General features: G+C 67.0%; 54 protein-coding genes and 1 pseudogene (2 of these 55 cut by a window edge). 27 read left to right on the forward strand and 28 right to left on the reverse strand.

All coding sequences use genetic code 11. The features are described from left to right. Positions 1–270: the 5' portion of a hypothetical protein gene (locus BVG12_RS11975; RefSeq protein WP_075796322.1), read on the reverse strand. 693 nt of this gene lie to the left of the window's left edge; 270 of the gene's 963 nt are visible here — the first part of the coding sequence; it begins with the start codon at positions 268–270; its stop codon lies beyond the left edge, outside the window. A 172-nt stretch (positions 271–442) separates the two neighbouring features. Here BVG12_RS11975 and BVG12_RS35070 point away from each other — a divergent pair, with 172 nt between their 5' ends. Both BVG12_RS35070 and BVG12_RS11980 read left to right on the forward strand, forming a co-directional pair. Further along, positions 443–649, forward strand: coding sequence for a hypothetical protein (locus BVG12_RS35070; protein ID WP_229503864.1), 207 nt, complete (start codon positions 443–445; stop codon positions 647–649). After that, the gene (locus BVG12_RS11980; protein WP_229503865.1) at positions 619–1038 is read left to right on the forward strand and encodes a CHRD domain-containing protein; all 420 of its coding nucleotides are present in this window, start codon (positions 619–621) and stop codon (positions 1036–1038) included. Before BVG12_RS35070 ends, BVG12_RS11980 begins: the two co-directional genes overlap by 31 nt. 109 nt (positions 1039–1147) lie before the next feature. Here the strand turns inward: BVG12_RS11980 and gluQRS are convergent, their stop codons facing one another. From gluQRS to BVG12_RS11995, 3 genes are read right to left on the reverse strand one after another with little or no spacing between them, the layout of a single operon-like run. After that, positions 1148–2047 carry a tRNA glutamyl-Q(34) synthetase GluQRS gene (gene gluQRS, locus BVG12_RS11985; protein WP_075792580.1) on the reverse strand — a complete coding sequence of 300 codons (900 nt, stop codon included), beginning with the start codon at positions 2045–2047 and terminating at the stop codon, positions 1148–1150. 12 nt (positions 2048–2059) lie between these two features. Beyond that, positions 2060–4078 (reverse strand): putative bifunctional diguanylate cyclase/phosphodiesterase, encoded by a 2019-nt coding sequence (locus tag BVG12_RS11990; RefSeq protein WP_075792581.1) that lies wholly within the window; start codon positions 4076–4078, stop codon positions 2060–2062. Then, the gene (locus BVG12_RS11995; RefSeq protein ID WP_075792582.1) at positions 4075–4617 is read right to left on the reverse strand and encodes a heme NO-binding domain-containing protein; all 543 of its coding nucleotides are present in this window, start codon (positions 4615–4617) and stop codon (positions 4075–4077) included. Before BVG12_RS11995 ends, BVG12_RS11990 begins: the two co-directional genes overlap by 4 nt. Before the next feature lie 225 nt (positions 4618–4842). Here BVG12_RS11995 and BVG12_RS12000 point away from each other — a divergent pair, with 225 nt between their 5' ends. From BVG12_RS12000 to BVG12_RS12020, 5 genes are read left to right on the forward strand one after another with little or no spacing between them, the layout of a single operon-like run. After that, positions 4843–6693: an IucA/IucC family protein gene (locus BVG12_RS12000; protein ID WP_169926811.1), complete on the forward strand. Its 1851-nt coding sequence runs from the start codon at positions 4843–4845 to the stop codon at positions 6691–6693. Continuing rightward, positions 6690–7874 carry an MFS transporter gene (locus tag BVG12_RS12005; protein WP_075792583.1) on the forward strand — a complete coding sequence of 395 codons (1185 nt, stop codon included), beginning with the start codon at positions 6690–6692 and terminating at the stop codon, positions 7872–7874. Before BVG12_RS12000 ends, BVG12_RS12005 begins: the two co-directional genes overlap by 4 nt. Then, a complete protein-coding gene (locus tag BVG12_RS12010; protein ID WP_075792584.1) occupies positions 7871–9979 on the forward strand; it encodes a TonB-dependent receptor in 2109 nt (702 codons plus the stop codon). The genes BVG12_RS12005 and BVG12_RS12010 overlap by 4 nt, the downstream gene beginning before the upstream one ends. Before the next feature lie 3 nt (positions 9980–9982). Next, entirely contained in the window at positions 9983–11116 is a 1134-nt protein-coding gene (locus tag BVG12_RS12015) for a PepSY-associated TM helix domain-containing protein (RefSeq protein ID WP_075792585.1), read from the forward strand. A gap of 29 nt (positions 11117–11145) precedes the next feature. Beyond that, on the forward strand, positions 11146–11838 hold the full coding sequence (locus tag BVG12_RS12020) for an SOS response-associated peptidase (RefSeq protein ID WP_075792586.1): 693 nt from the start codon (positions 11146–11148) through the stop codon (positions 11836–11838). Here the strand turns inward: BVG12_RS12020 and BVG12_RS12025 are convergent. After that, positions 11830–12321, reverse strand: a complete 492-nt coding sequence (locus tag BVG12_RS12025; protein ID WP_075792587.1) for a nuclear transport factor 2 family protein — start codon at positions 12319–12321, stop codon at positions 11830–11832. The genes BVG12_RS12020 and BVG12_RS12025 overlap by 9 nt on opposite strands. Before the next feature lie 89 nt (positions 12322–12410). Between BVG12_RS12025 and BVG12_RS12030 the strand changes: the two genes are divergently transcribed. Continuing rightward, positions 12411–12758, forward strand: a complete 348-nt coding sequence (locus BVG12_RS12030) for a hypothetical protein (protein ID WP_075792588.1) — start codon at positions 12411–12413, stop codon at positions 12756–12758. A gap of 69 nt (positions 12759–12827) precedes the next feature. Further along, positions 12828–13079: a DUF3297 family protein gene (locus BVG12_RS12035; RefSeq protein ID WP_036240304.1), complete on the forward strand. Its 252-nt coding sequence runs from the start codon at positions 12828–12830 to the stop codon at positions 13077–13079. 246 nt (positions 13080–13325) lie between these two features. Here the strand turns inward: BVG12_RS12035 and gltA are convergent, their stop codons facing one another. The 7 genes from gltA to BVG12_RS12070 form a co-directional block, all read right to left on the reverse strand. Beyond that, positions 13326–14627 (reverse strand): citrate synthase, encoded by a 1302-nt coding sequence (gene gltA / locus BVG12_RS12040; RefSeq protein WP_075792589.1) that lies wholly within the window; start codon positions 14625–14627, stop codon positions 13326–13328. Between the two features lie 85 nt (positions 14628–14712). After that, the gene (locus BVG12_RS12045; RefSeq protein ID WP_047823985.1) at positions 14713–14979 is read right to left on the reverse strand and encodes an FAD assembly factor SdhE; all 267 of its coding nucleotides are present in this window, start codon (positions 14977–14979) and stop codon (positions 14713–14715) included. 137 nt (positions 14980–15116) lie between these two features. Continuing rightward, positions 15117–15827, reverse strand: coding sequence for a succinate dehydrogenase iron-sulfur subunit (locus tag BVG12_RS12050; protein ID WP_075792590.1), 711 nt, complete (start codon positions 15825–15827; stop codon positions 15117–15119). Between the two features lie 12 nt (positions 15828–15839). After that, positions 15840–17618: a succinate dehydrogenase flavoprotein subunit gene (sdhA, locus tag BVG12_RS12055; RefSeq protein WP_075792591.1), complete on the reverse strand. Its 1779-nt coding sequence runs from the start codon at positions 17616–17618 to the stop codon at positions 15840–15842. Positions 17619–17620: 2 nt separating this feature from the next. Continuing rightward, positions 17621–17992, reverse strand: coding sequence for a succinate dehydrogenase, hydrophobic membrane anchor protein (gene sdhD, locus BVG12_RS12060; protein ID WP_075792592.1), 372 nt, complete (start codon positions 17990–17992; stop codon positions 17621–17623). Positions 17993–17997: 5 nt separating this feature from the next. Then, positions 17998–18420: a succinate dehydrogenase, cytochrome b556 subunit gene (sdhC, locus tag BVG12_RS12065; RefSeq protein ID WP_075792593.1), complete on the reverse strand. Its 423-nt coding sequence runs from the start codon at positions 18418–18420 to the stop codon at positions 17998–18000. Positions 18421–18622: 202 nt separating this feature from the next. Further along, on the reverse strand, positions 18623–19420 hold the full coding sequence (locus BVG12_RS12070; RefSeq protein ID WP_075792594.1) for a GntR family transcriptional regulator: 798 nt from the start codon (positions 19418–19420) through the stop codon (positions 18623–18625). A 265-nt stretch (positions 19421–19685) separates the two neighbouring features. Between BVG12_RS12070 and BVG12_RS12075 the strand changes: the two genes are divergently transcribed. The 4 genes from BVG12_RS12075 to acnA all read left to right on the forward strand — a co-directional run bounded on the left by BVG12_RS12075 (position 19686) and on the right by acnA (position 25116). Further along, positions 19686–20678 (forward strand): malate dehydrogenase, encoded by a 993-nt coding sequence (locus tag BVG12_RS12075; protein ID WP_075792595.1) that lies wholly within the window; start codon positions 19686–19688, stop codon positions 20676–20678. A 156-nt stretch (positions 20679–20834) separates the two neighbouring features. Further along, positions 20835–21833, forward strand: coding sequence for an HpcH/HpaI aldolase/citrate lyase family protein (locus tag BVG12_RS12080; protein WP_075792596.1), 999 nt, complete (start codon positions 20835–20837; stop codon positions 21831–21833). Next, positions 21833–22342: a hypothetical protein gene (locus BVG12_RS12085; RefSeq protein WP_083684946.1), complete on the forward strand. Its 510-nt coding sequence runs from the start codon at positions 21833–21835 to the stop codon at positions 22340–22342. Before BVG12_RS12080 ends, BVG12_RS12085 begins: the two co-directional genes overlap by 1 nt. Before the next feature lie 65 nt (positions 22343–22407). Beyond that, positions 22408–25116, forward strand: a complete 2709-nt coding sequence (acnA, locus tag BVG12_RS12090) for an aconitate hydratase AcnA (RefSeq protein WP_075792597.1) — start codon at positions 22408–22410, stop codon at positions 25114–25116. Between the two features lie 261 nt (positions 25117–25377). Here the strand turns inward: acnA and BVG12_RS12095 are convergent, their stop codons facing one another. Together BVG12_RS12095 and BVG12_RS12100 are read right to left on the reverse strand one after the other, a co-directional pair. Beyond that, complete coding sequence (locus BVG12_RS12095) at positions 25378–26055, reverse strand: Fe2+-dependent dioxygenase (protein ID WP_075792598.1); 678 nt, start codon at positions 26053–26055, stop codon at positions 25378–25380. Positions 26056–26070: 15 nt separating this feature from the next. Then, on the reverse strand, positions 26071–28377 hold the full coding sequence (locus tag BVG12_RS12100; RefSeq protein ID WP_075792599.1) for a TonB-dependent receptor: 2307 nt from the start codon (positions 28375–28377) through the stop codon (positions 26071–26073). Between the two features lie 275 nt (positions 28378–28652). Here BVG12_RS12100 and BVG12_RS12105 point away from each other — a divergent pair, with 275 nt between their 5' ends. Together BVG12_RS12105 and BVG12_RS34015 are read left to right on the forward strand one after the other, a co-directional pair. After that, positions 28653–29906, forward strand: coding sequence for a DUF2863 family protein (locus tag BVG12_RS12105; protein WP_075792600.1), 1254 nt, complete (start codon positions 28653–28655; stop codon positions 29904–29906). 370 nt (positions 29907–30276) lie between these two features. After that, entirely contained in the window at positions 30277–30420 is a 144-nt protein-coding gene (locus BVG12_RS34015) for a hypothetical protein (RefSeq protein ID WP_156895616.1), read from the forward strand. A gap of 14 nt (positions 30421–30434) precedes the next feature. Here BVG12_RS34015 and BVG12_RS12110 read toward each other — a convergent pair whose 3' ends face one another. The 7 genes from BVG12_RS12110 to BVG12_RS12140 all read right to left on the reverse strand — a co-directional run bounded on the left by BVG12_RS12110 (position 30435) and on the right by BVG12_RS12140 (position 38019). Beyond that, positions 30435–32471 carry a tetratricopeptide repeat-containing diguanylate cyclase gene (locus BVG12_RS12110; RefSeq protein WP_075792601.1) on the reverse strand — a complete coding sequence of 679 codons (2037 nt, stop codon included), beginning with the start codon at positions 32469–32471 and terminating at the stop codon, positions 30435–30437. A gap of 109 nt (positions 32472–32580) precedes the next feature. Further along, positions 32581–34290, reverse strand: coding sequence for an FAD-dependent oxidoreductase (locus tag BVG12_RS12115; protein WP_075792602.1), 1710 nt, complete (start codon positions 34288–34290; stop codon positions 32581–32583). 74 nt (positions 34291–34364) lie between these two features. Next, positions 34365–35513 carry a serine hydrolase domain-containing protein gene (locus BVG12_RS12120; protein ID WP_075792603.1) on the reverse strand — a complete coding sequence of 383 codons (1149 nt, stop codon included), beginning with the start codon at positions 35511–35513 and terminating at the stop codon, positions 34365–34367. Then, on the reverse strand, positions 35513–35989 hold the full coding sequence (locus BVG12_RS12125) for a CYTH domain-containing protein (protein ID WP_075792604.1): 477 nt from the start codon (positions 35987–35989) through the stop codon (positions 35513–35515). The genes BVG12_RS12120 and BVG12_RS12125 overlap by 1 nt, the downstream gene beginning before the upstream one ends. A 12-nt stretch (positions 35990–36001) precedes the next feature. Beyond that, the gene (locus BVG12_RS12130; RefSeq protein WP_075792605.1) at positions 36002–37126 is read right to left on the reverse strand and encodes a M14 family metallopeptidase; all 1125 of its coding nucleotides are present in this window, start codon (positions 37124–37126) and stop codon (positions 36002–36004) included. A gap of 97 nt (positions 37127–37223) precedes the next feature. Continuing rightward, positions 37224–37625: a hypothetical protein gene (locus BVG12_RS12135; RefSeq protein ID WP_229503867.1), complete on the reverse strand. Its 402-nt coding sequence runs from the start codon at positions 37623–37625 to the stop codon at positions 37224–37226. A gap of 154 nt (positions 37626–37779) precedes the next feature. Further along, a complete protein-coding gene (locus BVG12_RS12140) occupies positions 37780–38019 on the reverse strand; it encodes a KGG domain-containing protein (protein ID WP_056440301.1) in 240 nt (79 codons plus the stop codon). A gap of 293 nt (positions 38020–38312) precedes the next feature. Here BVG12_RS12140 and BVG12_RS12145 point away from each other — a divergent pair, with 293 nt between their 5' ends. The 6 genes from BVG12_RS12145 to BVG12_RS12170 all read left to right on the forward strand — a co-directional run bounded on the left by BVG12_RS12145 (position 38313) and on the right by BVG12_RS12170 (position 44218). Then, complete coding sequence (locus BVG12_RS12145) at positions 38313–39266, forward strand: hypothetical protein (protein WP_075792606.1); 954 nt, start codon at positions 38313–38315, stop codon at positions 39264–39266. A gap of 200 nt (positions 39267–39466) precedes the next feature. Beyond that, a complete protein-coding gene (locus tag BVG12_RS12150; protein WP_075792607.1) occupies positions 39467–40459 on the forward strand; it encodes a glycosyltransferase in 993 nt (330 codons plus the stop codon). 9 nt (positions 40460–40468) lie between these two features. Then, positions 40469–41767: a glycosyltransferase gene (locus BVG12_RS12155; RefSeq protein ID WP_075792608.1), complete on the forward strand. Its 1299-nt coding sequence runs from the start codon at positions 40469–40471 to the stop codon at positions 41765–41767. 2 nt (positions 41768–41769) lie between these two features. Beyond that, the gene (locus BVG12_RS12160; protein WP_075792609.1) at positions 41770–42540 is read left to right on the forward strand and encodes an SDR family oxidoreductase; all 771 of its coding nucleotides are present in this window, start codon (positions 41770–41772) and stop codon (positions 42538–42540) included. Further along, a complete protein-coding gene (locus BVG12_RS12165; RefSeq protein WP_075792610.1) occupies positions 42537–43100 on the forward strand; it encodes a D-glycero-alpha-D-manno-heptose-1,7-bisphosphate 7-phosphatase in 564 nt (187 codons plus the stop codon). The genes BVG12_RS12160 and BVG12_RS12165 overlap by 4 nt, the downstream gene beginning before the upstream one ends. After that, positions 43097–44218 carry a glycosyltransferase family 9 protein gene (locus BVG12_RS12170; RefSeq protein ID WP_075792611.1) on the forward strand — a complete coding sequence of 374 codons (1122 nt, stop codon included), beginning with the start codon at positions 43097–43099 and terminating at the stop codon, positions 44216–44218. The genes BVG12_RS12165 and BVG12_RS12170 overlap by 4 nt, the downstream gene beginning before the upstream one ends. 29 nt (positions 44219–44247) lie before the next feature. Here the strand turns inward: BVG12_RS12170 and ftsH are convergent, their stop codons facing one another. Both ftsH and BVG12_RS12180 read right to left on the reverse strand, forming a co-directional pair. After that, on the reverse strand, positions 44248–46128 hold the full coding sequence (gene ftsH / locus BVG12_RS12175; protein ID WP_075796326.1) for an ATP-dependent zinc metalloprotease FtsH: 1881 nt from the start codon (positions 46126–46128) through the stop codon (positions 44248–44250). Between the two features lie 222 nt (positions 46129–46350). Further along, a complete protein-coding gene (locus BVG12_RS12180; protein ID WP_075792612.1) occupies positions 46351–46563 on the reverse strand; it encodes a hypothetical protein in 213 nt (70 codons plus the stop codon). Between the two features lie 129 nt (positions 46564–46692). On the opposite strand from BVG12_RS12180, the gene BVG12_RS12185 reads away from it, so the two are divergent. From BVG12_RS12185 to BVG12_RS35520, 3 genes are read left to right on the forward strand one after another with little or no spacing between them, the layout of a single operon-like run. Then, complete coding sequence (locus BVG12_RS12185) at positions 46693–47403, forward strand: S24 family peptidase (protein ID WP_075792613.1); 711 nt, start codon at positions 46693–46695, stop codon at positions 47401–47403. Beyond that, positions 47400–47690: a hypothetical protein gene (locus BVG12_RS12190; protein ID WP_075792614.1), complete on the forward strand. Its 291-nt coding sequence runs from the start codon at positions 47400–47402 to the stop codon at positions 47688–47690. The genes BVG12_RS12185 and BVG12_RS12190 overlap by 4 nt, the downstream gene beginning before the upstream one ends. A gap of 20 nt (positions 47691–47710) precedes the next feature. Next, complete coding sequence (locus BVG12_RS35520) at positions 47711–47842, forward strand: hypothetical protein (RefSeq protein WP_267877481.1); 132 nt, start codon at positions 47711–47713, stop codon at positions 47840–47842. Positions 47843–47956: 114 nt separating this feature from the next. Here BVG12_RS35520 and BVG12_RS34020 read toward each other — a convergent pair whose 3' ends face one another. The 3 genes from BVG12_RS34020 to BVG12_RS12200 all read right to left on the reverse strand — a co-directional run bounded on the left by BVG12_RS34020 (position 47957) and on the right by BVG12_RS12200 (position 51985). After that, positions 47957–48121, reverse strand: a complete 165-nt coding sequence (locus tag BVG12_RS34020) for a hypothetical protein (RefSeq protein ID WP_156895619.1) — start codon at positions 48119–48121, stop codon at positions 47957–47959. A gap of 36 nt (positions 48122–48157) precedes the next feature. Next, on the reverse strand, positions 48158–50905 hold the full coding sequence (gene ppc / locus BVG12_RS12195; RefSeq protein ID WP_075792615.1) for a phosphoenolpyruvate carboxylase: 2748 nt from the start codon (positions 50903–50905) through the stop codon (positions 48158–48160). 219 nt (positions 50906–51124) lie between these two features. Then, positions 51125–51985: a LysR family transcriptional regulator gene (locus BVG12_RS12200; protein WP_075792616.1), complete on the reverse strand. Its 861-nt coding sequence runs from the start codon at positions 51983–51985 to the stop codon at positions 51125–51127. A 94-nt stretch (positions 51986–52079) separates the two neighbouring features. Between BVG12_RS12200 and BVG12_RS12205 the strand changes: the two genes are divergently transcribed. Next, positions 52080–52553 carry a lipocalin-like domain-containing protein gene (locus BVG12_RS12205; protein ID WP_075792617.1) on the forward strand — a complete coding sequence of 158 codons (474 nt, stop codon included), beginning with the start codon at positions 52080–52082 and terminating at the stop codon, positions 52551–52553. Positions 52554–52645: 92 nt separating this feature from the next. On the opposite strand, the gene BVG12_RS12210 is transcribed toward BVG12_RS12205, so the two are convergent. Then, positions 52646–53698 carry a DMT family transporter gene (locus tag BVG12_RS12210; protein WP_075792618.1) on the reverse strand — a complete coding sequence of 351 codons (1053 nt, stop codon included), beginning with the start codon at positions 53696–53698 and terminating at the stop codon, positions 52646–52648. A 149-nt stretch (positions 53699–53847) separates the two neighbouring features. Further along, positions 53848–54048, reverse strand: a pseudogene (locus BVG12_RS35075) (hypothetical protein); the annotation flags it as partial. Positions 54049–54107: 59 nt separating this feature from the next. On the opposite strand from BVG12_RS35075, the gene BVG12_RS12220 reads away from it, so the two are divergent. Together BVG12_RS12220 and BVG12_RS12225 are read left to right on the forward strand one after the other, a co-directional pair. Next, positions 54108–55031, forward strand: a complete 924-nt coding sequence (locus BVG12_RS12220) for a LysR substrate-binding domain-containing protein (protein ID WP_075792619.1) — start codon at positions 54108–54110, stop codon at positions 55029–55031. A 182-nt stretch (positions 55032–55213) separates the two neighbouring features. Next, positions 55214–56541: the 5' portion of a TonB-dependent receptor plug domain-containing protein gene (locus BVG12_RS12225; RefSeq protein ID WP_083684952.1), read on the forward strand. 1117 nt of this gene lie beyond the right edge of the window; the window shows 1328 of its 2445 coding nt (coding positions 1–1328); its start codon is at positions 55214–55216; the stop codon falls past the right edge of the window.

Consider the following 56541-nt stretch of genomic DNA (forward strand, 5'->3'; position numbering starts at 1 on the left):
CGACCAGCCGCGCTCCGGCACGCGGGTGTGCAGCCACACCTGGGCGCCGAGGCCGTCGCGGTGGTGCAGCTTGGGATGCCCCTCGTTCAGGTAGTCGGCGCTCAACGCGAAGTACGGGGTCAGGCGCTGGGTATAGCCGACGTTGACGGCGAACGAGGAGTCGCTGTGGTCCTTGTCGACGCGCATCGCGCCGGCCAGCAGGGAGGCGTCCTGCGCCTGGGCCAGGCCGGCGGCGGCCGTCAGGAGCAAGGCTGGAAGTAAGGTTCGCATGGCCATGTCCGGTCGTTTTTTTGCGATTATGCCAAGCTTTCCAAATCTCAGTCGCCCGAAAGCACTATCTCATCCGTACCGTGTGCGAGCGCGTAAGCCAGCGGTGCTAGCTTTTGGACAGCACCCCAGGACGGGGTGCGCCGCAGGACCCTTGTTCAACAGGAGGTAATCCATGAAACACGTTCTGTCCGTCCTCGCACTGGCGGCGGCGTCAAGCGCCGTCGCCCTGCCCGCCGGCGCCGCGCCGAACGACCCGACCTACCGGGCCGTCGCCAGCGGCGCGCTGGAAAATCCGCCCAACGCCTCGCCCGGCACCAGCCTCGTCACGATCGACCTGGGGGGAAGGAAATGTTCGTCGACCTGCCATTCCGCGACCTGACCGGCACCACCACGGCGGCCCATATCCATTGCTGTACCAGCACGGCCTTCACGGGCACGGCGCCGATCGCGGTACCGTTCCCGGACTTCCCCCTGGACGTCCACGCGGGCACCTACAGCAATGCCATTCCGCTGGGTGAGGCGGCGTCTTACACGCCCGCCTTCATGACCGCGCACGGCGGCACGGTCCAGGGCGCCGAATCGGCGCTCATCGACGCCATCAATGCCAACGAGGCCTACGTCAACATCCACACGACCGCGTTCCCGGACGGCGAGATCCGCGGCTGGCTGGTGGCCGCGCCCCCCGTGCCGGAGGCGGCCGAGTGGTCGATGCTGGCAGTGGGCCTGGCCGGACTGATGTGGATGAGCCGGAAGCGGCCGGCGGCTTGAAAATGCGGTGTGATACACGTAGGGCGGGTGATTGATGCCGGGGGCATCGATCACGTGCCCACGCGTGACGCATGCACGACGCGAACGTCACGCGTGGGCGGAAGGCCGCCTACGGCATCGACGCGGCCCACGCGGGGACGGCGGCCCGCCAAAATTCCTCCAGCGACGCCACTCTGCCCACATCCAACCCGAGAAACCCCGCCGATTCCCGCAGCGCGGCGACGGCGGATGCTTCATCCCCCGGCCGCACGGCCAGCGCCCCCGTCTGCTTGGACAGCTTTTCGCCGTTCGCATTGCGCACGACGGGCACGTGCAGATAGCGCGGCGTCGGCACGTTCAACAGGCGCTGCAAGAAGATCTGGCGCGGCGTGGAGTCCAGCAGGTCGGCGCCGCGCACGACGTCCGTCACGCCCTGCTCCGCGTCGTCCACGACGACGGCCAGCTGGTACGCCCAATAGCCGTCCGCGCGCTTCAGTACGAAGTCGCCCGACTCGCTGGCCAACCGCTGGCTGACGACGCCGGCGAAGCGGTCCCGGAACGTGATGACGTCGTCGCCCGCCTCGGGCACGCGCAGGCGCAGGCTGCGCGGGCTGCGTCCCGGCGCGAGGCCGTGGCGGCACGTGCCCGGGTAGATGGCGGCGCCGTCGGGCGCGAAGCCGAGGCGCGAGTCGGCGATCTCGCGGCGGTTGCAGCCGCACGGGTAGACGTGGCCGGCGAGGCGGTCATAGGCGGCCTGGTACAGGTGCTTGCGGCGGCTCTGCCACACGACCTCGCGGTCGGACTCCATGCCGAGGCGATGCAACAGATCGAGGATCTCCTCGGCGGCGCCGGGCACGCTGCGGCCTTCGTCGATGTCCTCGATGCGGATGAGCCACGTGCCGTGGTGGGCGCGCGCGTCGAGATAACTGGCCAGCGCGGCCACCAGCGAGCCCGCGTGCAGCGGGCCCGTGGGCGATGGGGCGAAGCGGCCGACGTAGGAATCGCTGCGGGAAGGTGTCGATGCATTCATGGATGCGCCACCTTAGCACATCGTATCGGATCCTTGTTCCGCCAGCGCCCGCGCGGCATCTTCCGGCGCGAGCGGACGATAGTAGTAATAGCCCTGGACGAGGTCGCTGCCCATCTCGCGCAGCAGGTCCAGCTCGGCCTCGGTCTCGACGCCTTCCGCCACGACGTCCAGGCCCAGCGCGCGCGCCAGCATCAGCACCACCTCGACGATCTGGCGCTTGTCGTCGAAACAATCGAGCTTGCTGACGAAAGAGCGGTCGATCTTGAGCGTGTCGATCGGCAGGCGGCGCAGGTAGCTGAGCGAGGAATAGCCGGTGCCGAAATCGTCCAGGCTGACGAGCACGCCCAGCGCCTTCAGCTGGGCGAACACGGCGAGCGCATGCTCGGCGTCGGCCATGACGGCGCTCTCGGTCAGCTCGAGCTTCAGGCTGGCGGGCGGAATGCCCGTCTCGGCCAGCGCCCGCGTCACCACGTCGACCAGGTCGCCGCTCGTGAACTGCACGGCCGACACGTTCACGCTCATCGACAGGTTCGGGTCGAAGTCGCGCTGCCAGTCGCGCAGCTGGCGGCACGCCTCGCCCAGGACCCAGGCGCCGATCGGCTCGATCAGCCCCGTCTCCTCGACGACCGGGATGAATTCGCCGGGCTGCACGATGCCGTGCAGCGGATGGCGCCAGCGCAGCAGGGCTTCGAAGCCGCGCACGCGGCCGTCGCGCGGCGCGACGATCGGCTGGAAATGCAGGAAGAACTGCTGCTGCGCCAGCGCGTCGCGCAGGTCCGCTTCCAGCTGCAGGCGGCGCACGGCCGCCAGCTGCATGGTCTGGTCGAACATCACCCAGCGCGCGCGGCCGGTCTGCTTGGCGTGGTACATCGCGATGTCGGCATCGCGCAGGATGTCTTCCACGTCCGCATAGCCGCTGGCGCTGAGGGCGATGCCCACGCTGGCCGTCACGAACACGCGCTGGTCGGCCACCTCGAAGGGCTCGGCCAGCACGCCCATGATGCGTTCGGCCACCACGATCGCGCTTTCGGCGCTCGCGACCTGGTCGAGCAGGATGACGAATTCGTCGCCGCCGAGGCGCGCGACCAGGTGCTCGCGCGAGAACGCGCGGTCGCGCACCACCAGGTCGGTCTGGCGCAGGCACTGCGACAGGCGCTGGGCCGTCGCGATGATCAGCTGGTCGCCGGACTGGTGTCCGAGGCCGTCGTTGATGGATTTGAAGCGGTCCAGGTCGACGAACAACACGGCAAAATGATTGTCCGCCGCGCGCCGCGCGCGCTTCAGCAGGTGCGCAAGGCGGTCCAGGAACAGTTTGCGGTTGCCGAGCTGCGTCAGCGGGTCGTGCAGGGCGTCGTGCACCAGCTTGTCCTGGGCGCGGCGGCGCTCGATCACGCGGCCGAGCTGCGTGCCGATCTGGGCCAGCAGCCGCAGCAGCGATGCCTCCGGCGCCACCCGCTCGCGGCTGAAGAATTCGAGTACGGCGACGACTTCGCTCGCGATCATCACGGGGAACGCGAACAGCGAGGCGAAGCCGGCGTCCACGATCTGCGGCAGGCGCGGGATTGCCGCCGTGTCGGCGGCGGCCGTGTCGATCCACGCCGGCGCCCCGCTGCGCACCACCGCGCCGGGCAGCCCGGCGCCCGCCGCGAACGCCGCCCCTTCGGTATGCGACCGCAGTGCCTGGACGGGGCCCGCGTCGCCGCTGCCGGTCTCGTCATGCCACGTGCTCGTCGACTCGACCTGTTCCTGGCCTTGCCGCCCCGTCACCAGCCACAGGTGGCCGAGCGGCCAGTGCGTGTAGCGGCAGACGGCGGCCAAAGCGCGCGCCATCGCGTCGTGGACGCCGTCGGCCTCGTTGGCGGCGACGGCGATGCTCTCCAGCAGTGCGATCTCCTGCTGGCGCTGGAACAGGTCGCGCAGGCCCCGTTCAGCGATCGCCTCGGCTTCCTGACGCGCCGCCGTTTCGCGCCGCAGGCGCCGCTCGAGGCGCGCGATCTCGGCTTCAAAAGCGGTCTTGTCCGGTTCGTTCATTGCGGCAGGAAGCGGACATGGAAGACGCAGCGGACGGCGCCCTTGTGCATGCATTCGGGCTGCTCGATCTCGACACGTTCGCCGTAGTGGCCGGCGGCGCCGCGCATGAAGCCTTCGGCCAGCGCGCACAGGCGGCGCGGCGAGTTGTAGCCGATGCGCAGCACATCGGCGAGGCTGGTGTCGAAATCGAACACCGGCGTCTGCGCGCCCGGATACAGCTTGCGCACCTCCGGGTGGATGATGCTGTTCAGCGTGAGCAGGAAGCTGCGCGCGTTCGCGTGGTTGGCGAAGAACGCCGGATAGCGCCGCGCCAGCAGCGGCATGGCCTGCTGGCCGAACCAGCGCAGCACATCGTCCGGCGGGATGCCGAGCGTTTCCGACGCCACGCGGACGAGGGCGAAGATCTCGTCGTCGTCATAACTGCCCAGCGACGTGTAGGCGCCGTCCAGGCCGGCCGCGTCGAGCAATCGATCCCAGGTGGCGTCGCCGTAGGCGCTGCTCACGGCTTCTTCCAACAAATTAAAAACAATACCTTTCACCGGGGACCTCCTTCGTGTTTCGTCAAATTGAAATCCACATCAGCCCGTCAACGCGCCCAAAAAGCCGGACGGGAAATGAATATTGCTCCAATTCAACAATTTAATCAAATTAAATCGCACGGATCGTGCGATATCGGCACCGAACACGGTATCTTTTTTGCGAATGATATTGAGAATGATTCGCGTTTACGTTATGCTTCTTTCCCGTTAATGAGAAGGCAAGATATGAACGCGATACCGAAACCGCTCAAACCCACCGATCACACCTTCGATGCCGTCGCCGCGGACCTGGCCTGGTCCGAAGCGCGCCAGCGCAGCCTGCAGAGAACGGTGCAGGCGCTGTTCCGCGAACACCTCTTGAACCGGGACCAGCTGGTCACGGAAGGTGCCGTATCTTGGCTCCCGCTCTGGTCGCAGCAGGGCATGCTGCGCTTCGAAGGCCTCGCCCTGGGGCGCATCGGCGACTGCCGGCTGACGGGAGGCGTGTCGTATTACGCCACGGGAGAACGGCCGCAGCCGGTATCGCATGCGGCGGCCTTGCTGGCCTGCGTGGCGCCGTCGCTGCCGGGCGGCGGCGAGGACTTGCAGCGGCTCGTCCACGAGCTGGACAACAGCCTCGCCAACGACGTCCTGTGCCTCAGCTACCGCCGGACGTGGGCCAGGACCTTGCGCGCGGCGCTGGGGTCCGCGGACGTCCACTTCATCGCGGCGCTGCGCCGCTCGAAGCACGCCAACCCCGCCCTGCTGCTGGAACAATGGGGCACGCTGGGCCACCCCTGGCATCCCACGTTCAAGACCAAGCTCGGGCTGTCGCCGGACGACGTGCTGGCCCTGTCGCCGGAATTCCAGCCGACCGTGCACGTGCCGCTGGCCGCGCTCCGCGCCGGCAAGGCCCGGGTCACGTTCGCGGGCGGCGACGGCGACTACGCCGCCTGGTTCGCCGGCCACTTCCCGGAGGACGCGCGGCGTTGGGCAGCGGCTCTGGCACGGCTGGGCGAGCACCCCGCCGGCTGGCTGCCCCTGCCCCTGCATCCGTTCCAGGCTCGCGAAGTGATCCCGCGCAAGTTCGCGGCCGAGATCGCGCAAGGCGACCTGGTGCTGCTGGACGACGTGACGCTGGCCGCGACGCCGACCATGTCCTTCCGCACGGTCGTCCCGGCCGGCTCGCCCGCGCTGCCGCACCTGAAGCTGCCCGTGTCGCTGCGCCTGACCAGCGTCCAGCGCACGGTCTCGCCCAAGTCCACCGTGATGGGACCGCGCATCACGCGCCTGCTCGCCGCGATCCTCGAGCGCGAGAACGGGTTCGATGGCACGCTCGACATCGTGCGCGAAGACGTGGGCCTGCACTACATCGACCCGCAAGGCGACGACGACCGCGCGCGCCACCTCGCGATCCTGTACCGCGCCAATCCGATGGCCAAGGGCGGCGCCGCGCGCTTCCCGGTCCCCGTCGGCGCCCTGTTCGCCGACTCGCCGTTCAGCGGCCGGCCGCTCGCGACGGAGCTCGTCGCGCTGACCCACGGCGACCACGCCGCCGGCGCCGTCGCGTACTTCGAGCGCCATGCGCGAACCGTGCTGACGGCGCTGCTGTCCGCCTACCTGGTGTACGGTATCGCGTTCGAGGCGCACCAGCAGAACAGCTTCATCATGCTCGACGAGCGGTACGAACCCGTCCGGCTGCTCGCACGCGACTTCGGCGACCTGCGCATCCACGGCCCGACGCTGCGCCGTGCCGGCCTGGCGCTCGACGCCTATCGCGCCGGCGTCACCGTGTACGACGACGACGAGCCGGTGCGCGACAAGCTGCTGCACGCCGTGCTGCTGTGCCACCTGTCCGAACTGGCGCTGCTGCTGGCGCACAGCTACCGCCACCCGGAGCACCATTTCTGGGACGTCCTGCGGCACGTGCTGGACGACGTCTTCACGGGCCTGCGCGCGCGCGTCGACGAACGCCGCTGGCATGCGGAACGCGAGGCGCTGCTGGAACACGACTGGCCCGCCAAATCGTTCCTGCGCATGCGCCTGTCCGACACATCGGACGACGTGCACGGCACCATGCCCAATCCGCTCGCATGACCACCGCGCGCTGGCTGTTCGCGCTGCAGCTCGTGGCGATGGGCGCCATGGAAATGAGCGGTCCGTTCTGGCCCCTGCACCTGCGCCGCCTGGGCGACCTGCCGCCCCCGGTGCTCGCCTGGGTCAGCGCCCTCGCCTACGCGGGCCCGATGGCCATGGCGATGTGCACGACGCCATGGTGGGGCCGCCTGGGCGACCGGGTCGGCCACAAACCGATGCTGCTGCGCGCCCTGCTCGCGCTGGCCGCCACGCAGTGGTGGATCGCGGCCACCGACAGCGTGGCCGTCATCCTGGCCGTGCGCCTGCTGCAGGGCGGCCTCGCCGGCTACATCGCGGCGGCGCAAGCCTACGGCGCGCGGCTCGTGGCGCGGGCCGAACGCGGCGCGCTGATGGCGCAGCTGCAGGCGGCGACGGCGATCGGCTCCGTGGCCGCTCCCGTCCTCGGCGGCTGGCTGTTCGATACCTGGGGCTTCGGCAGCGTGAACGTGCTCGCGGGCACCGCATGCCTGTTGTGCGCGGCGCTGGCCGCCGTCGTCCTGCCCCCCGTCGCTCCCCTGCCCGCCGCGCCACCCGCCGGCGCGCGCCAGCGGTCGGCGGCCCTGGCAAGCACGGTCCAGGGTCTGCTGCTCGGCATCGTGCTGGTCCAGGCCGGGAAGATGATGCCGCAGACCTTCTTCGGCCTGTATGCCGACGGGGTCCTGCACGCGTCCAGCCGGGTGACGGGCCTGTGCTACGCGGGCACGGCCCTCGGCCTGTGCGCGGCCGCGCCGTTCTGGGCGAAACGCTTCGCACGGATGGCGCACGCGCAGGTGCTCGCGCAGGTCGAGCGGATCTGCTGGGCGTGCGTGGCCATCGTCGCGGTGCAGGCGCTCACGGCGAACATCGCCGTGTTCCTGCTGGCGCGCGTGCTGTGGGGCGCCTGTCTCGCCGCGCTGCTGCCCGTGTTCTACGGCCTGCTGTCGCGCGAGGCGGCCGACGACGAACAGGGCCGCGTGCTCGGCGCGGGCAACGGCGCCGCCAAGGCAGGCGCGCTGCTGGGGGCCGGCACGGGCGGCCTGGCGCTGGCCGTCGTACCCCTCTGCGCCATGTTCTGGACCGTCGCGCTGCTGTATGCGCTCGCCGCCATCGGCATGCGCGCCATCCATTTTCAACACCTTCAAACAACAACAGGAACGTCATGAATCACGCACTTCGTCCTTTACCCTACCTCGTCGCCATCGCATGCGGCTTGTCCGCGCAGGCGCACGCCGAAGAACCGGCGATGCCGGAAGTGATCGTCAAGGACAGGAAACTCGACGCCGGCTCGTACGACATCACCGAGTCGACGACGGCGACCAAGATCAACGTGCCGTTGCGCGACGTGCCGCAGACCGTCAACGTGGTGCCGGCCGTCGTGCTGCACGACCAGAACGCGCAGTCGCTGCAGGACGCGCTGCAGAACGTGCCGGGCCTCTCCTTTTCCGTCGGCGACGGCCAGCGCGACCAGGTGACCATCCGCGGCTTCTCCGCCATCAGCGACCAGTTCGTGGACGGCGTGCGCGACGACGCGCTGTACTTCCGCGACCTGTCGAACATCGAACGCGTCGAAGTCCTCAAGGGTCCGGCCTCCGTGCTGTACGGGCGCGGATCGGCCGGTGGCCTCGTCAACCGCGTCACGAAGAAGCCGCTCGCCGATCCGCTGCGTGAAGCGGGCGTCACGTTCGGCTCGCACGGGCAGCGCCGCGGCGAGTTCGACGTCGGCGCGGCCAGCGGCGACAAGGACGCCTTGTTCCGCCTGACGGGCGCCGTCGAGGACTCGACCGGTTTCCGCGACCGCTACTTCCTGCGCCGCCAGGCGCTCGCACCGTCGGGCACGTTCAAGCTGGGCTCGCGCACCACGCTGACCCTGCAGGCCGACTACCTGCACGACAAGCGCCTGGCCGACCAGGGCGTGCCGAGCTACCACGGCCGCCCCGTCGACGTGCCGGTCGAAACCTATTTCGGCGCCGCGAACGGCACCGAGCGCGCGTTCGTGCAGAGCGATGTGAAAAGCGCGACCGCGACGCTCGACCACGTGTTCACGCCCGACCTGAAACTGCACACCATACTGCGCGCCTACCACTACGCCCTCGACCGCAACTACACGTCGATCGGCGCCATCAAGGACGGCGCCAACCCGACCGTGGCCATCGGCCAGAGCCACCGCCTGCGCGCCGAGAACGGGCGCTATCTGCAGAACGAGCTGTCCCAGCAACTCGACTGGGGCACGATGAACCACCAGCTGTTGTACGGCCTGGAACTCGGCCGCCAGAACAAGGCCGAGGTGCTCCGGTCGCGCAACAACGTCGCGACCTACAGCCTGTTCCATCCGGTGCTCGTCGACCTGCCGGTGCTGCCGGACACCGTCGTACCGAGCGCCGACAACAAGAACCGCGTCGACATCGCCGGCCTGTACGTGCAGGATCTGGTGGCGCTGACGTCGACGTGGAAGATCCTGGCGGGCGTGCGCTACGACCACCTGAAACAGGATCGCGACGACCGCACCGCGAAAAACCTCGACCTGCACCGTGTCGACGACACGTGGTCCCCGCGCCTCGGCGCCGTCTACCAGCCCACGAGCACGGTCGCGCTGTACGCCTCGTGGAACCGTTCGTTCCAGCCGATCGCCGACTCGTTCTCGTTCCGCGCCAACAGCGACACCCTGAAGCCCACGCAGACCGTCAACAAGGAAGCGGGCGTCAAGCTCGACCTGTCGGCCCGTTCGAGCCTGACGGCGGCGCTGTTCGACATGACGCAGACGAACATCCAGGTGGCCGATCCGGCCAACACGAATTTCTCGCTGCCCGTCGGCCGCCAGCGCACGCGCGGCCTCGAGGTGAGCTTCAACGGCGAGCTGGCGCCCGGCTGGGAAGCGATCGCCGGCTATGCGAACATGCGCGGCACCATCGAGGACTCGACGGAACGCACGACGGCCGGCACGCCGTTCGAAGGCAACACGGCCGCGCTCACGCCGCGTCACACGTTCAATGCGTGGATCAAGCACCGCCTGAACGACCGCTTCTGGGTCGCCGCCGGCGGCCGCGCGGAGTCGAGCCGCTACGCCTCGCCCGACGACCTGACGACGTTGCCGGGCTACGGCGTCCTGCAGCTCGGCGCCGGCTACGAAGGCCGGAAGGTCGACGTGACGGTCACCGTCAAGAACCTCGCGAACCGGACGTACTTCGTGTCGGCGCACAGCGGCGCCAACGACTACAACATGCCGGGCGAGTCCCGCGCGGTGCTGGTCAACGCGCGCTATCGGTTCTGAGCGATGGTACGCGGCACATTCCGTTCCTGGTTCCGGCGCCTGCACCTGGCCGTGGCGCTCGTCTTCGGCTGCGTGTTCGGCCTGTCCGGCCTCACCGGCTGCGCCCTCGCGTGGATGCATGAACTCGACGGCGCGCTCAATCCGTCGCTGTTCCACGCGTCGGCATCCGGCCCGCTCGCGCCCGGCGCGATCGGGCGCATCGTCGACCGCCTGGCGAACGATCCCGCTTACGGCCGGCCCAGCCAGGTGACGCTGCCGGAAGACGGCGGCGAGGTGGCCATCGCGTGGTATCGCCTGCCGGCGCTTGGCGCGCGCGGCCCGTTCACGCTGGACCGGTCGCGCCAGGTGATGGTCGATCCGGCCAGTCTCACCGTGACCGGAGAACGCGTGTGGGGCGAGCCCGGCCTGTCGCGGCCCTTGCTGATGCCGACCTTGTTCCACTTGCACCGCTACCTGCTGGCCGGCGACGTCGGCAAGACGGTCATCGCCGTCTCCGGGCTCGCGCTGTTGTTCATGTCCGTCGTCGGTCTCGTGCTGTGGTGGCCCAAGGCGACCATCGCGGCGTGGCGCAAGGCGTTCACCGTGGCGCACCGCGGCTCGTGGCCGCGCTTTAACTACAGCTTCCACCGCGCGGCCGGGGCCGTCGTCGCGCCGGTGCTGGCGGTGCTCGGCTTTTCCGGCTGCCTGTTCAACCAGCCGCAGTGGATCACGCCCGTCGTGGCCACGTTCGCGGCCGTGTCGCCGCAGGAGAAGCTGAAGAACGAGGCGGCGGGCGACATCCAGGTGGCGCGGGCGGCGCGCGCGGCCGCCGACCTCTTCCCGGCCGCGCGCATGTCGCGTGTCGTCTTGCCCGCGAAGCCGGGACTGCCGTACGAAGTCCGGCTGCGCCAGAGCGGCGAAGTGCGCCAGGGCGGCGGCAATACCCGCGTCACGGTCGACGCGGCCACGGGGCGCATCCTGCGCGTGCGCGACCCGCTGCGCGCACAGGCCGGCGACGCGTTCATCGACTGGCAGTTCCCGCTGCATACGGGCGAGGCGTTCGGCACCATTGGGCGGATCGTCATCACCATCGTCGGCTTGAGCCCCCTCGCGTTCCTGGTGACCGGGCTGGCGGTGTGGTGGCGGCGGACGCGTTGACGGGCGCGTTTTGTGTCAGAATTAATGCCATGTGCGTCAACTACCGCCCTCCGCTGCCTGAACAACTCGACATGGTGCTCGGCACCCTGGTCGACCTGTATCGCGACTGGGACTGGCCCAGCGAGACGTGGAAGGATTACACCGCCCCGATCGTGCGCACGGGCGTGGACGGCGAACGCGTGCTGCAGCTGGCCAGCTACGGCATGGTGCCGCGCCGGCACATTCCGGCCGGCGTCAAACCGTTCGACACGATGAACGCGCGCGCCGAATCGCTGGGCGAGAAGCGCTCGTTCGCGCCGGCCTGGCGCCGCGCCCAGCTGTGCGCCGTGCCGATGACCTGTTTTTACGAGCCCTGCTACGAAAGCGGCCGCGCCGAGCGCTTCGGCATCGGCATGCAGGACGACAGCCTGTTCTTCGTGGCCGGCCTGTGGCGCGAGTGGTCCGAGGCCGACGGGACGATCGCGGCATCGTTCACGCAGATCACGATCAACGCCGACGACCACCCGCTGATGCGGCGCTTCCATAAGCCCGACGACGAAAAACGCGCGCTCGTCGTGCTGCCGCCAAGCGACGTCGACGCCTGGCTGCACTGCCGCGAACCGGAGCTGGCGCGCAGCTTCCTGCGGCATTATCCGTCCGATGCGATGAAGGCGTGGGCGGCGCCGAAAGCGCCCGTGAAGAAGACGCCGCCCGCCGCGCAGCAGAACCTCGAATTATTTTGATGCGGGCGCCGCCTCGGCCGTCTTCACGACCTCGATCACCCGCTTCGCCGCCTCGTTCGGCACCGCCAGCGACAGCTGGTAATGCACGATCTCGAACCCGGCCGCCGTCCTGCGGATGACCCCGCTGGCCATGCAATGCCCCATGTTTTCCGTGTCGAGCAGCTCGTCGAACCAGATCAGCGCACCGTCCGGCGTCGCATACACATTGCGGCGCGTGGGGTAGAACACCCAGGCGGCCTGCTTGCCCTCGAAGTATTTGCGGCCCCATTCGCGGAAGGCGTCGCGCTGCCACAGCTCGCTGCGGTCCGTGCCGATGTAGACGCCGTCCGGCGCCATCTTGTCGAAGTAGCGCATGCGTGCGTGGGCCGCGTCGTCGTGCCAGCCGTCGACGAACGCGTTCACCTGCTGCGCGAGAGCTGGGTCGACGGCGGCATGCGCGAGTGACGCGACGAACAGGCAGCACGCGAGGATGAGCGATTTCATGTCGGGGTCCTTTCCTGGGCGAGAAAGACATTGTGTAACGAAATGTGCCAGTTCAACAACTTTATTCGGGCTGGTGTACATTTATCAACATGCGCTCCCTCGTCCTCGTCGGCCTGCTGATGGCCATTGATTCCGCTGCCTGGGCCACCGACCGGGAACCGCCGCCGCCGGCATCCTTCCGCCAACGCCTGGACGAGGACGCCATCCGCAAGGCCGTGCGCGACACGCTGGCCGAGAAACCGGACAATCCCCGCCTGCACGAAGCGGACACGCTGCGCGCGAACCGCTACGACATCTTCGCGCGCCAGGTCGAGGACGCCACCGTGCCCGACTGCCTGCATGCGGACGGCCTCAAGCGCCAGCCCACGTTCTTCCTGACCGGCCTGCTGGCCCTGCCCTTCGTGGCCGTGGCGAAGGTCAGGGGCAAGTGTCAGTAGTGACGAGGGCCTTCATGCCGATGCATGCGGCGCTCGCGCGCGCGCCGGGAATCGTGGATAATTCTGGCCATGAACGACACTACCCAACTCCCACCCCTGCCCGACCGCCTGTCCATCGACCCGAAGAGCCCGCACCACAACGCGGAAGTCTTCAAGCACCCGGTCGGCATCCGTTTCAACGGCAAGGAACGCACCGACGTCGAGGAATACTGCCTGAGCGAAGGCTGGATCAAGGTCGCCGCCGGCAAGACCCTGGACCGCAAGGGCCGTCCGATGCTGATCAAGCTGAAAGGCACGGTCGAGGCGTATTACGCTGTCTGATCGTTAATCGATAACGTTGCATGCAACGGCCGCCGGAGCGATCCGGCGGCCGTTTTTTTGAGTTACCGTCGTTCCCGCGAACGCGGGAATCCATGCTGAGTTTCCGATATCAAGTAATCGAGAGCATTGCTGTGCTTCCGACATACCGAATTCTGCAGCGCAGCATGGGTCCCGCTTGCGCGAGGACGACGCGTTAACAAAAAAAGCGAGCCCGCAGGCTCGCTTCTTGTCGTCGACAGTGGCGAATCAACGCTTGTCGATGGTCGGCACGTCGCGAACGGTCGAACCGACGAACAGCTGGCGCGGGCGGCCGATCTTCTGTTCCGGGTCGGCGATCATCTCGTTCCACTGGGCGATCCAGCCGATGGTACGGGCCATCGCGAAGATACCGGTGAACAGCGAGACCGGGATGCCCAGGGCCGACTGCACGATGCCCGAGTAGAAGTCGACGTTCGGGTACAGCTTGCGCGACACGAAGTATTCGTCGTTCAGGGCGATCTTTTCCAGTTCCATCGCCAGCTTGAACAGCGGGTCGTCCTGCAGGCCCAGTTCGTTCAGCACTTCGTGGCAGGTTTCGCGCATCAGCTTGGCGCGCGGGTCGAAGTTCTTGTACACGCGGTGACCGAAGCCCATCAGCTTCACGCCCGAGTTCTTGTCCTTGACCTTCTCGATGAAGGCCGGGATGTTCTCGACCGAGCCGATTTCCTTCAGCATGTTCAGTGCGGCTTCGTTCGCGCCGCCGTGTGCCGGGCCCCACAGGCAGGCGATACCGGCTGCGATACAGGCGAACGGGTTGGCGCCCGACGAACCGGCCAGACGGACGGTCGAGGTCGATGCGTTCTGCTCGTGGTCGGCGTGCAGGATCAGGATGCGGTCCAGGGCGCGGACGAGCACGTCGTTGACCTTGTACTCTTCGCACGGATTACCGAACATCATGCGCATGAAGTTCGCGCTGTACGACAGGTCGTTGCGCGGGTACACGAACGGCTGGCCGATCGAGTACTTGTATGCCATGGCGACCAGGGTCGGCAGCTTGGCGATCAGGCGGATGGCCGAGATCTCGCGCTGTTTCGCGTCGTTGATGTCCAGCGAGTCGTGGTAGAACGACGCCAGCGCGCCGACGGTACCCACCAGCACCGACATCGGGTGCGCGTCGCGGCGGAAGCCACGGAAGAAGAATTGCATCTGCTCGTGGACCATCGTGTGCTTGGTCACGGTGTTGACGAACTCTTCCTTCTGCTTGGCGTTCGGCAGTTCGCCGTTCAGCAGCAGGTAGCAGGTCTCCAGGAAGTCGCAGTTGACGGCCAGCTGCTCGATCGGGTAGCCGCGGTACAGCAGCTCGCCCTTGTCGCCATCGATGTACGTGATGGCCGACTGGCAGGCAGCGGTCGACATGAAGCCAGGGTCATAGGTGAACTTGCCGGTCTGGCCGTACAGCTTGCGGATGTCGATGACGTCCGGGCCGATCGTGCCCTTGTAGATCGGCATGTCTACCGATTGGCTGCCGTCCGAGAACGACAGGGTGGCTTTGGTATCAGAGATGTTCATGGCACTTCCTTCTTTGGGAGGTGGGTACAAGATAAAAACGAAATCTTCCGGTTTCGTTACCGGCGTCCGTGACAGCGTGGACGCCTCAGGCTTGCCGCAGGCGCGCCACCAGGGCACGCACGTGCGGCAGGTCGACCTCGCCTTCGGGCTCGGCGCGGCCCAGCAGCAGGTCCATCAGCGGGTTGTCCGCCAGGTCCAGCAACCGGGTCAGCGCATCGACTTCCTCGTCCGTCAATTCTTCTTCATGCGCGTCGAGGAAGCGCGTGAGGATCAGGTCGTTTTCGAGCAGGCCGCGGCGGGCACGCCAGCGAAGGCGGGCACGGTTGGCGGGGTCGGATTGATGCGTTTTCACACTAGAGTCCGTTGTTGGGTCAACACTATACTCCGGCTGCCGGGCGTCGGCAGTACGGTAGTTTTACTGTAATTAAGCAATATTAAGCGCAGGATACCGGCGCGACAGGGCCGTCGGACGGCCCCGTCGAGCTGCTTTTAGATCGCCCGGCGGACCAGCAATTCCTTAATCTTGCCGATGGCCTTGTTCGGGTTCAAACCCTTCGGGCACACGTCCGTGCAATTCATGATCGAGTGGCAGCGGAACAGGCGGTACGGGTCTTCCAGGTTGTCCAGGCGCTCGTTGGTCGCCTCGTCGCGCGAGTCGGCGATGAAGCGGTACGCCTGCAGCAGGCCGGCCGGGCCCACGAACTTGTCCGGATTCCACCAGAACGACGGGCACGACGTCGAGCAGCACGCGCACAGGATGCACTCGTACACGCCGTCGAGCTCTTCGCGCTCTTCGGGCGACTGCAGGCGCTCTTTCTCCGGCGGGATCGAGTCGTTGATCAGGTACGGCTTGATCGAGTGGTACTGCTTGAAGAAGTTGGTCATGTCCACGATCAGATCGCGGATGACCGGCAGACCCGGCAGCGGACGCAGCACGATCGGCTGCGTCAGCTCGTTCAGGTTGGTCGTGCAGGCCAGGCCGTTCTTGCCGTTGATGTTCATCGCGTCCGAACCGCACACGCCTTCGCGGCACGAGCGGCGCAGCGCGAGCGAGTCGTCGACGTCCGACTTGATGCGCTGCAGTGCGTCCAGCAGCATCTTGTCGGTGTCTTTCAGCTCGACGGTGACGTCTTGCATATAGGGCTTCGCATCCTTGTCCGGATCGTAGCGGTAGATTTTCAGGTGAACTGTGCGTGCCATGGTGTGCCTAAATTAGAACGTGCGGGGCTTCGGTTTGAACGTGTCGACGGTGAGCGGCTTGGTCACGACCGGCTTGTAGTCGAGACGGTTGCCTTCCGAGTAGAACAGGGTGTGCTTCATCCAGTTCACATCGTCGCGCTGCTCGTAGTCGCTGTGGGCGTGGGCGCCGCGCGATTCCTTGCGCGCCGCGGCCGACACCACGGTCGCCTTGGCCACTTCGATCAGGTTGTCCAGCTCGATCGCTTCGATGCGCGCCGTGTTGAACACCTTCGATTTGTCCTTGAACGAGACGTGCTTGCGGCGCTCGTCCAGCGCCATGATTTCCTTGACGCCTTCGTCCATCAGCGCCTGCGTACGGAACACGCCGCAGTGCTTCTGCATCGTGGCGCGGATGGCGTTGGCCACGTCCTGCACCTTCTCGCCGCCCGTCGAGTTTTCCAGGCGGTTCAGACGGCCCAGCGCGTAGTCCGCGAAATCCTTCGGCAGCGCGCGGTTGCCCTGCTCCTTCAGGTTCTGCGCGACGATGTGGTTGCCGGCCGCGCGGCCGAACACCACCAGGTCGAGCAGCGAGTTCGTGCCCAGGCGGTTCGCGCCGTGCACCGACACGCACGAGCATTCGCCGATCGCATACAAACCGTTGACCACTTTCTGCGAACCGGTACCGTCGGGGACGACGACCTGGCCGTGGATGTTGGTCGGGATGCCGCCCATCTGGTAGTGGATGGTCGGGACGACGGGAATCGGTTCCTTGGTCGCGTCGACGTTGGCGAATTTATGGCCGATTTCCAGGATCGACGGCAGGCGCTTGCGGATCGTGTCCGCGCCGATGTGGCGCAGGTCCAGCAGCACGTGGTCCTTGTTCGGGCCGACGCCGCGGCCTTCCTTGATTTCCTGGTCCATCGAACGCGACACGAAGTCGCGCGGCGCCAGGTCTTTCAAGGTCGGCGCATAGCGCTCCATGAAGCGTTCGCCGTTGGCGTTGATCAGGATACCGCCTTCGCCGCGCACGCCTTCCGTGATCAGGACGCCCGCGCCGGCCACGCCGGTCGGGTGGAACTGCCAGAACTCCATGTCCTGCAGCGGGATGCCGGCACGCGCCGCCATGCCCAGGCCGTCGCCGGTGTTGATGAAGGCGTTGGTCGAGGCGGCGAAGATGCGGCCCGCGCCGCCCGTGGCGAACACGGTCGTTTTCGCCTGCAGCATCATGACGTCGCCCGTTTCCATCTCGAGCGCGACGACGCCCAGCACGTCGCCGTCGGCGTTGCGCACCAGGTCCAGCGCCTGCCACTCGACGAAGAAGTGGGTGCGCGAGCGGACGTTACGCTGATACAGCGTGTGCAGCAGCGCGTGGCCGGTACGGTCGGCGGCGGCGCAGGCGCGCTGCACCGGCTTCTCGCCGAAGTTCGCCGTGTGGCCGCCGAACGGACGCTGGTAGATCGTACCGTCCGGGTTGCGGTCGAACGGCATGCCGAAGTGTTCGAGCTCGTACACGACCTTCGGCGCTTCGCGGCACATGAATTCGATGGCGTCCTGGTCGCCCAGGTAGTCCGACCCTTTCACGGTGTCGAACATGTGCCAGTACCAGTCGTCCTCGCTCATGTTGCCCAGCGAGGCGCCGATGCCGCCCTGGGCGGCGACGGTGTGCGAGCGGGTCGGGAAGACTTTCGACAGCACGGCCACGTTCAGGCCCGCTTCGGACAATTGCAGCGCGGCGCGCAGGCCGGAACCGCCGGCGCCGACGATGACCACGTCGAAGTGACGGACGGGGATGTTGTTGTTGATTGCTGCCACGATTACACGCTCCAGAGAATTTGCACAGTCCAGGCGGCGCAGGCGAGCAGCCAGAGCACCGTGGCGATCTGCAGGGTCAGGCGGATGCCGACCGGTTTGACGTAGTCCATCCAGATGTCACGGATGCCGACCCACACGTGGTAGAACAGGCCGAAGAACGTGACCATCGTGAAAAGCTTGAACCACTGGCGGGCGAACAGGCCGGCCCAGCCTTCGTAGGTGAAATTCTGGCCGGTCAGGAACGAGGCCAAGAGGATGACGGTGAAGACGACCATCACGATGGCGGTGACGCGCTGGGCCAGCCAGTCGCGCATGCCGTAGTGCGCGCCGACGACGAGGCGGCGCTGTCCGATGTTCTTGGGGGTAGTAGCCATGATAATTAAAACACTCCGAACAGTTTGAGAGCGACCAGCAGCGTCAGGACCAGGCTTACGATCAGCACGTAGCGCGCGGTGCGCTGCGACGCATCCTTGTCGAGCGCCATGTGGTTGTCCATGAACAGGTGGCGGATACCGGCGCAGAAATGGTGCAGGTAGCCCCAGGACAGGCCCAGGATGACGATCTTCGTGAACGGATGGCTGACGATCCCGGCGAAGTGCGCGAACGAGATCTCGGAGCGGATGCTTTGCTCGAACAGGTAGAGCAGGAACGGCAGGAAGAGGAACAGCACGAAGCCGCTGATACGGTGCAGGATCGACACGATCGCCGACGGCGGCTGTTTGTAATTCATCGTGATGTCCGTAATGCTCACATTACGGATCGGCTGCCCTCTTTTTTGCGCGTTTTTCACGGCTTCGGACATTGGAACACCTCCCTAAAAACTGGCTTATTTATATTGATACCCGCATTTCGCTGATTTTGTGACCTGCTCCGGGCCTGGAGGTAACGCCTCCGGATCCTCGCTGAAACACGCCGACTGGGCCTCTCGACGCTTTCCCAAAATCAAAACATTGTAATCGCTACCAGCGACAACCGCACCAGCATAGAGCCAGCGCAAAAACTATTCAGGACAATTCGTTTTGGTAATGATGCTTCGCAGTCAGATACAACCCGCGCCGCAATTCCACCGCTTTGTCCCCGTACGTGAACGACACCCGGTCCGCGCACAGCAGCGGCGTGCCTTCCGCCACCTTCAACGCTTGCGCGGTCGCCGCATCGGCCGCCACCGCCCGGATTTTCTCGGACGCGCGGATCATGCGCGTGCCGAATTCCGATTCGAACAGGCCGTACATCGGGCCCTTGTATTCCGCCAGGCGCTCGGCCGTCAGCCCTTTGAACAACTGCCCCGGCAGCCAGAGTTCTTCCAGAATGGTCGGCGCACCGCCGTCGCTCATCAGCCGTTTGATATAGACGACGGCGTCGCCCGATTTCAGGTCGAGCAGGCGCGCCACGTCGGCCGGCGCACGAATGCGCTTGACTTCGAGGTATTCGTGTTCAAAATGCTGGGGGACGCCTTCGTCGGGCATCAGCTTGAGGAAACGGAAGTGGGCGCGCGCCTCGTTGTGGGTGGCGACGAAGGTGCCTTTACCCTGGCGGCGCACGACGAGGTGCTCGGCGGCGAGCTCGTCGATGGCCTTGCGCACGGTGCCCTGGCTGACCTTGTAGCGGCCGGCCAGCTCGACTTCGCTGGGAATCAGTTCGCCCGGCTTCCACTCGCCGGACTGCAGGCTCTGCGTGATGAGCGCCTTGATCTGCTGGTAAAGCGGGGAGAATGTGGGGGATGGCGCCGCGCCGCCGACAGCGCTGCCGGCGCTCGTAGTCGTGGCGCCATTGCTGTTCGGATTGGACGGGGCTTGGTTCATAGACAGCGATTTTTTCATAAATCCTACGGTCCGTCCAGTGAGGAACGCCTCTGATTATGTGTCTTATATAAGACATATGATATGAATTGACAGATGGAATGGCGCAGGACTACACTCGCGGTCGATCGAGCGTGGGCGCACGCTGAGCCGCAATGCGTCGCACGCCCGCTTGCCGGATGGCGCTTTTGGTATCATTGCAGTTTTCCCAAACAGGCGTATCCTTCTGCGTCGCCCCGTTTTCTTTCCCAAACTTTGGAGATTCATCATGGCTAAAACCCCTAAGCGCGTTGCCGTTACCGGCGCGGCCGGCCAGATCGGCTATTCCCTGCTGTTCCGCATCGCCAACGGCGACATGCTGGGCAAGGACCAGCCGGTCATTCTGCAGCTGCTCGAAATCGACAACGAAAAGGCACAGAAGGCGCTGAAAGGCGTCATGATGGAACTGGAAGACTGCGCATTCCCGCTGCTGGCCGGCATGACCGCCCACAGCGATCCGATGACCGCGTTCAAGGATGCGGACGTCGCCCTGCTGGTCGGCGCCCGTCCGCGCGGCCCGGGCATGGAGCGTAAAGACCTGCTGGAAGCCAACGCCCAGATCTTCACGGTGCAGGGCAAGGCGCTGGACGCCGTCGCGTCGCGTGACGTGAAAGTCCTGGTGGTCGGCAACCCGGCCAACACCAACGCCCACATCGCGATGAAGTCGGCCCCGAACCTGCCGGCCAAGAACTTCACCGCCATGCTGCGCCTGGACCACAACCGCGCCCTGTCGCAAGTCGCGGCCAAGACCGGCAAGGCCGTCGGCGACATCGAGAAGATGGTCGTCTGGGGCAACCACTCGCCGACCATGTACGCCGACTACCGCTTCGCCACCGTCGACGGCCAGTCGGTCAAGGACCTGATCAACGACGACGAATGGAACCGCAACACGTTCCTGCCGACCGTCGGCAAGCGCGGCGCCGCCATCATCGACGCCCGCGGCGCATCGTCGGCCGCCTCGGCCGCCAACGCCGCCATCGACCACGTGCGTGACTGGGTGCTGGGCACGGGCGGCAAGTGGACCACGATGGGCGTGCCCTCGGACGGTTCGTACGGCATTCCGGAAGGCATCGTCTTCGGCTACCCGGTGACCACCGAAAACGGCGAGTACAAGATCGTGCAAGGCCTGGAAATCGACCAGTTCTCGCAAGAGCGTATCAACCTGACGCTGAACGAACTGAACGAAGAGCGCGCAGGCGTCGCTCACCTGCTGGGCAAGTAATTACACACGAAAGGTAAGCATACGTTCGGTGGGCAGAGGCTGCCCACCAAACGAACCGCGTACCTGCCGTAGGGTGGGCAGCCCCTGCCCACCTATGCCGGCGTAACGCATACGTTTGGCACAAGACCGGGACGCTGAATCATCAAAGACCAGACCATGCACCCTTCCGAGGTTTTATTCCAGGGTCAGCGCCAGCCGCTGCTGCTCCCTGCCTGCGACCACTACGCCGGCAGCGAGAAGCTGATGCGCAAGTCGATGGCCCTGCAACAAGAGCTTGGTCCCATTTTCGACATCACCTTCGACTGCGAGGACGGCGCCAGCGCCGGCGACGAGCGCGCCCATGCGGAGCTGGTGGCATCGCTCGTCAATAGCGACGACAACCGCTTCAACCGCATCGGCGCCCGCCTGCACGACGTCGGGAGCCCGCATTTCGAGCAGGACGTCGAGATCATCGTGGGCGCCGCCGCGCACAAGCTCGCCTACGTCGTGCTGCCCAAGCCCGACAGCCTTGAAGACGTGCTGCGCGCGCAGGAAACCGTCAACCGCGCGGCCGCGAAAGCGGGGCGCGCCGCGGCGAAGCCGCTCCCGCTGCACGTGCTGATCGAGACGCACGGCGCCCTGCACGACGTCTACGCCATCGCCGCCCTGCCCCAGGTCGAGTCGCTGTCGTTCGGCATCATGGATTTCGTCTCCGCGCACTACGGCGCGGTACCGGCGGCCGCGATGCGTACGCCGGGTCAATTTACCCATCCCCTCGTCGTCCGGGCGAAGCTGGAGATGGTTGCGGCATGTCATGCGCATGACAAAGTCCCTTCGCATAATGTGACGACCGAGATCAAGGACAGCGCGGTCGTCGCCAACGATGCCCAGCGTGCCGCCGCCGAATTCGGCTTTACGCGCATGTGGAGCATCCATCCCGATCAGATCAAGCCGATCGTCAAGGCGTTCACGCCGCGCCTGGCGGAAGTGAACGAGGCGACGAGCATCCTGCTTGCGGCGATGGCGAAAGACTGGGGCCCGATTGCCCACGCCGGCCGCTTGCACGACCGCGCCAGCTACCGATATTATTGGACGGTGTTGCAGCGCGCGAAGCTGGCCGGCCTTGCGCTGCCGGATGCCGCGGCGGCACTCGTCAATCAACCGGAATCCATCTGATGGCCATCACCCTGAAACAAATCGCCGCCGCCTGTGCCTTCGCGCTCGCGGCCGCCGGTGCTTGCGCGCCGGCATCCGCCACCGACACCCATCCCAAGGCCACGAAGGCCCTGAAGGACAAGGCAAAGTCCTCCAAGCACAAGAAAGCCAAAAAAGAAGACGCCAAGCAGGAGGTCGCCGACGACGAACCGGAACCGGACGTCACGGACACGACGCTGGCCGAATACTCGTGCGAACTGAACAATAAAATCGCCATCTACCGCAACCCGATGGACGACAGCCACATCGCCCTGCGCTGGAAAAACCACCTGCGCCGCATGGACAAGGTGGGCACGACGACGGGCGCCATGCGCTACGAAAACGCGAAGATTGGCCTCGTCTGGATCGGCATCCCGTCGAAAGGGATCCTGCTCGACTCGAAGCAGAACCGCCAACTGGCCAACGAATGCAAGGACGCCGACCAGGCCAAGCCGGCAGTGGCCGCCGCGCCGACCGAAAAGAACAGCTGATGCCCGCCCCGCATGGCTGACCGAGTTGTAGGAAACAACAAAAATCCTTAAAGAAGGAGCATTTAATGTCTCACAACACGTTGAATACGCTGAAGGAATTCCCGCTCGCAGGCGGACAGACCGGCCGGTTCTATTCCCTCCCTGCGCTCGCCGAGTCGCTGGGCGTGAACCTGTCGCGCCTGCCGGTATCGATCCGTATCGTCCTCGAATCCGTGCTGCGCAACTGCGACGGCAAGAAGGTCACCGAAGAGCACGTACGCCAGCTGGCGAACTGGGCACCGACCGCTACCCGCACCGACGAGATCCCGTTCGTCGTCGCCCGCGTCGTCCTGCAGGACTTCACCGGCGTGCCGCTGCTGGCCGACCTGGCCGCGATGCGCAACGTCGCCGCCAAGACCGGCCTTGACCCGAAGAAGATCGAGCCGCTGGTCCCGGTGGACCTGGTCGTCGACCACTCGGTCACCATCGACCACTTCCGCACCCCGGACGCGCTCGACCTGAACATGAAGATCGAGTTCCAGCGCAATAACGAGCGCTACCAGTTCATGAAGTGGGGCATGCAGGCGTTCGACACGTTCGGCGTCGTGCCGCCGGGCTTCGGCATCGTGCACCAGGTGAACCTGGAGTACCTGGCACGCGGCGTGATGAAAAACGACGGCATGTACTATCCGGACACGCTGGTCGGCACCGACTCGCACACCACCATGATCAACGGCGTGGGCGTCGTGGGCTGGGGCGTGGGCGGCATCGAGGCGGAAGCCGGCATGCTGGGCCAGCCGGTCTACTTCCTGACCCCGGACGTCATCGGCGTCAACCTGACCGGCGTGCTGCGCGAAGGCTGCACCGCGACCGACCTCGTGCTGACCATCACCGAGATGCTGCGCAAGGAAAAAGTCGTCGGCAAGTTCGTGGAATTCTTCGGCGAAGGCACCGCGTCGCTGTCGACCACCGACCGCGCCACCATCGGCAACATGGCACCGGAATACGGCGCGACGATGGGCTTCTTCCCGGTCGACGAAAAGACCGTCGAATACTTCCGCGGCACCGGCCGCACCGAAGAAGAACTGACCGCCTTCGAGAACTACTTCAAGGCCCAGCACCTGTTCGGCATCCCGAAAGAAGGCGAGATCGACTACACCCGCGTGCTGCACCTGGACCTGTCGACCGTCACCCCGTCGCTGGCCGGCCCGAAGCGTCCGCAGGACCGCATCGAACTGGGCAACGTGAAGACCAACTTCACCGAGCTGTTCTCCAAGCCGACGAGCGAAAACGGCTTCAACAAGTCGCCGGAAGACCTGTCGAAAGTCTACGAGACGACCAATGGCGTGCGCGTGAAGAACGGCGACGTGCTGATCGCCGCGATCACCTCGTGCACCAACACGTCGAACCCGAGCGTGCTGCTGGCCGCGGGCCTGCTGGCCAAGAAGGCCGTCGAAAAAGGCCTCACGGTCGCACCGCACATCAAGACCTCGCTGGCCCCGGGCTCGCGCGTCGTCACCAACTACCTGGAAGCGGCCGGCCTGCTGCCTTACCTGACGCAGCTCGGCTTCGGCGTGACCGCGTACGGCTGCACCACCTGCATCGGCAACGCCGGCGACCTGACCCCGGAACTGAACGCCGCGATCACGTCGAACGACATCATCGCCGCCGCCGTCCTGTCGGGCAACCGTAACTTCGAAGCGCGCATCCATCCGAACATCCGCTCGAACTTCCTGGCCTCGCCGCCGCTGGTCGTCGCCTACGCGATCGCCGGCAACGTCACGCGCGACCTGATGACGGAACCGGTCGGCAAGGGCTCGGACGGCGTCGACGTCTACCTTGGCGACATCTGGCCGACCTCGCAAGAGATCCACGACCTGATGAAGTTCGCGATGAATTCCGACGTCTTCAAGGCCAACTACGCCGACGTCAAGGGCAACCCCGGCGCGCTGTGGGAAGCCGTGTCGTCGGTGTCGGGCCAGGTCTACGACTGGCCGGAGTCGACGTACATCGCCGAGCCGCCGTTCTTCGCCGACTTCGAGATGACCCCGAAAGCGGCTGCGGCGGGTGTCCAGGGCGCGCGCGCACTGGGCGTGTTCGGCGACTCGATCACCACCGACCACATCTCCCCGGCCGGTTCGATCAAGGAAGACGGTCCGGCCGGTAAATGGCTGAAGGACCACGGCGTCATCAAGGCCGACTTCAACTCGTACGGCTCGCGCCGCGGCAATCACGAGATCATGATGCGCGGTACGTTCGCGAACGTCCGCATCAAGAACAAGATGATTCCGCCGAAGGCCGACGGTTCCGCGGTCGAGGGCGGCATCACCATCCACCAGCCGAGCGGCGAACAGCTGTCGATCTACGACGCGGCCATGAAGTACATCGCGGAAGGCACCCCGACGATGATCTTCGCGGGCGAAGAATACGGCACCGGTTCCTCGCGCGACTGGGCCGCCAAGGGCACCCAGCTCTTGGGCGTGAAGGCCGTGATCGCCCGTTCGTTCGAGCGCATCCACCGTTCCAACCTGGTCGGCATGGGCGTGCTGCCGCTGCAATTCCTCGGCGACGACAGCGTCGAGACGCTGGGCATCACCGGCAACGAGACCTATGACCTGAAGGGCCTGGAAGGCGAGATCCGTCCGCAGATGCAGGCGACCCTCGTGATCCACCGCGCCGACGGTTCGACCAAGGAAACGTCGGTCCTGCTGCGCATCGACACGCCGATCGAAGTGGACTACTACAAGCATGGCGGCATCCTGCCGTTCGTGCTGCGCCAACTGCTGGCGGCATAAGCCGAAAAAAGGCCGGGTCCCGCCAGGGATCCGGCCCTTTTTTCGGCAGAGGGGTCAGAGCCCGGTGTTGATGGCTGGGCTCTGACCCCGGTGCTCTGACGCGGCGCCGGTTCTCTGACTGCGGTGCCTGGACGCGGCGCCTCTGGGCGCCGGGGTCAGAGCCCCAAAAGAAAAACCGGGCTCTGACCCCTCCCGTCTGCTGCCTCTCCCGTCTGCTGCCTCTCCCGTCTGCTGCCCCCCTCCCGTCCTGTCCCCTCCCGTCTAGGTCTCCGCCCACATCCTCAACAGGTTGTGATAATGCCCCGTGAGCGCCACGAGCTCCGGCCCGTCGCCATGCCGCGCGCGCAAGGCCTGGATGGTCGTGTCCAGCTCGAACAGCATCGCCCTCTTCCAGTCGTCGCGCACCATGCTCTGCACCCACAGGAACGACGCCACGCGCTCGCCGCGCGTGACCGGCTGCACCTCGTGCACGCTCGTCGACGCGTAGACGATCGCATCGCCCGCCGGCAGCTTCACCTCGTGCGTGCCGTACGTGTCGACGACGGTCAGCCCGCCGCCATCGTAGTCGTCGGGATCGCTCAGGAACACGGTGCATGACACATCCGCGCGCACCGGAGACGCGCCCCGTTGCGCGCGGATCGCGCCGTCGACGTGCGGGCCGTAATGCTCGCCGCCCGCGTAGCTGTTGAAGTAAGGCGGCAGGATGCGCAGCGGCAGCACGCTCGAAAAGAACAGCGGGTTGGCCATCAGCGCGGCGCTGACGATCTGCCCAAGCTCCACGGCCAGCGGAGAACCCTCCGCCAGCTGGCGGTTGCGCTTGACCTGCGCGCCCTGGCTGCCGACGCTGGCGCGGCCGTCGATCCAGTCGGTCGCGGCCAGGCGCGCGCGCATGTCCCGCACCTGGTCCGGCGTGAGCACGGCCGGGATATGCAGCATCATGATCGGGCGTCCCGGTCAGAACTTGACGTTGGCCGACAGCGTCGCCGACCGGCCCGGTGCCACGCCGGCATAGTGCGGCGACGAGACCCGGTCAAAATAGAACTTGTCCGTCAGGTTCTGCACGTTCAGTTGCAGGCTGACGTCCGCGTTCAGCGCATAGGTGGCCATCGCGTCGACACGGGTGTAGCCCGGCGCCCATTTGTTGTTGTTCACGCTGCCGTAGACCTTCGACATCGCATTCACGCCCAGGCCGGCCGTGAAGCCCTTCGCGAACGCATACGTCGTCCACAGCGTGGCCGAGTTCTTCGGCGTGGCCGGGAAGCGGTTGCCGTTGTACGGCGAGACGACGTACACCGGCTTCGCCGTCGTGCCGACGTTCAGGTAGCCGTTGTCGGCCACTTCCGCGTCCAGGTAGGTGTAGCCGCCGAACACGCTCCACAGCGACGTGATCTTGCCCGAGAAGCCCAGCTCGACGCCCTTCACTTCCTTGCGGCCGATGTTCCGGCTGGTGCCGTCCGGCGCCGTCACGCGGGCATTGTTCATCGTGCTCCTGAAGACGGCCGCCGTCAGCGACAGGCGTCCGCCCGGCATCACGTCCCACTTCGTGCCCAGCTCGATGTTCTTGCTGCGCTGGGGCTGCAGGTTCTGCACGGCCACCGTCAGCGCGTCCAGGCCGTCGCCGCCGTCGTTGCCCGGCGGGGTCGCCGACGTGGCGTACGCCAGATAGATGCTGCCGTTGGACGCCGGCTTGTACACGAGGCCCGTCTGCCAGCTCCAGAAATTGCTGTCGACGTGCGTCTGCACGGCCGCCGTCGTGCTTGTTGCCAGCGTGTTCAGCACGCTCTGGAAGTCGTCATGGCGCGCGCCGAGATTCACCTGCCATTGCGGGTTGAATTCGATGGTGTCGAACGCGTACGCCGACTTCGTCTTCGTGTTCACGTGCGTCAGCGCGCCCGACACGGCGCGGGTGTAGACCCACGGGTCATACGGGTTCGGATCGACCAAGGTCGTGCAGTTGTACAGCGTGGCGGCGCCCGACGTCGGACAGGTGAACGTGCCCGTCAGCGGGTTGTTCGTGCCCGGCGTGAAGAGGTAGTTGCTGCGGTCGGTCGTCTCGCGGTCGAACTCGATGCCCGCGTTGTACGTGTGCTTGACGCCGGCCGTGACCAGGTCGCCCGAGAGGCTCGTCACGTTGGTCGCCGTGCGGGTTTCCGTGACACGCGTGTTGGCGCGGCGCCAGACGGTGCCGTACAGGACCGTGTTGCCCTTGGAATCGTCGGGCTGGGTCCAGACGTAGTCGTTGTTGGACTTGCCGTAGCGGGTGACGTTGCGGAGCAGGATGCCGTTGGCCAGCTGGTGGCGCAGGTCGATGGTGGCGATGTCCGCTTTCGTGTCGCGGAAGTCGCGGCGGGCCAGGCCGTAGAACGTCGCGCGGTCCACGTTGAACGGTTCGCCGTTGCCGTTCTTCGCGACGTTGGCGCCGGTCGTGATCGGGTTGTTGAACGGGATGCCCGTGTCCGGGATCTCGTGCGAGGTCAGGTGGTAGACGCTGACGATGGCGCGCGTCGGGCCCGTGAGGCCGAAGGTCACGGTCGACGCGATACCCCAGCGCTTGCCGCCGACGACGTCGCGGCCCGGCACGTCGGCTTCGTGCGCCATCACGTTCAGGCGGAAGGCGCTGTCGCTGCCGATGTTGCGGTTGATGTCGCCGGTCAGGCGGCGGTATTTGTCCGTGCCGATGCCGACGCTGGCGCGATTGACATCATAGGCCTGCGCCGTCTTGGTGACGAGGTTGACGCCGCCGCCGGCCGACGAGCGGCCGCCGTAGGCCGAGTTCGGGCCCTTCACGACTTCGACCTGTTCCACGTCGAAGATCTCGCGCGATTGCGAACCCGAGTCGCGGATCCCGTCGATATACGTGTCCGTCTGGGCGTTGTAGCCGCGGATGAACATATTGTCGCCGACCGGATTGCCGCCCTCGGCCGCGCCGATGGTAATGCCGGGCACGGTGCGCAGCGCGTCCGTCAGCGACGTGGCGCCCGTCTGCGCGATCACGTCGGCCGGCACGACGGTGACGGATTTCGGCGTGTCGAGCAGCGGCGCCGTGAACTTGTCGTTGGCCGACGCCTGCTGCTGGTTGGCGCCCGTCACCTGCACGCTCGGGATCGCCGGATCGGGCGTGACGTCGGGACCGGCATGGGCGACGGCCGGCAGCGCCAGCGACGCCAGCACGGCCAATGCGGGCGCCGGCAGCGTGCGCGCATGCTTGCGGCTCGTGATGAAGGAGGTCGGGGTTGGGGAATTGTTTTTCTTCGTGGTCATGGTGTGGGGACTGGCGTGCCGGTCGTCTCTTGGTACGACGCTATCGGAGTGAATATGAATGAGAACGATTCGCATTATCGTTCCGATTAGCGCCTTTGACAAGCGCTGCTGGGCAATCAAGCGAAGGTGACGCGGGAACGCGACAGCATCGATATTGCCGTTGTGTTACTGGGGTGTGGCCGAATCAACTACAATACCGGGGATAAGGGTTTATCATGACCCCCTGGTTTGCAAGAACACGAACATCACCCTTACCGAAGAGACTCTCCAAGCGTATGCGTCGCCCTTCCAAAGATTCACCCAAACTTTCGGCAGAAAGCCAGCGTCTCATCAGCTTCAGCAATGCCATCGTGCAGGCCGCCAGCCGCGTTGAAGAACGGGCCTGGGAACGCAACCTCGACAGCCAGCTGCAGAAGCTGCTCAAGACGAACCACCAGGACAGCATCGACGCCGCCCTCAACGTCCTGTTCAAGGGCGATCTCGCGGTCTACGACGTGCTGATGGATGGCGTCGAGGCGGTCAGCGAGTCCTCGACGATGACCGAACAGGCGGGCGACGGCACCGAGACCACGTGGCAGGCCCTGCTCGTGGCGGCGCCGATCCTCGCCTGGACCCGCTTCTCGATCGCGTCCGGCACGATCCCCGGCGACATCCTGAACACGCTGACGGCCCACTTCGGCGCCCACCTGCTGGCCGACAACACGAAGCTGGCCATCGCGCCGACGCTGTACTCGATCGACCAGTTGCCGCGCACCCATGCCGAGACTTATGCGCTGACGCACAAGCTCGCCGCCGCCGCCCACAAGGGCACGACGGTGAAGCCGGCGGCGCCCGGTCCGGACACGTCGCAATTCCTGGCCGACACGCGCTACCTGCTCGTGGCCGTCATCGCCCCGCTCGGCGCCCCGCTGTTCCGCTGGCAGGAACCGCAGCACCACATCAATTTCGAAGCCGAGCGCGAGAACGCCCTCGAGCAATGGCGCGCCCAGGCCGGCCCGAACATCGCCCGCCTGCTGCCGGGCTGCGGCGTCGAGCTGCTGCTGCCGGAAGCGTATTACGTGGCGTGCCGCGAGGCGGACAAGCTGATCCGTCCGGTGTCGATCCGCGCCGCCGTGCACTACCTGACGAACACGCTGGGCGTGGAACCGAACGACCTGCGCGCCGTCATCGCCGGCTTCGGCGACGAAATCAACGACAGCCAGGTCGACGAATACCGCGTCGGCTTCACCTTGCGCCAGTCGCCGGACGTCGTGTACGGCATCGTCTGGCCCCTGTACGGCCAGGAAGACGAAGAAGGCACGCCGATGGAAGGCCCGGCCGGCGGCGGCGACCGTCCGCTGGCGCCGCTGGACGAGATCGTCAAGCACCTGAACGACGTCGGCATCACCCACGTCAAGCGCATCGGCGAACGCTATGTCGCCGAATACTGCGACGACTGCGGCGCGCCGCTGTTCGCCGACCCCAGCGGCGAACTGGTGCATGCCGAGATGCCGGAAGATACGCCGGCGGGGAACGAGCACTTCCACTGACGTTCGCACGTCCCGATCCGGGCCCGGCCGCGTGCCGGGCTTTTTGGGGTCAGAGCCCTTTTTTGAGCACGATCCCGGAAGCAAGTCCGCGAGATCGCCCGTGCTGAGCCGCGTCTCCGCATGGCGAATCGTTCAGGCCGTGCCCTCATCATGAGCGGATGTCGTGTCTCAGGACAGTGATCCGAAATGTGCTCTGCCCGCGAATATTCGACCGCGGATATCCGGTCGGCGAGATCGAAGGGACTGCGGGTGGCGCCGGCCGCCGTCGCGAATCTGTCCAAGCGGATGCAGGCGGCCGCCCCGATCGGGCGCGTCGGCGACGACGCGGACGGGCGCGTGACGCGCGTGCGCCCGAGCGCGCGGGGCCAGGATGCCAGCCGCCAGCCGCCAGGCCCATGCCGTGCCGCAGGATGTGAATGCGCGCCTGACGGCGGTTTCGCGCCGGACGAACGGGCCATCGTCGCGCTGGCTGACGCGGGCCGCCGAACCCGAGCGCGACCTGCCGCGCGATTGACCGGCGGGCGGCCGTCACCCGTGCAGCCGCACCGCCTCCTCGACGGCGCCCGGCACCACCGACAGGTCCACCCATCCCGCGCGCCACGCCTGCTCCAGGTTGCGTTCGATCGTGTCCAGCGACGCAGGCACGGTGCCGGACAATCCGCGTACGCCGTATGCGCGGTCGCGGCCATGCGATTTCGCCAGATACAGGGCGCTGTCCGCGAGACCGACGACCTGTTCCCACGTCAGCGGCGTGCCGCCGAGCGACAGCGGAAACGGCGCGAAGCCCACGGACACGGTGACCGGGACGCATCCGTTCCGGTATTCGACCGGGTGCGCCGAGATGCCGTGCAGGATGCGCAGCGCGACGTCGTCCAGTGCGGCGCGCGCGACCGCCGGCAGGAACACGAGGAATTCCTCGCCGCCCCAGCGCACGATCATGTCGGTCTCGCCCAATGCCAGCCGCAGATTGTGCGCGATCGTCTTCAACACGGCGTCGCCGGCCGCATGGCCCAGCGTGTCGTTGATGCCCTTGAAGCGGTCGACGTCCACCAGGAACAGCGCGCCCGCCGTCCCGCACCCTTCCCGGGCCATGAACTCCTGGAAGTGGCGGCGGTTGTACAGCTGCGTGAGCGGATCGAGCGCGCTTTGCCGCTTCAATTGCCGGTTCTTTTCTTCCAGCGCGGTGTTGGCGCGCCTTACCTTCCGGTAGAGCAGTCCGACGATCAACGCGGCCAGCGTGCCGATCCCGGCCAGCGGCCACCAGATGCGCTGCTGCAAGCGGCGATTGTCCAGCTCCGCCTTGGCGGCACGGTTCTCCTGGCGCAGCGCTTCGATCCGGCGCTGCCTGGTCTCGGCGTCATATTGCTGCTGCAGCTCCATCAAGGCTTTCCGGCGCTGCTCGGCAAAGATTTCGGCGGAGAGCCTGCGCTCGCGGTTGTAGGCGTCGACGGCGCCACGATAGTCGCCGGCGTGTTCCAGCGCGCGCCCATACTCGCGCAGCACGGCCAGCAGTTCCGGCTTGTCGCCCTGTTTTTCATAGGTCGCCAGGCCCGCCTCGAACTGCTGCTTGCCGTCAAGCAGGCGCCCCTGCCCGAGCAGCGCCTGCCCCAGGTTGACGCGGGCGGTCGCGATGTCGTTGTTGCTCCTGACGTCGATGGCGGCCTCCAGCGCTTGCGCGGCATAGACCTGGGCCTCGTGGAAGCGGCCCTCCTTCAGGTAACAATCCGACAGATTGACGAGCGTCGTGGCCCCCATCTGGCGTGCGCCCATGCTGCGTTCGAGCCCGAGTTCCTCGAACAGGGCATGGCGTGCCCGCTCGAAGGCGTTCTGCTCGACCGCCAGGGCGTATTCGTCGCCCAGCGCCGTGGCGATGGCCCCCGGGGATGCCATCTTCCTGGCCACGGCCAACGATTCCTGCTGCACCTCCCAGCCCTTGTCCAACTCGCCCATATTCAGGTACAGCCGCACCAGCGCGTGCAGCGCGCTTGCCAACGGTGCGGTGTCGACCGGCGTCCGGCGTGCCATGTCGACGGCGGCGTGCAGTTTCGACAGCGCCGCCGGATAATTGCCCTCCTCCTGGAACGATAGTCCGGCGGCGATGGTCGCCAGCACCTTCGTCGGCATGTCGTCGGTGCTCAAGGCGACGCGTTCCGCCTCGAACGACGTGGCGTGAGACGCGGCCAGGTCTTCCCGCACATAGAGCGTATTGGCGCGCGCGATCAAGCCTTTGGCAAGCGCCACGTTGTCATTGTTGCGCCGCCCATAAGCGACCAGCTGGTCGGCCAATGCCAGGGCATGCGTCAGGTCGCCGATGCCGCGCTCGGCGGTGCTGTAGAAATACAGGAAGTCCGTGCGCAACGGCGCCGGCGCGGCGGCCATGTCGAACTCCATGGCGCGCAGCCGGCGCGACGCCTCGTCCGGCACGAAGCGCGCGATGGCACCGGCCTCGCGCAAGCGTTGCGCCTGCGTCTGCGTCTGCTCGCCGGTCGTCGTGAGTGGACACAGCAACAGCGCGACGGCGCAGCAGGCGCGCAGGCCGAATGGTGACAGTACGGGAAATGCCATTGAGCTCCTCGGGCTACGCCGCACGGCGTACGGCCGCGTGCCGAGGATTATGCCTGCTGTCATCTAGAAGGTTCAATCGAACCGTCGAGCCCTCCGCATGCGCGGCCGGTCAGCGCTGGGCGAGCGAGGCCAGATAGCCGTGGATCTGCGCCACCGCGGCCGCACCCTCGCCCGCCGCGGCCGCCACGCGCTTGGTCGATCCGGCCCGCAGATCGCCCACGGCGAAGAGGCCGTCGACGCTCGTCTCGAGCGTGCGGGCGCCGTGTTCCGGACGCGTCTCGGCGCCGGTCAGCACGAAACCCTTGTCGTCCAGTTCGACGCCGCATTCGTGCAGCCAGTCGCTGTTCGGGTCGGCGCCGATGAACAGGAACAGGCGCCGCACGGGGAACTCGCGCGTGTCGCCGCCGTCTCTGGCGCGGCAACGCACGCGGTTGAGGCCGTTCTCGTCGCCTTCCAGCCCGGCGATTTCGCGCCGCGTGTGCAAGTGGATGTTGGGCGTGGCCGCGATGCGTTCGATCAGGTAGCTGGACATCGTCGCCTCCAGCCCAGGTCCGCGCACCAGCATATGCACTTCCGACGCGTGCGCCGCGAGGAAGACGGCCGCCTGCCCCGCCGAATTGCCGCCGCCGACGAGCATGACGGGTTCGTTGCGGCACAACCTGGCCTCCACGGGCGACGCCCAGTAGTAGACGCCGCGGCCTTCGTACTCGGCGATGTTCGGCAGGTCCGGCTTGCGGTAGCGCGCGCCCGCCGCCAGCACGACGGTGCGCGCCTGCAGGCACGTGCCGTCGTCCAGTTCGACCTTGAGCGGACGCTCGTGGCACAAGAGGCGCGTGGCGCGCGCGGGGATCGCGATCTCGGCGCCGAATTTCAGCGCCTGCACGTACGAGCGGCCGGCCAGCGCGCGGCCGGAGATCCCGGTCGGGAAGCCGAGGAAATTCTCGATGCGCGCGCTCGCCCCCGCCTGGCCGCCATACGCGCGCTGGTCCAGCACCATCACGCGCAAGCCTTCCGAGGCGGCGTACACGGCCGTCGCCAGGCCGGACGGACCGGCGCCGACGACGAGCACGTCGAACACGGCGCCGCGCTCGATGCGGGGCAAGGTGCCGAGGCAGCGCCCCACTTCGGCCAGGGTCGGATTCTTCAGCACGAAGCCGTCCGGCAGCGCCACGAGCGGCCAGTCGGACGGCTGCCGCCAGTGCTCGCGCACGAGCTGGGCCGCTTCCGGGTCCGTCTCCGGATCGCGCCGCGTGTACGGATACGCGTTCCGCGAGAGGAAATTCTCCAGCTCGAACAAGCCGGCGTGCGCGGCCGGACCGATCAGGATCGGACCGCCCGGCTTATTGCTGATCAGTTGCACGCGACGGAGGATGAACGCGCGCATCAGGCGCTCGCCCAGTTCGGCCTCCGCCACGATCGCGGCGCGCAGGCATTCGGCGTCGAGGACGAGCGTCTCGAGTTCGCCCACGGCGACGCCATCGGCCAGCGGCGGCCGGCCGGACAATTGCGCCACTTCGCCGGCGAATTGGCCGGGACCGTACTCGACCACCTCGACGCGATTGCCGAGCGCATCCGTCCGGCTGCACAACAAGTGTCCCGCCAGCACGACGACCATGCCGGGCGAATCCACGCAGGCGCGAAACACGGTGGCGCCGTCCGGCCACGTGCGGCAGGTGCCGAAGCGGCGCAGGCGGGCGATGTCGTCCGCGCTCAGCGTCGGATAGATCTGGTGGCCGCGCGTGGCCAGGTCGACGGCGGCGCGCGCCTCGGAATCGGGGATGAGACTTTCGGGGATCAGTTCGGGTACGTGTTCGGACATGGTCGGCCGCCTCGAGGTTGGGTACCGCATGCTACCCCACCTCGAAGCGCCGCGCACCTCACAAAAGACGGGGCCTACCGTCCGGGCAGCGCCGCGATCACGCGCCTGGCGAACTCGGCCGGGTTGCCCGCGTGCCAGCGCCACACGATCACGAGATCGTGCTCGGGAGAAATGACGATATCGTTGCTGCCGGCGCCGAGCGCGGCGAACGCCGTCGGCGGCAGCCCCGGCAGGTTTTTACCCTTCGTGTTCAGCCACCACAGATAGCCGTAATCCGGACCGTGTTCGCTGGGCGTCAACGCCGCCTTCACGTAATCCTCTGGCACGATCTGGCGGCCGTTCCAGTTGCCGCGGCGTAGCCACAGATAGCCGAAGCGCGCCATGTCCCAGGAATCGATCCACATGCCGCCGCCCCAGCGTGTGCCGCCGCTGACGGAAGGAACGAGCTTGCCGTTCATGTCCACGTAGCTGTTCGTGTACGGCACCCACTTCCACTGGTGCGACGCGCCGATCGGGTCCATCACCTCGTCCTGGAACACGTCCGGCACGGGTTTGCCGAACACGCGCAGCAGCGACAGCGCGAAGCGGTTGATGCGCACGTCGTTGTATTCGTAGAACGTGCCGGGGTCCTGGAACGTGCGCGGCTTGCGCTCGCCCGCGCCGAACGCATCCATACCGATGAAGTCGGCGTTCTTGCCCCACATGCTGCCTTCCCACTCCGATTCCTGCTGCAGGTGGTGCTTCCACGTGACGGCCGCGTTGTGCGGCGAGTCGTAGCCGCCGTCCTTCACGGTGGCGCCGACGGGCTGGTCGAGGTTCGCGATCTTCCCGTCGCGCAGGGCGACGCCGGCGACGGTCGACAGCATGCTCTTCGCCACGGAATACGTCGGGTCGACGAAGTGCGTGTCGCCGAATTCCGCGACGACATAGCCCTTGTAGATCACGACGCCGTTCGTGGGCGCGCGTTTCGACGGCAGCGAGCCGAGCGGCTCGCCGAAGGTCTGCCGCTGGTCGGAAAAGTCGCGGGCGCGTTCCGTCTCGTGCGCCTGCGCGTACGCGACGGCTGCGCGCAGCTTGATCGGGTCGATGCCGAGCTGGGCCGGCGATTGGTGCGTCCATTCGCCCGCCGGCGGAAAGTACGACGGCTCCGCTTTCGGCTTCGGCAGCGTGGCGGCGCTGGCCAGGGTCGTGGCGAACGCGGCCAGCAGCAGCGCCCGGCGCATCACGCTTTGTCCCGCCACTGCGAATACGGCATCCGGATCAGGCTGGAGTTGTAATAGCGCTTCTCGCCCGTGACCTCTTGCCCGATCCAGTCGGGCTTGTCGAACGCCTCGTCCTCGGCATCGAGCTCGATCTCCGCCACGACGAGCCCGGCGTTCAGGCCGAGGAATTCGTCAACTTCCCACGTGTGGCCCGCATGTTCGATGCGGTGGCGGATCTTTTCCACCTGCGGCTGCTCGCACAAGCCGTCGAGCAGCTCCGTCGCGTCCGCCACGGGAATCTCGTATTCCCACTCGCCGCGGGACGCGCCGGTGCTTCGTCCCTTGATGGTGATGACGGCCCGTTCGCCCTCGATGCGCACGCGCACGGTCCGCACGGCATCGGCCACCAGATAACCCTGGCGCATGCGCGTCGGGATACCCTGCCCGCGCCAGCCCTCATTGGCCAGCAAAAACTTGCGTTCGATCTCGACACCCATGCGCGACTCCTTTCAGTCGTCCAGCGATTGCAGGATCGGCTGCAGCATCGCTGCACCGAGCGCGGCGCTGCGGGCGCCGTTCCAGCCGACGTACGGGTCGGGCAGGTTGGCGTTGTCCTTGAACGGCATCTCCAAGGTCAGCGACAGGCATTTGAACGTGTGCCCGATATACTTCGAGGCCAGGGTCAGCAGTTCCTCGTTATACTTGCTCGCGGCATAGCCGTAGACGTTCTGGAAGTCCGGGCTGGACGCCATGTAGCGCTCGATGAACGCGTTCTGGGCGGCCAGGCGCTCCGGCGTAAAGTCTTCCAGCATCTCGCTGCCGGCCACGAAGTTATAGGGCAGCGCCTCGTCGCCGTGGATGTCGAAGAACATGTCGACGCCCGTCTCGTGGATCTTGTTCTTCACGCACAGCACTTCCGGGCTGCGCTCGGGCGACGGCGTCATCCACTCGCGGTTCAGGTTGGCGCCCGCGGCATTCGTGCGCAGGTTGCCGCGGACGGAACCGTCCGGGTTCATGTTCGGCACGATGTAGAAGACGGCGCGCTGCAGCAGCTTGCGCGAGATCGGATTCGAATTGTCGAGCAGCGCATCCATCATGCCTTCGACGAACCACTCGGCCATCGTCTCGCCCGGATGCTGGCGCGCGATCACCCAGATCTTCTTCTCGGCCTGCGGATTGCCGACCACGACCAGGTTCATGTCGCGGCCGTCGACGGTCGTGCCGATGTCGTGCACGCGCGCGACCGGATTCTCGGCCACTTCACCGAGCAGACGCAGGTGGCGCTCCCAGGTGTAGGGCTCGAAATAAGCGTAATAGATGCTGTCCAGCTCGGGCGTGTGGTTGACGGTCATGACCTGGCCGTCGAACGAGGTCGGCACGCGGAACCAGTTCTCGGTGTCGTAGCTGGCCGCCACCTGGTAGCCCTCGAAGCCCTTGGGATACGTCGCCTGCCCCGCGTTCAGGAAGCGGATCGTGCAAGCCTTGCCGCGCGCGCCCTGCAGGCGGAAGTGGAACCACTGGTGGATGTCGGCGTGAGAATCCTTGCGCAGCTTGAGATCGATCTGGCGCGGGTCGGTGGCCTGGACGACGTCGATCGCACCGGAATCGAACAGCTGGCTGATCTTGATGGACATGGGCTGGTTCCTCGAAAATCGTTCAAAGCAGGAATGATAGCCGAGCCCACGCCCGCCGGCCACAAACGGGCGGCCGCGGTCCGCGCTTAGTTGCCGGTCATGCGTCGAGGTCGATCAAATCCTTGCTGTAGGCCAGCATGATCTGGCGCATCAGCTCGACGTTGCTGCGGTCGAGGACGACGGTGAGGTCCGGTTTGCGGTCGAGGTTGTACGTCATGCTGATCTTGCCCGGCAAGACCTTGCACTGCACGGTGAACGCGCGCGGGATGTTCGGGCTGTCCCAGTCCCACTGGGTGATCGTCGGCCCGGCCGGCGGCGGCTGCAGGGCCGGGTCCTGGTTGACCGGCAGGTGCTTGAGGAGCCAGAACACGATCGATGCCGGCACGAAGATGGCGACGTCGCTCGCGCCGTGTGCGGAGAATTTGGTCAGCAGGAGGTTGCCGACCCGGTCGCACGACATGGACATGCTCTTGACTTGACGGATGACCGCAGATTTCACGACGAATTCCTATGGCTGAGTGATTGAAAGCCCGGGGATTCTACCCCATCCCATTTGAGAATTGTGTTAAAGAAATGCAAAACGGGGAGCCTGCGCTCCCCGTGTGGATTCGTGGACGGCGGGACGGTGCCGCCACCGTCCCGCCTGCACGGAATTACTGCTTGTTGCCCTTGGACGAGCTGCGCGACGAGCCGGAAGCCGACTGGCGGTTCCCATGGCTCATGCTGCCTGCGCGACGAGCCTCTTCCGAGGTGAACTCGTGCGCGGTGCCTTTCTGGTGAGCGGCCTTGCCGCCTTCGCTGGCGATCTGGCGCTGACGCTCCGGATCCATCGATGCGAAACCTCGGTTCTTCGTACCGCCACTCTGTTTGTTGCCTTGATTGCTGGATGCCATGATGATCTCTCCTCGTTGCAGTTGAAACCGCCGCGTCCTGCGGCAGGCCTGCCGATGCTGTCGGATGAGCGCTCGGTCGGAAAACATCTTAGGCATGCCAATTGGATGAGACTATAGGAGCATTTCAGATGACTTTGTAGGACAATGTGAGACAGAAAATGCATCATCGAAACTCTACTTCCGGTTGTAAATAACTCGTCGGTAATCGTCCTACATATACCCGCAACGTCTTCCTATACTGAAGTCCACCGGGAACGCGCATCATCCCGGTTCCAGATCGAAAGGAGACGACCATGGACGCGAACCAACGCAGCGAAGCGAACAACCAGACGAACAACGGCGCCAACGAAAAATGGACGCCCGGGTCCGAGGGCGCCAGCGCCGACCGCGGCCAGCCGCTCGACCACACTTATCCGCGCGGCCCCGGCGTGCAACAGGGCAACCAGCAGCGCGACATCATGGGTAGCCAGAGCGGCAGCGGCGGCCGCGAATACGGCGAGGATGCCGGCATCCCCGGCGGCTCGATGGAAAACCAGATCAACGGCGGCTCCGGCCCCGTGCAAGGCATCACCGACAGCCACCAGCGCCAGATGGAACAGAAATCCGGCGCCTACGGCTTGCTGGAACAGCCCGTCGGGCACCGTCCGAAAGACTCCGGCGTCGATCTGAACCGGGAACGGGACATGCACCGCGACGTCGTGCGCGGCAACCTGCCGTCGCAAAGCGCCGCCCAGCCCGACCTGCAGGGCGGCTCGCTCTCCGATTCGCGCGGCAATCTGCAGGCCTCCACGCATACCCAAGGCGGCGGCATGCACGGCCCGCGCAGCGCACTGCCCGCGCAGCCGCCGGGCGGCTCGATGGGCAACCGCCAGTCCGGCGCATCGCCGTCGACGCAGGGCGGCGGCATGCCGGGACCGGGCGCCGCCGGCGGCCACGAAGCCCAGCGCGGCAACACGCAGCTGGACGTGGCCGGCTCGCGGTCGATGGCCAACCAGGAATCGGACTACGGCGGCGTGCACAAGTCGAACGATGTCGCCGGCGGCCTGCCGCGCTCGCCGGGCAACACGGGCGCCGACAGCACGGACCGCCAGGGCTCGCAGACCGGCTCCACGGCGTCGGCCGGCGGCCCGGCGGTGCACAAGTCGAACGACGCCGCCGGCGGCTATCCGCGCAGCCCGGGCTTTTCCAACAAGCTGCACGGCGACGACAACATGGACGACGACACGGGCTTCAAAAGCAAGCCCTGAGTCCCGCTGCGCGCCGGCCCCTTGCGCGGGCCGGCGTTGCCTCCCCGCTTGATCCAGATTCAAGCACCGGACTGGTTCCGGAACCCAGCCATTTCCCTCGCGGTCGAACCTGACACATCGTCAGATCGCGAGCGGACCATGCCGAACCAGAACAGGATTGCACGCCGAATGTGCGCCGCCGCGCGGGCCGGGGAGGCGTCATGCGCCGCCTGAACGTCCTGACCTGGCACACGCATGGCAGCTATCTGTACTACCTGGCACATGCGCCGCACGAGTTCCACGTGCTGGCCAAGCCGGGGCGGCCGCCCGGCTACGGCGGCCGCTGCGGCCCGTTCCCGTTCGGCCCGAACGTGCACGACCTGCCCGCCGACCAGGCGCGCACCCGTGAATTCGACTGCATCCTGTTCCAGGAGGACCATCACTGGGAACGCGACCAGTACGAACTCCTGACGCCGGCCCAGCGCGCGCTGCCGCGCATCTATCTCGAGCACGATCCGCCCGGCCTGCCCGCCGCAGACGTCCCATCCGCCGTCGACGACGCGCGCCGGCCGCAATGGCCGACCGACATGCGCCATCCTGTCGACGATCCCGCCGTGCTGCTCGTGCACGTCACGCCGTTCAACGACCTGATGTGGGACAGCGGCCGCACGCCCACGCGCGTCATCGAGCACGGCGTCGCCGTGCCGGAGTCCGTGCGCTGGCGCGGCGACGTGGAACGGGGCCTCGTGATCACGAACCACCTGGCGCGGCGCGGCCGGCGCATGGGCGCCGACCTGTTCACGCGGCTGCGCGCGGAGCTGCCCCTCGACCTCGTGGGCATGGGTGCGACGGAACTGGGCGGCCTGGGCGAAGTCGACCATCCAAAACTGCCCGCGTTCGCCGCCGCCTACCGCTTCCTGTTCTCGCCGGTCCGCTATTCCAGCCTCAGCCTGTCCGTGATCGAAGCCATGATGATCGGCATGCCCGTGGTCGCGCTCGCCACGGCCGAAATGGCCACCGTGATCGAACACGGCGTCTCGGGCTTCGCCGTGACCGACGCGCGCCAGCTGGCCATCGCCATGCGCGCGCTGCTCGCCGACGCCGGCCTGGCGCGCAGCCTGGGCGAGGCGGCACGACGGCGCGCCCGCGAACGCTTTGCCATCGCCCGCTTCAGCGCCGACTGGGATGCCGCGCTGCGCACCGCGACCAGCTGACCCGCCGCCATGAAACTCGACGACCAGCCGGCCGCCCGCCACCGCATCGCGCTCATCAGCGACCATGCGTCGCCGCTCGCGGCGCCGGGCAGCATCGACTGCGGCGGCCAGAACGTCTACGTCGCCCACCTCGCGCGCGAGCTGGCCCTGGCCGGCCACCTCGTCGACGTCTTCACGCGGCGCGACGCGGTCAAGCAGAAGCAGCTGGTGCAGTGGCGCGAGAACCTGCGCGTGATCCACGTGCCGGCCGGCCCGGCTCACTACGTCCCGAAGGAGCAGATGCTGCCGCACATCCAGTCCTTCTGCCGCTTCACCGCGCGCTTCGCCCGCCATCAACCGGCCCCGTACGACATCGTGCACGCGAACTTCTTCATGTCCGGCATGGTCGCCCGGCACCTCAAGCAGGCGCTGGGCCTGCCGTTCGTGATCACCTTCCACGCGCTCGGCCGGGTACGCCGCCTGGCCCAGGGCCCGGCCGACGCCTTTCCGCCCGCGCGCGCGCGCATCGAGACCGACCTGATGCGGCACGCCGACCGCATCATCGCGGAATGCCCGCAGGACCGGCACGACATGGAACGCCTGTACGACGCCAGCAGCGAACGCATCGCCATCGCCCCGTGCGGCTTCGACCCCGACGAGCTGTGGCCCGTGCCGCGCGCCGAGGCCAGGGCCGCACTGGCGCTGGCGCCCGCGCGCTTCACCGTGCTGCAGCTGGGGCGCATGGTGCCGCGCAAGGGCGTCGACACGGTAATCGAAGCCGTCGCGCTGCTGCGCGGCGTGCACGGCGTCGACGCGGAACTGCTCGTGGTCGGCGGCGACGCGCAGCCCGGCGGGCGCGACGGCGTGGAACTGGCCCGGCTGCACGCCCTTGCCCACGCGCTGGGCATCGCCGCGCACGTGCGCTTCGCGGGCCAGCAGCCGCGCGCCGCGCTGCGGCTCTGGTATGGCGCGGCCGACGTGTTCGTCACGACGCCCTGGTACGAACCCTTCGGCATCACGCCCGTCGAAGCGATGGCCTGCGCGCGCCCCGTCATCGGCGCCGACGTGGGCGGCATCAAGAGCACCGTCGTGGACGGCGCCACCGGCTTTCTCGTGCCCGCGCGCGACCCGCACACGCTGGCGGCGCGCCTGGCGCACCTGCAGCGCGACCGCCTGCTGGCGCGCACCATGGGCGAGGCCGGCCTGCGCCGCGCCTACCGCCATTACACGTGGCGCACCGTCGCCCGGCAGGTGGCCGACATCTACGCCGCCGTCCTCGCCGACGTCCGCGCCACGGTCCCCATCGACCTGACCCAACCCCAGGAGTAAGCATGTCCGATCTCAATGCCTCCGCGCCAACCCGACCGCCCCACGCGCAACGCAGCCTGCACGGCAAGGTCGCGCTCGTGACAGGCGCCGCCAGCGGGCTCGGCGCCGCGCTGGCCGCCATGCTGGCCGCCGACGGATGCGACGTCATGGCCGCCGACATCCGCGCCGATGCGCTGCAGGCGGGCATGCCGGCGCTGCTCGATCACGGCGTGCGCGCGGGCGCGCTGGCCCTCGACGTCGGCGACCCGGAGGCCGCGCGCGCCGCCATCGGTCACTGCGTCGCGGCGATGGGCCGGCTCGACATCCTCGTCAACAACGCCGGCACCGACGTCACGCTGCCCCTGTCCGAGCTGTCGGAACAAGACTGGCTGCGTGTCATCAACACCAACCTGAACGGCCCGTTCCTGCTGGCCAAGCACGCGGCCGCGCAGATGCGCAGTCAGGGTGGAGGCGACATCGTCAACGTCGCCTCCACGGCGGCCAAGCGCGCCTGGCCGAACGCGAGCGCCTACCACGCCAGCAAATGGGGCCTGCTCGGGCTGTCGCACGCGCTGCACGCCGAGCTGCGCCCGCTGGGCATCCGCGTCACGGCCGTCATCGCGGGCGGCATGCGCACGCCGTTCCTGCTCGACCGCTTCCCCGACCTCGATCCGGCGCTGCTGCAGGACCCTGCCAGCGTCGCCCTGGCGATCCGGCACGCGCTGCTGCTGCCGCGCGACAGCGTGATCGCGGAACTGACCGTCCTGCCCGTGCGTGAAACCTCGTGGCCATGAAAGCCGTATTCCTCGACAAGGACGGGACGCTCGTCGACGATGTACCCCACAACGTCGAGCCCGAGCACATCGTCCTGTGCCGCGGCGCGGGCCCGGCACTGCGCCTGCTGATGCGGCTCGGCTACCGGTTGTTCGTCGTCACGAACCAGCCCGGCATCGCGTTCGGACGCTTCGCCGCGGCCGCGATGGACGTCGTCAGCGCGCGCCTGCGGGAACTGCTGCTGGACGAACAGCTGGCGCTCGACGGCTTTTATTTTTGCCCGCACCACCCGGAAGGGACGGTCGCGCCCTGGGCCGCCGAATGCCACTGCCGCAAGCCGCTGCCGGGCCTGTTGCTGAAGGCCGCGCACGACCACGGCATCGACTTGCGCGCGTCGTGGATGGTGGGCGACATCCTGCACGACGTCGAGGCCGGCAACCGCGCCGGCTGCCGCACCATCCTCATCGACAACGGCAACGAGACGGAGTGGCGGCTAGGCCCGCGCCGCGTGCCGACGCGCATGGCGCCCGACCTGTATTCGGCCGCCGTGCTGATCGCCGGCCATGGGGACGCCGCATGAGCGCCCCCTGGCAATCGGCCCGGCGCATCCTGTGCGTGCGCCTCGACTCGCTCGGCGACGTGCTGATGTGCACGCCCGCCATGCGCGCGCTGCGCCGGGCCGTGCCGGGACGCACGCTGACCTTGCTGGGCTCCCCGTCCGGCGTCGCGGCGCTGCCGTTCATCCCGGAACTGGACGATGCCATCGCGTGGGAAGCGCCATGGACGAAGGCCACGGCCCCGCGTGCGCACGCCAGCGGTCCGGCGCTGATCGCCACGCTCGCCGCACGCGCCTTCGACGCCGCCGTGATCTTCACGACCTACACCCAGAGCGCACTGCCGGCGGCGCTGCTGTGCCAGCTGGCCGGGATCCCGCTGCGGCTGGCCCATTGCCGCGAAAACCCCTACGACCTGCTGACCGACTGGATTCCCGATCCGGAGCCGGCGCCCCTCGTGCGCCATGAAGTCCAGCGCCAGCTGGCCCTCGTGCAACGGGCCGGATGCCGCAGCGCCGAACCGGGGCTGTCGTTCGTTCCCCGTCCTGCCGACTTTGCGGCGGCGCGGACGCGCCTGTCCGCGGCCGGCATCGCCCCGGACCGGCCGTGGATCCTGCTGCACCCGGGCGCGAGCGCCGCGTCGCGCCGCTATCCGCCCGCCCACTGGTCACAGGTGCTGCGCCTGCTGGCGGACGATCCGCAGGTGCCCGTGGTGCTCACGGGCAGCGCGGCGGAAGCGGAACTGGTCGACGCCATCCAGTCCGCCAGCGCCGTGCCGGCCATCTCGCTCGCGGGACGCCTGTCGCTGGGCGAACTGGGCGCGGCGCTGCGGCTGGCGGCCGTCGTCGTCACCAACAACACCGGGCCGGCGCACATGGCGGCCGCGGTGGGCACACCCGTCGTCGACCTGTACGCGCTCACCAATCCGCAGCACACGCCCTGGCACGTGCGCAACCGCGTCCTGTTCCACGACGTACCGTGCCGCTTCTGCTACAAGAGCACGTGCCCGCAAGGCCATCAAGCCTGCCTGACCGGCGTCGACCCGCAGCGCGTCGTCGATGCCGTGCACGAGCTGCTCGATGCGGCGCGGCCGGCTGCGCCCGGATTGCCGGCCGAAGCGCCGGACGCGTCCGTGCCCACATGAACGGAGATGTGCCGATGCCGCTTGTCGACTCACCGCCCCGCCTGCGCCGCCGCAGACTGAGGCATCTTCGCACCCGGCTCCGATGCGCCGGCCGCGTAGGCGCGCACGAGCGCCTGCAGCGCGTCGCGCTCGACGGTCTCGTGGTCGAGCAGCTGGCGCGCAAGCGCATCCAGCAGCGCGCGCTGCTCGCGCAAAGTGGTCCGCACGCGCTGATGGGCTTCGTCGAGCAGCCGCGCGATCTCCGCATCGATGAGGCGCGCCGTGCGTTCGCTGTACGCCGTGCTCTGTCCCGACGCCACATAGGGCGCGCTGGGCGGCTGTTCGAAGGTCGCCAGGCCGAGGCGTTCGCTCATGCCGTAGTGCGCGACCATGTGGCGCGCCAGCTCCGTCGCCATCTGCAGATCGTTCTGCGCCCCTGTCGACAGGTCGCCGAACACAATTTCTTCGGCGACTCTTCCGCCGAGGAACACATCCAATCGGTCCAGCAATTCGCTCTTCTTGAGCAGATAGCGGTCCTCGGTCGGCAGCTGCTGCGTGTAGCCGAGCGCGGCGATGCCTCGCGGGATGATCGACACCTTGGCCACCCGGTCGGCGAGCGCGCGGAACTCCGCCGTGACGGCGTGCCCGGCTTCGTGGAAGGCCACCGTTTCCTTTTCCATCGGATTGATCAGGCGCGAGCGTTTTTCCATGCCGGCGATGACGCGGTCGACGGCCTCGTCGAGGTCGCTCCGCTCGACCCGTTCCTTGCCGCGCCGCGCGGCCAGCAAGGCGGCTTCGTTGATCAGGTTGGCCAGGTCGGCGCCCGCGAGGCCGGGCGTCTTGGCGGCCACGGCCGCCAGGTCCACGTCCGGCGCCAGACTGACCTGGCGGGCATGCACCTGCAGGATCTTCTGGCGGCCCTTGAGATCCGGCCGGTCGAGCGCGATGTGACGGTCGAAGCGGCCGGGACGCAGCAGGGCCGGATCGAGGATCTCGGGACGGTTGGTGGCGCCGAGGATGATGACGCCCTTGTTCGTGTCGAAGCCGTCCATCTCGACGAGCAGCTGGTTGAGCGTCTGCTCCTGCTCGTTGTAGCCGCCGACGACGCCCGTCACGCCGCGCGCGCGGCCCAATGCGTCGAGCTCGTCGATGAAGATGATGCAGGGCGCCACCTTCTGCGCCTGCACGAACAGGTCGCGCACGCGGGCCGCGCCGACGCCGACGAACATCTCGACGAATTCCGAGCCGCTGATCGAAAAGAACGGCACCCCGGCCTCGCCCGCCACCGCCCTGGCCAGCAAGGTCTTGCCGGTGCCGGGCGGTCCGACGATCAGCACGCCTTTCGGGATGCGTCCGCCAAGCCGCCGGTAGCGTTGCGGATTCTTGAGAAACTCGACGATCTCCATCAGCTCGTCGCGCGCCTCGTCGATGCCGGCCACGTCGTTGAAACTCACGCCGGTCTTGCTCTGCATATAGACCCGGGCCCGGCTCTTGCCCACATCAAACAGCCCGGCGGCAACGCCGCCCCGCCTGGCCAGCCCGCCCCACATCCAGAACAACAGCAGCAGCGGCAGCGCCCACGACACCAGCATGCTCATCCATTCGCTGTGCTGCTGGCCGACATAGCGGACGTGCGCCGCGTCGAGGTCCTTGACGAGGTCAGGGTCGGTCACGCGCACGGTATTGAACGGACACAACCCGTCCGCATTGCACTTGACCGACTCGGCGCGTTCGCGCGGCAGGATCGCATCGAGCCCGCCGGCCTTGAGGGTGCCGGACACGCTCGTCTCCCCCACCGTGACCTCGTTCACCTTGCCGCCATGCAGCAGCTGCTTGAATTCGCTGTACGCCAGCGGCGACGTCGTCATGAAGTCCGTCACCGATTGGAACAGCATGAACAGGACGATGGCGAACAGCCAGTACCACAGCATGGGGCGGAGCGACGGGCTGCCGTTGTTCGGCGCCTTGTTCGGCCCATCGCCGCCGCCCGGATCGATGCCGCGCGGCGTATCCCTCCTATCGGACATATCGTTCACGTTGCCTCCTCGCGCCGCTCGACCGGCATGCCGTCGAGCATCTTGAGCGCGCAACCATCAGACCACTGTCTGACAGATTACTCTCCTATGACTTCGTTTTGAATCAACAGTGCGCGCTTACGATGGCCGTTCCAGCTGCGCGAGCCGTGCATCGCACTCGCGCTGTTCCCGCCGGTCGCGGCGGTAGGTGTACACCGTATTGGTCAGGCAGGTCAGCACGGCGGTCGCGATACCGACAGCCGTTCCGACATCCGCCAGGGTCAACGACGCGCCAATCGACGCCATACCGGCGACGTAGCTGGCCACCCCCAAGATACCTGGTCTGCTCATAGCTTTTCTCCCCCCTCGACGTCTCGCCGTCCACCCCTTCACAACACCCGGCAAGTGGCGTAGAGTATAGAACTCTAAACTGATCAACGTCAAGAACGCTAAACTTAAGCCGAGTTTAGGACACTAAACATGAACCTCTTATCCGACCGCCTCGACCACATTTACCGCAACATGCCGCAACTGGAAGGCGAACGCGGCCAGACGGGTCTCGTAAAAGCCTCGGGCGCCTCGAAGAGCGTGGTGAACCAGTGGCTGACGGGGAAGATCAAGTCGATGGATATCCGCTACGCGCTGAACCTGGAACGCGAACTCGGGTTTTCACACATCTGGCTGATGACCGGCGAGGGCGATCCGCGCCAGGCGCCCTTCCACCGCCTCAAGGACGGCATGCCGGTGCGCGCGCTCGACAACGACGATTCGGAACTCGTCCAGATCCGCATGGTCAAGCTGCGGCTGTCGGCCGGGATCACCGGTTTCCAGACCGAGCCGGAACGCCGCGACGGCGGCACGCTCGGCATGCGCCGCACGTGGATCGAGCGGCACAACTACCATCCCGATCACCTGATCGCCATCCTCGTCAAGGGTGAAAGCATGGAGCCGTCGCTGTACGCGGGCGACATCGTCATTATCAACACGCTCGACACCAAACTCGTGGACGGCGCCGTGTATGCGTTCAACTACGAAGGCGAAGCCGTCGTGAAGCGTCTGACGCGCGACGCCGGCAAGTGGTGGCTCACCTCGGACAATCCGGACCAGCGCAAATACCACCGCAAGCTGTGCCAGGGTAACGCCTGCATCGTGCTCGGGCGCGTCGTGCGCAAGGAAAGCGACCGCATATGAAACTCGAGGTCGCGCTCGCCGAGCTGAAAGGCGTGCGCGTCGCGCTGGCCTTTCCGCCGCCGGCCTGGGTCGCGCCCGGCGTCGGCGACGTCCTGCTGGAGCGCCTGCGTCCCCACTTCCCCACCGTGCCCGTGATGCTCGTGTCGGTGCAAAAACATGGCGTGCGGGCGCATGCGGCGTTCCAGGCGCAGGCGCTCGTCGACGGCGCGGATCTCACGCCGCTGCAGCGCACCATGATCGACCTCGACGTTCCGCCGATGCCGCCGGACGAGCCGCCACCATTCTAGCCAACGAGGGGACGGACTCCGTGACTGCGAAAACGATTTTCTGCGTACGTGCCGGTCCGACGTCGACCTCGCCGGCGCTTACCGTCGACAGCTGGGTGCCGCCGCGCGACGTCTTCCGCTATTTCAGCGTGCGCCTCGACCTGAAGTTCTGAGGTTCCCTGCGGGCTTGCGCCCGCGTGCCCTCGTTGCCGCCGGGGACGGCGGCGGCCACGGGTTCGGGCCGGCCACGAACGCGGCCGCATTTTCACGGACGCGCCGCCATGCGACTATCCGTCTTCGTAGAGCCGTCCCGCCGTCAGGAACGGCCCGCCCCGGTACACGCTGGCGATGTCGCCCGCATCCGCCCAGTTGCCGCGGGCCGGAAACCGGCCGGCGAAGGCGCGCGACCCGTGGCGCGGCTCGCGGAACGAGGAGCCGATGCACCGGCACACGGTCTCGATGCCGACGCGGTCGAAGTCATCGCGCGATCAGCCGCTGTTCCTCAAGCCGGCCGAAATGCCGTTGATCGACATGTGCAGGCCGCTGCGGGTCGCGTCGTCGTCCGTGCCGGCCCGGTAGCGGCGCAGCAGCTCGACCTGCAGGTGGTTCAGCGGGTCGATATACGGCAAGCGGTTACGCAACGAGCGCTGCATCTGCGGGTTCCCGTCCAGCAGCTCGTCCTGTTCCATGATCCGCTTGAGGATGGCCACCGTGCGCGCGTGTTCGGCGCTGATGCTGCCGAAGATCCGGTCGCGCAGCGCCGCATCGCCCACCAGCTCGGCGTAGCGGCTGGCGATCGCGATGTCGCTCTTGGCCAGCACCATGTCCATGTTCGACAGCAGCGTCGTGAAGAACGGCCACTCCTTGTACATCTTGCGCAGCAGCGCGAGGCGCTCGGCCGGCGCGTCCGCGACGAAGCGTTCCACCGCCGTGCCGAAACCGTACCAGCCCGGCAGCATCAGGCGGCACTGGGCCCAGCTGAAGACCCAGGGAATCGCGCGCAGGTCTTCGATCGAACGCGACTTCTTGCGCGACGCCGGACGGCTGCCGATGTTCAGGCCCGCGATTTCCGAAATGACGGTCGACTCCCAGAAATAGGTTTCGAAACCGTCCGTTTCGTACACGAGCGACCGGTACGCGCGCAGGGCTTCCGTGGACAGGCGGTCCATCGCGGCCACCTGCTCCGCGTCCGGCTGCGGCTGCGCGTGCGACAGCAGCGTCGCTTCCATCGTCGCCGCGACGAGCACTTCCAGGTTGCGGCGGCCGACCTCGGCGTTCGCATATTTTGCCGTGATGACTTCGCCCTGCTCCGTCAGGCGGATGCGGCCCTGCACGGCGCCCGGCGGCTGCGCCAGGATCGCTTCGTAGCTCGGGCCGCCGCCGCGTCCCACCGAACCGCCGCGGCCGTGGAACAGCTGCAGCTTGATGCCGTGTTCACGGAAGACGGCGATCAGTTCCAGTTCCGCCTTGTGCAGTTCCCAGCCGGACGTGACGTAACCGCCGTCCTTGTTGCTGTCCGAGTAGCCCAGCATGACTTCCTGCAGGCGGTCGCGCGACTGCAGCAGGCGCATGTACAGCGGCAGGCCGAACGCCTCGGCCATGATCGCGGGGCCGGCGCGCAAGTCGTCGATCGTCTCGAACAGCGGAATGATGTTGACGTCGAGCGTGCCGAGCGTCGGATGCAGCAGGCCAGCTTCCTTCAGCAGCACGGCCACTTCCAGCAGGTCGGAGACGGACGCCGCCTTCGAGATGATGTAGTTCGTGACGGCGTCGCGGCCGTAGGTCAGGTGCGCGCGCTTCGTCTCGCGCAGGATGGCCAGCTCGGATGCCGTCTCTTCGGAATAGTCTTCGAACGGCGAGACGAGCAGCCGCGGCGACTGCAATTCGTCCAGCAGGACCTTGCACCGATCGGCTTCCGCCAGCGCCAGGTAATCGACGCCGGGACGCGCCTGCGCCAGCAGTTCGGCGATCACGCGCTCGTGCACGTCGGAGTTCTGGCGCAGGTCGACGGGCGCGAGGTGGAAACCGAATACCTTCACGGCACGCCGCAGCGTGCGCAGGCGGCCGCGGGCCAGTTGGCGCGCGCCGTTGGCGACGAGCGATTCACGGATCACGTCCAGGTCGGCCAGCAGCTCGGCCGCGCTGGTGTACGCCGACGCCGCCCGTTCGGACGCATCGGAGACGAGCCAGTCGCGCGTCGCCACGAGGCGCGCATGCATGCCATGCAGCGCCTGGCGGTACGGCTCGTCCTGGTGGTGCGGCGAGTTGTCCGGCGCGCGTTCGGCGATGCGGCGCAACGCCTCCGTGCTGCCGCACAGCGACTGCGCCTGCGACAGCTGCGACGCCAGCGTGTGCACCTCGGGCAGATAGAAATCCAGCGCGCGGGTCGATTGCGCCTTGAGCGTGGCGCGCAGGATGTCGGCCGTGACGAACGGGTTGCCGTCACGGTCGCCGCCGATCCAGCTGCCCACCTTCATGAACGACGGCAGTTCCGTATCGGCCCACGCGCCGTCCTTCTGCGCCAGCGTGTCCTCGAGGGCGCAGTACAGGCGCGGCAGGCTCCTGAATATCGTGTAATCGAAGAAGGACAGGCCGTTTTCCACTTCATCCAGCACGGACAGCTTGGCGGGGCGCAGCAGGCGGGTCTGCCACAAGGTCAGGATCGCGCGCGCCAGGGCTTCGTCATTGTCCTGTTCCTCGTCGGGCGTGAGCTGCGTGCGGTCACGCTCGCCGATCAGGCGCGCGATCGCCATCTGGCAGTTGAGGACACTCTTGCGCTGGACTTCGGTCGGGTGCGCGGTGAACACGGGGCTGATGTGCGCATTGTCGAAGAAGGCCGGCAGGTCGTCCATGCGGCCGGCGTCGAACACGCCGCCGACGGCATGCGCGATGCTGCCCTTCTTGGGCGCCGACCCGGCGGACAAGTGCGCGCGGCTGCGGCGGATGTGGTGCTGGTCTTCGGCGATGTTCGCGAGCAGCGAGAAATAAGTGAAGGCGCGGATCAGCTGCGTGCGCTCATCGGACGAGATGCCGGCGAGGATCGCGGCCAGTTCCTCGTGCGCGCTGCCGTCCTGGTCGCGCCGGAATCCGATGCTGCTTTTCCGGATCGATTCGATGCGGTCGAAGACGCCGTCGCCCTCCTGGGCCCGGATCGTTTCCCCCAACATGCGGCCCAGCTGGCGGATGTCCCGCCCCAGCAACTCTTCCTTGAAGTTCCGTGCCTCTTCAACGCTCATTCCAAGCTCTCCCGATCGATGCGCCGTGGTCGACGCAAAATGTAAATAATTTACAAAATTAGCACCAGCCGGACTATGGCGGCAGGGATATACCTTGTATATACCAGCCAGTCCGGGCTGCGCGGCGCTGCATGAGATGCAATGTTATGAAATTTTACTACGAACATTGACCAGTTCGGTGCCGATGGTTGAAAAAATGCTACAGATGGAGAAACGGCGTTACTTTGCTTGCTCGTGTTCGAATATCGCGACGATCTGGTCGGCCACCGCGCGCACGTGCGGGGAGCGGCGCACGTCGCCGTGCATGACCAGCCAGAGTTTGCGGCGCACGGGACACGGCGGATCCAATGCGACCATCCCCGGCGCACCCGCCGCGGCGTAATGCGGAAAGACGCCCACGCCGCAGCCGGCAACGGCCGCCTGCAGCAGCGTCAGCAAGTCGTTCGAGCGCACGCTGTAGCGGCGGGTACCGCGCACCTTGTCCAGCCATTCCTGCTGCGGCGCATCCTTCTGCAGCTCATCATACCCTAGGAATTCCCACTGCGCGGGCAGACGGCTCGCGGCATAGTCCGCGTGCGCGTATAACGCGTAATCGACTTGCGCCAGCAGCTTGGCCACGAGGCCCGGCGCAGCCGGGCGCGCGAAACGCAGCGCGATATCGGCCTGGCGCCGCATCAGGTCCGTCGTGCGTGCCTCGGCGCGCAAGTCGATTTCGACGCCAGGCAAACGCGCCAGCGGCGTCCGCAGGCGCGGCGCCAGCAGGCAGGCCGCCAGCGCAGGCGGTGCCGACACGCGCACGACACCCCCCACCTCGCTCGCGCCGCGCGCCACGTTGAGCAAGGCGTGCATGTCGTCTTCCAGCTTGCGCGCGTGGGGCACCAGGGCGGTGCCGGCGGCCGTCAGCGACCAGCCCTTGGGAAACCGGTCGAACAGGCGCACGGCCAGCGCCGTTTCGAGCGCGTCGATGCGGCGTGCCACCGTGGTGTGCTCCACGCCCGTCGCGCGCGCCGCGCCCGACAACGTGCCCGCCTCGCACAGCGCCAGGAAAAAGCGGAGGTCGTCCCAGTCAGGATTCTGCATTGTGCAATTATGCACGGAACAGGTGCGCGTTTCGGGAATTCCGTTCAGGTGCCTGCGCCGCTACGCTGACGTTTTCACCAGAAAGGAGAACGACATGAACAAGCAGATCGCCGCCATGGTGCTGGCCGGCGCCGCCCCCGCCGTGCACGCGTCCTTGCCGGATCTGGCGGGAACCTGGACTCTCGTCGCCGCCGACGTGCAGCGTCCCGACGGCAGCATCGAGCGCGATTACGGCGCCGCGCCGAAGGGCCGCCTCTGTATCGACGCGCAAGGACGCTACACGCTGCAGATCTTCAAGGCCGAGCGCCCGCGCTTCGCGTCCCCGGACAAGGCGGCCGGCACGGGCGACGAATTCCGTGCCGCCGTGCTCGGGTCCAGCACGCACTACGGCACCGTCGCGATGGACGGCGGTCAGCTCGTTTTCCATATCGAAGCGGCGTCCTTTCCCAACTGGGAAGGGACCGTGCAGCGCCGGAGCTTCGAGTTGCATGGCGACGAATTGCGTTACCGGGTGCCGGCGCGGCCGGATGGGGGGATTCCGATTTCGGTCTGGCGCCGCATGCCTTGAGGGCGATCCCGTCAGGCGACCTCCGGTCGGGTTGTCAGACCTGATCGGCCTCCTTCAAGCGCAAGGCGCCGCCGCCGGGCATGTCAATGTGCTCAATGCTCATGCCGGTGGTGGATGTCCGGATAATGCGCATGCGTGTGCCGGAGCGGCGCATGGCGATGAGGATGGGTATGCGGCTCGGCCCCGTCCCACTCGAAGTCATGCTCGTGCTGGTGGTGCGCGTCGTGGACGTGCGCGTGCGCGTGGGTCAACGGCTCGTGCTGGTGTTCGTGCTCGTGCCGTTCGGTCAGGTGCAGCCAGATGCCGACGCCCATCAGGGCGGCCGCCAGCCAGAAGCCGGCGGTCGGGATCTCCCTCAGCATCAACAGCGCGAGCACGGCGCCGACAAACGGTGCGGCGGAAAAATAGGCGCCCGTGCGCGCGGTGCCCAGGTGGCGCAAGGCCATCACGAACATCACGAGGCTCAGGCCGTAGCCGGCAAATCCGACGGCGACGGCGCCCAGCATCGCCGGCGCGGCGGGCAGGCGCAAGCCGAGCATGGCGGCAATGCCCAGGTTGACGACGCCGGCGACGAGACCCTTGGCGCACGCGATCTGGACGGCGTCGCTGGCCGACACCTTGCGCGTCAGGTTGTTGTCGATCGCCCAGCACAGGCAGGCGCCGACGATCGCCAGCGCGCCGGTCGGCACGCCGAGCGTCGGCACCTGTTCCCACGACAGCAGGATCCCGGCCGCGACGATGAACAGCATGCCGATGAAGATGCGGCGGTCGAAGTTCTCCTTGAACACGAACCACGCGAGCATCGACGTCAGCACGCCTTCCATGTTCAGCAGCAGCGAGGCCGACGACGCGGGCGTCAGCGTCAATCCGACCATCAGCAGCACGGGCCCGGCGATGCCGCCCGCCAGGATCGCGCCGGCGAGCCACGGCAGGTCGGGCCGGGTCAGCCCGGCGGGCTTGTCCTGCCCGTTCCGAAGGCGCACGGCGCGCAGCGCGAGCCACACCAGCAGCCCGAGTCCGCTGCCCAGATACAGCATGCCCGCGAGGGCAACGGGCGGCACCGTGCCGACCAGCAGTTTTGCGAATGGCGTGCTGGCGCCGAACAGGGCCGCCGCAAGCAGCGCATGGATCACGCCTTTGTGCATCGAAAGTCTTTCCAGTCCGTGTGCCGGTTAGCCTCGCCTCGGCGCCCCGGTCGTCGTCGCCATTTTAACGTCTTCACGAATCGATGCCTCGCCGGCCGCCGCAACGAGGTACCGGCTGATCGCCATGCCGACGTCGGTCGTGCCGGCGCTTCTCCCGTGCCGGGGTATCGGTCGCAATCCGCCCATTCGCGGCGCGTGAACGCGAGCGGAATGTCGAAACGGCGCGCCGCCGCGTCCAGTGGCCGCCGGCCTTCCGGCATGACTTCCCTGCCGATGCCGTCGCCGGCGATCACTGCGATCCGATGTGTCCTCACGGCCGTTCCGCGTCCCGGTCGGGGTGAAACCGTCATGGCAACCAAAAACGATACGTTTATAATCGACAAAAACGCGAACCAGAAAGACACGGGCCGTGAATAATAGAATCGAAAACGCAGACCTGAAGGTATTCGTGACCGCTGTGCGCAAGGGCAGCTTTGCGGCCGCGGCGGAAGAACTCGGCATGTCCGTCGCCTATGTCAGCAAGCGCATCGGCATCCTCGAGGCGGCGCTCGGCGTGCTGTTGTTCCAGCGGTCGACCCGCCGCATCGTCATCACGCCGGACGGCGAGCAGGTCTTCGTGCGCGCCCAGTCGATTCTCGCGGAACTGGACGAGCTGGTCGACGAGGTCGGCGAACGGCGGCGCGCACCGAGCGGCCAGGTGCGCATCTGCAGCAGTTTCGGCTTCGGCAGAATCCGGGTGGCGCCGGCGCTCGTCGAGCTGACGGCCGCCTACCCCGGCCTGCAGGTGCGGTTCGAGGTATTCGACCGCCTCGTCGATCCCGTCGCGGAAGGGTTCGACCTCGACGTGCGGGTCGGCGACGAGATCGCCCCGCACCTGATCGCCCGCAAGCTGATGGCCAACCACCGGATCCTGTGCGCGGCGCCCGGCTATCTGGCACGCCACGGCACGCCGCGCCATCTGCAGGAACTGACGGCCCACCAGTGCCTCCCCATCAAGGAGCGCGATCACCCGTTCGGCGTCTGGCGCCTGCGCGGGCGGGACGGCGAGGAAACGGTCAAGGTATCCGGCACGCTGTCCTCCAACCACGGCGAGATCGCCCTGCGCTGGGCATTGGTCGGCGCGGGCATCGTGTTGCGTTCGCGCTGGAATGCGCAACCCCATCTCGATGCCGGCACCCTGGTGCAGGTCTTGCCCGAGTACACCCAGGAAGCCAATGTGTGGGCGGTCTATCCGCAGCGCCTGGCCGGCTCCGGCAAGCTGCGGGCCTGTGTCGAATTCCTCGAGACGTATTTCGCGCGCGCCGCCATGCCGGGTGCCGGGCCCGCGGATTAGCGGTAAACGCCTCTTTTTGCACCGTTCCCCTCGAACATGCTGTTCCGCCGTCGCTGAACGGTGTTTTGTATTTCCTGGCATACCGAAATCAGCGACGATGCGCTGTTTGTCCATGTTGTAATTTTGTGGACCGCATGCAATCCCGCGCGTCGGCAAAAACATAACAACATCTCGAGGATAAAATGCAAAAGACGCATCGCGCGCACCAGTCGTTTCCTGTCCCTCGCACCGGCATGACGCCGCACGCCATCCACATCGCGGTTGCCACCCTGCTGGCCGCGCCGCTTGCCGCCATTGCCCAGAGTACGGCCACGTCCGACCATGCCCTCTCCCCTGCCGAGACGGTGATCGTCACCGGCACGAGGAGCATCGGCACCAGGATGCGTGAAAGCGCCGCGCCGGTCGCGGTACTGTCCGCCGATGCGTTGCGCGAGACGGGCGCATCGAACCTGTTCGACGCCATGACCGCCCTGATGCCATCCTATGATTCGCAGTCCGTCAGCGGCGACATCGGCAACATGGTCCGCTCGGTGCAGCTGCGTGGCCTGGGCCCGAATCACGTGCTTGTGCTGGTCAACGGAAAACGCCGCCACAGTACCGCCAGCATCGCCGCGGATGCCGGGCCCAACCAGTACTCCTCGCCGGCCGACCTCGACCTCATTCCCGTCTCGGCGGTCGATCACATCGAAGTCCTGCAGGACGGCGCCGCGGCGCAGTACGGCTCGGACGCGATCGCCGGCGTCATCAACATCATTCTCAAATCGTCGCCGGGCACGGGCGACATCAGCCTGATGGCAGGCAGGCATGGCAACAGCAAGGTCAATCCGCACCATGAGCACAACGGCCTGACGCGCGACCTGCTCGTCGACAAAGGATTCGGCCTGGGATCGAACGGTTTCGCCCACTTGTCCGCACAATTGCGCGACCACGATTTCACCAACCAGACCGGAGCCGACCTGGTCACCAGCAACGGTTTCGGCACACCCCTGGTCCCGCGCTCGCCGACGTCGGATCCGTTTCCCAGCAAAGTCAGCGGCGATTCGAAGAGCCGCGTCGGCAGCGCCGCCGTGAACGCCGGGCTGCACCTGGCCGCCGGCACCGAAGCCTATGGCAACGCCACCTATGCCCACCGTGATGCCTGGAGCTGGCAGAACTGGCGCACGCCGAAAAAGGCGCCGACCTTCTATCCCAACGGCTTTGAACCGCTGGAAACGGCAAAGGAAGACGACTATGCCGCGACCGTCGGCATCAAGGGCACGACCGGCGGCGGCTGGCACTGGGACCTGAGCACGACGTACGGGCGCGACGACATCGCGATCGGCGTCGAGCACAGCGTCAACCGGCCGTTGTTGCGGGATACGGGAAATTCACCGACCAGCTTCTACGACGGCCGCTACATGTTTTCGCAGTGGACCACGAATGCGGATGCCGGCAAGTCGTTCGATATCGGCTGGCAGGCGCCGCTGACGCTGGCGTTCGGTCTCGAAACCCGCCGGGAAGCGTACAGTCT

The sequence above is a fragment of the Massilia putida genome, assembly GCF_001941825.1.
Lineage (GTDB): Bacteria > Pseudomonadota > Gammaproteobacteria > Burkholderiales > Burkholderiaceae_D > Telluria > Telluria putida.

Excerpts from the sequence above, each read along its gene's own strand:
- sdhC (WP_075792593.1), bottom strand. The coding sequence starts at position 18,420 with ATGTCCGAAGCCGTGAAAAACGCGCAAAAAAGAGGGCAGCCGATCCGT.
- BVG12_RS12210 (WP_075792618.1), bottom strand. The coding sequence starts at position 53,698 with ATGCACAAAGGCGTGATCCATGCGCTGCTTGCGGCGGCCCTGTTCGGC.
- BVG12_RS12035 (WP_036240304.1), top strand. The coding sequence starts at position 12,828 with ATGAACGACACTACCCAACTCCCACCCCTGCCCGACCGCCTGTCCATC.
- BVG12_RS35070 (WP_229503864.1), top strand. The coding sequence starts at position 443 with ATGAAACACGTTCTGTCCGTCCTCGCACTGGCGGCGGCGTCAAGCGCC.
- BVG12_RS12115 (WP_075792602.1), bottom strand. The coding sequence starts at position 34,290 with ATGTCCGAACACGTACCCGAACTGATCCCCGAAAGTCTCATCCCCGAT.
- BVG12_RS12145 (WP_075792606.1), top strand. The coding sequence starts at position 38,313 with ATGGACGCGAACCAACGCAGCGAAGCGAACAACCAGACGAACAACGGC.
- BVG12_RS11980 (WP_229503865.1), top strand. The coding sequence starts at position 619 with ATGTTCGTCGACCTGCCATTCCGCGACCTGACCGGCACCACCACGGCG.
- BVG12_RS12005 (WP_075792583.1), top strand. The coding sequence starts at position 6,690 with ATGACCACCGCGCGCTGGCTGTTCGCGCTGCAGCTCGTGGCGATGGGC.
- gltA (WP_075792589.1), bottom strand. The coding sequence starts at position 14,627 with ATGAACATCTCTGATACCAAAGCCACCCTGTCGTTCTCGGACGGCAGC.
- BVG12_RS12155 (WP_075792608.1), top strand. The coding sequence starts at position 40,469 with ATGAAACTCGACGACCAGCCGGCCGCCCGCCACCGCATCGCGCTCATC.
- sdhD (WP_075792592.1), bottom strand. The coding sequence starts at position 17,992 with ATGGCTACTACCCCCAAGAACATCGGACAGCGCCGCCTCGTCGTCGGC.
- BVG12_RS12120 (WP_075792603.1), bottom strand. The coding sequence starts at position 35,513 with ATGCGCCGGGCGCTGCTGCTGGCCGCGTTCGCCACGACCCTGGCCAGC.
- acnA (WP_075792597.1), top strand. The coding sequence starts at position 22,408 with ATGTCTCACAACACGTTGAATACGCTGAAGGAATTCCCGCTCGCAGGC.
- BVG12_RS12080 (WP_075792596.1), top strand. The coding sequence starts at position 20,835 with ATGCACCCTTCCGAGGTTTTATTCCAGGGTCAGCGCCAGCCGCTGCTG.
- BVG12_RS12075 (WP_075792595.1), top strand. The coding sequence starts at position 19,686 with ATGGCTAAAACCCCTAAGCGCGTTGCCGTTACCGGCGCGGCCGGCCAG.
- ppc (WP_075792615.1), bottom strand. The coding sequence starts at position 50,905 with ATGAGCGTTGAAGAGGCACGGAACTTCAAGGAAGAGTTGCTGGGGCGG.
- BVG12_RS12165 (WP_075792610.1), top strand. The coding sequence starts at position 42,537 with ATGAAAGCCGTATTCCTCGACAAGGACGGGACGCTCGTCGACGATGTA.
- BVG12_RS12140 (WP_056440301.1), bottom strand. The coding sequence starts at position 38,019 with ATGGCATCCAGCAATCAAGGCAACAAACAGAGTGGCGGTACGAAGAAC.
- BVG12_RS12020 (WP_075792586.1), top strand. The coding sequence starts at position 11,146 with ATGTGCGTCAACTACCGCCCTCCGCTGCCTGAACAACTCGACATGGTG.
- BVG12_RS12015 (WP_075792585.1), top strand. The coding sequence starts at position 9,983 with ATGGTACGCGGCACATTCCGTTCCTGGTTCCGGCGCCTGCACCTGGCC.
- BVG12_RS12170 (WP_075792611.1), top strand. The coding sequence starts at position 43,097 with ATGAGCGCCCCCTGGCAATCGGCCCGGCGCATCCTGTGCGTGCGCCTC.
- BVG12_RS11990 (WP_075792581.1), bottom strand. The coding sequence starts at position 4,078 with ATGAACGAACCGGACAAGACCGCTTTTGAAGCCGAGATCGCGCGCCTC.
- BVG12_RS12095 (WP_075792598.1), bottom strand. The coding sequence starts at position 26,055 with ATGATGCTGCATATCCCGGCCGTGCTCACGCCGGACCAGGTGCGGGAC.
- BVG12_RS12180 (WP_075792612.1), bottom strand. The coding sequence starts at position 46,563 with ATGAGCAGACCAGGTATCTTGGGGGTGGCCAGCTACGTCGCCGGTATG.
- gluQRS (WP_075792580.1), bottom strand. The coding sequence starts at position 2,047 with ATGAATGCATCGACACCTTCCCGCAGCGATTCCTACGTCGGCCGCTTC.
- BVG12_RS12025 (WP_075792587.1), bottom strand. The coding sequence starts at position 12,321 with ATGAAATCGCTCATCCTCGCGTGCTGCCTGTTCGTCGCGTCACTCGCG.
- BVG12_RS12105 (WP_075792600.1), top strand. The coding sequence starts at position 28,653 with ATGCGTCGCCCTTCCAAAGATTCACCCAAACTTTCGGCAGAAAGCCAG.
- BVG12_RS12205 (WP_075792617.1), top strand. The coding sequence starts at position 52,080 with ATGAACAAGCAGATCGCCGCCATGGTGCTGGCCGGCGCCGCCCCCGCC.
- BVG12_RS12130 (WP_075792605.1), bottom strand. The coding sequence starts at position 37,126 with ATGTCCATCAAGATCAGCCAGCTGTTCGATTCCGGTGCGATCGACGTC.
- BVG12_RS12050 (WP_075792590.1), bottom strand. The coding sequence starts at position 15,827 with ATGGCACGCACAGTTCACCTGAAAATCTACCGCTACGATCCGGACAAG.
- BVG12_RS12085 (WP_083684946.1), top strand. The coding sequence starts at position 21,833 with ATGGCCATCACCCTGAAACAAATCGCCGCCGCCTGTGCCTTCGCGCTC.
- ftsH (WP_075796326.1), bottom strand. The coding sequence starts at position 46,128 with ATGCTGTGGTACTGGCTGTTCGCCATCGTCCTGTTCATGCTGTTCCAA.
- BVG12_RS12030 (WP_075792588.1), top strand. The coding sequence starts at position 12,411 with ATGCGCTCCCTCGTCCTCGTCGGCCTGCTGATGGCCATTGATTCCGCT.
- BVG12_RS12110 (WP_075792601.1), bottom strand. The coding sequence starts at position 32,471 with ATGGCATTTCCCGTACTGTCACCATTCGGCCTGCGCGCCTGCTGCGCC.
- BVG12_RS12150 (WP_075792607.1), top strand. The coding sequence starts at position 39,467 with ATGCGCCGCCTGAACGTCCTGACCTGGCACACGCATGGCAGCTATCTG.
- BVG12_RS12000 (WP_169926811.1), top strand. The coding sequence starts at position 4,843 with ATGAACGCGATACCGAAACCGCTCAAACCCACCGATCACACCTTCGAT.
- BVG12_RS12200 (WP_075792616.1), bottom strand. The coding sequence starts at position 51,985 with ATGCAGAATCCTGACTGGGACGACCTCCGCTTTTTCCTGGCGCTGTGC.
- BVG12_RS12160 (WP_075792609.1), top strand. The coding sequence starts at position 41,770 with ATGTCCGATCTCAATGCCTCCGCGCCAACCCGACCGCCCCACGCGCAA.
- BVG12_RS12190 (WP_075792614.1), top strand. The coding sequence starts at position 47,400 with ATGAAACTCGAGGTCGCGCTCGCCGAGCTGAAAGGCGTGCGCGTCGCG.
- BVG12_RS12010 (WP_075792584.1), top strand. The coding sequence starts at position 7,871 with ATGAATCACGCACTTCGTCCTTTACCCTACCTCGTCGCCATCGCATGC.
- BVG12_RS34015 (WP_156895616.1), top strand. The coding sequence starts at position 30,277 with ATGCCAGCCGCCAGCCGCCAGGCCCATGCCGTGCCGCAGGATGTGAAT.
- BVG12_RS12185 (WP_075792613.1), top strand. The coding sequence starts at position 46,693 with ATGAACCTCTTATCCGACCGCCTCGACCACATTTACCGCAACATGCCG.
- BVG12_RS12125 (WP_075792604.1), bottom strand. The coding sequence starts at position 35,989 with ATGGGTGTCGAGATCGAACGCAAGTTTTTGCTGGCCAATGAGGGCTGG.
- BVG12_RS12070 (WP_075792594.1), bottom strand. The coding sequence starts at position 19,420 with ATGAACCAAGCCCCGTCCAATCCGAACAGCAATGGCGCCACGACTACG.
- BVG12_RS12100 (WP_075792599.1), bottom strand. The coding sequence starts at position 28,377 with ATGACCACGAAGAAAAACAATTCCCCAACCCCGACCTCCTTCATCACG.